The sequence below is a fragment of the Sphingomonas mollis genome (assembly GCF_016427505.1).
GTDB lineage: Bacteria > Pseudomonadota > Alphaproteobacteria > Sphingomonadales > Sphingomonadaceae > Sphingomonas > Sphingomonas mollis.
Window position 1 is genome coordinate 397,451 of sequence record NZ_JAELXS010000003.1, and the last position, 50,606, is coordinate 448,056.

The following is a 50,606-nucleotide window of genomic DNA, read 5'->3' on the forward strand; positions in this document are numbered from 1 at the left end:
AGGCGCGGGGTGTCGTCCGGGTCGAGGGCAAGGTCGGCGATGTGACGCTGGAGGGGGAGAGCGGCCATGTCGCGTCGGTGACGCTGACCGATGGCCGCGTGCTGGCGGCCGAGCTGTTCGTCGATTGCAGCGGCTTTCGCGGGTTGCTGATCGAGGGGGCGTTGCAGACCGGGTATGAAAGCTGGACGCACTGGTTGCCGTGCGACCGGGCGGTGGCGACTCCGTGCGCGCATGCGCCGGCCGGGGCGCTGACGCCCTATACGCGGTCGACGGCGCGGGCGGCGGGATGGCAGTGGCGCATCCCGCTGCAACACCGGGTCGGCAACGGATATGTCTATTGCAGCGAGCATCTGTCGGATGACGAGGCGGCGACGACGCTGATGGCGGGGCTGGACGGCGAGGCACTGGGCGATCCGCGCTTCCTGCGGTTCCAGACGGGAAGGCGGCGGCAGTTCTGGAACCGCAACGTCATCGCGATCGGACTGGCGAGCGGATTCATGGAGCCGCTGGAATCGACCAGCATCCACCTGATCCAGGCGGGCATCGCCAAGCTGCTGGCGTTCTTTCCGACGCGCGATTTCGAGCCGCTGGGGATCGAGGAATATAACCGCGTCGCGATCACCGAATGCGAGCGTATCCGCGATTTCCTGATCCTGCATTACAAGCTGACGCAGCGCGACGACGCGCCGTTGTGGCGGCAGTGCGCGGCGATGGCGATCCCCGATACGCTGGCGATGAAGATCGAGCATTTCCGCCGCCACGGCCGGCTGATCGCGCGCGACATGGACCTGTTCGGGGCGGCGAGCTGGCTGGCGGTGCATGTGGGGCAGTTGAACCTGCCCGAGGGCGGCGATCCGCTGATCGACTACGCCGCCGATCCCGCCGCGAGTCGCCGTTTCGTCGAGCAACTGGCGGGTGCGATCGGGCGGGCGGCGGATACGATGCCGACGCACGCCGACTATATCGCGCGCCACTGCGCCGCCTGAAGAGCCGCCCGAAACATGAAATGACGTTCATCATCGCTATTCTCCGCAATCGTTTGTAAAAATCTGTTGCAAACGATTGCGGGGTAGGTATGTACCCCTCAGCTTCGCCTGCCGATCAGAGCAGGAATTTTGACTGGGAGGATCCTGATGAGGAACGTCGCGCTGCAATCCTGTGTGTCGGTCATTGCGCTGACCACCGCGTGCTGGGCATTGCCCGCTGCCGCACAGGCCACCGATCCCGCCGCGGCCACCGCAACGGGCGCCACCACGACGGCGGCGCAGTCGGCCGATCCCGTGGCCGCGCAGGCCGAGACGGATGCCGGTGCCGAGGATATCGTCGTCACCGCCACGACCGGCGAGCGGTCGCGCTTCCGCAGTTCGATCTCGGTATCGCAGGTCAGCCAGGAGGCGATCTCGAACTTCACGCCGCGTTCCGAAGCGGAAGTGCTGCGCAACATCCCCGGTCTGCAGCCGTCGGATACCGCCGGCCCCGGCGGTAACGCCAATATCGGCGTGCGCGGTATCCCGGTATCGACGGGCGGTTCCGAATATGTCGCGTTGCAGGAGGACGGTCTGCCCGTCACGCTGTTCGGCGACATCAATTTCGGCAACAACGATTACTGGATCCGCTTCGACCAGAATGTCGAGCGGGTCGAGGCGGTGCGCGGTGGTTCCGCGTCCACCTTCACGTCGCAGGCACCGGGCGCGGTCATCAACTATCTGAGCAAGACCGGCGATCGTGCGGGCGGCTCCGTCGCGTTCTCGAAGGGCGTCGGGTACCGCGAGAACCGCGTCGATTTCGATTACGGCGCGCCGATTTCGGACACGTTGCGCTTCCACGTCGGCGGTTATGCCCGCAACGGCGGCGGCCTGACCAACGAGCGGTTCAACATCCTGCGCGGTTACCAGATCAAGGCGAACGTCACCAAGGATTTCGCCGACAACCGCGGCTATATCCGCCTGAACTTCAAGCGGCTGGACGAACAGGCGCCGACCAACACCGCGACGCCATCGATCGCGACGCTGGACGGCAACAAGGTGACGGATTTCGATCCGTTCCCCAATTTCGACGGGCGTGACGGATCGACCTATTCGACCAACGCGCGCTCGTTCCAGTTCGTCGATCGCGACGGCAAGGTGAAGAACGCGCAGGTTCAGGGCATCCACCCGCGCATCACCGCGATCGGCGGCCAGTTCCATTATGCGTTGACCGATGCGATCACGATCGACGACAGCATGCGCTACAGCGACATGAGCGGCAATTTCACGACGCAGTTCCTGAACGTGACCAACCGGGTCAACACCAATCCGGTGCCGACCGGATTCTCGTCGTGCTTCGTGCCGGCCAGTTCCGGTTTCTCGGCGAACGGTGTCGTCGGATCGTGCGTGAACGGCGGTGTCGTCGGATCGGTCCGCTATGCGGCGGGTCCGAACAAGGGGCAGGTCTATACCGGCGCCTATGTGAACAATAACCCGAACATCAACACGCGCATGCGCAACATGAACAGCTTCGCCAACAACCTGTCGGTCGCCGGCAAGTTCGATGCGCTGGGCGGCAAGGTGTCGACGTCGGCGGGCTGGTTCCACATGAGCCAGAACATCGTGCAGGATTGGCACGTGAACCGTCAGTTCAGCGAAGTGAACGGCGAGAACGCATCGCCGCTGGAGCTGTTCTCGACCACCGGCACGCAGCTGACGGCGGCGGGGCAGGCGGGCTTCAACGACAATTGGGGATCGTGCTGCGCCCGGTCGGTCGACCTGACCTATACCGACGATGCCGGCGTGCTGTCGGCGGGTTACGAGCGCGGTGGCCTGAACCTGGACGCCAGCGTCCGGTTCGACAGCGTGAAGGGCAAGGGGACGGCGATCGGCGGCGTGGCCGGGCCGAACTACACCGTCACCGCCGGGCTCGGCACGGCGACGCTGCCGTCGCTGATCGCCGGTGCGGCGGTCGAGAACATCGATTACAGCGACAATTACGTCAGCTGGTCGTTCGGTGCGCTCTATGCCTTCGACAACAGCACCAGCGTGTTTGCCCGTGCCAGCCGTGGTGGCCGCTTCAACGCGGATCGCCGGGTGCTGAGCGGCAACTTCAATGCGGACGGCTCGCTCAATTCGCAGGGCAAGAGCACGTCGGTGAACTTCCTGAACCAGCAGGAAATCGGCCTGAAGCAGCGCGGCGACCTGTTCGCGGGCAATTACTCGGTGGAGATCACCGGTTTCCGCTCGACGCTGACCGAGAACAATTACGACTTCACGCGGATCAACAATCCCGCGCCGAACAACGATCCGAATATCTCGAACGGATACCGGTCGTACGGCGTAGAATTCACCGGTCGGTTCAATCTGGGCGGGTTCCGGCTGGCGGCGGACGCGACGTACATCAACTCCAAAATCCGCGACAGCGCGACCGCGGTGCTGGTGGGCAACCGGCCGGGTGGCATTCCGCGCTTCATCTTCCTGGTATCGCCGTCGTACGACACCGGCTTCCTGGCGGGTGGCCTGAGCTTCAGCGGGCAGAGCAGCGTGCCGCTGGACGACTTCAACGTCTATACGGTGAAGGGATCGACCTTCGTCAACGGCTTCCTGAAGGTACGGCCGGTCGACAGGGTGGAACTGGGGCTGAACGCCAACAACCTGTTCGACAAGCTCGGTTATCGTGGCGGTGGCAGCCTGATCCCGCTGTCCAGCACCAGCGCGATCTTCCAGAATTCGGCGGTCTATGGCCGGACGGTCACCGCGTCGATCCGCTACACTTTCTGACCTCCTCTGTTGGCGGGGCCGGCATCGCGCCGGTCCCGTCGCTTTTTGGGTTTTTCCGGCCGGCATTGCCAAGCGGTGCTGCGACCGCGAAAAGGGCAGCATGAGCGACCCCATTACGCCGCCACCTTCTTCCACGCCGCCACCGCGCGTGCGCAACATCAGTGAATTCGCGCGCATCGCCGGGGTGTCCGCCGGCACCGTTTCCCGCGCGCTGGCCGGCAAGTCCGTCGTCAATCGCGAAACGCGCGAGCGGATCGAGGCGCTGGCGATCGAACATGGCTTTCGCCCCAACCAGATGGCGCGCCGCCTGCGGACGCAGCGGACCAACGTGATCGGCGTCGTCGTGCCGCTGGGCCATGAGCGTCGCCAGCATCTGTCCGATCCGTTCTTCATGACCTTGCTGGGCCATCTGGCGGATGCGGTAACGGAAGCGGGATATGATCTGATGCTGTCGCGGATCATCCCCGATGCGGACGACTGGCTGGAACGCATCGTCCAGTCCGGGATGCTCGACGGGGTATTGCTGATCGGCCAGTCGGACCAGTTCGAGGCGATCGAGCGGGTCGCGGCGCATTACCGCCCGATGGTGGTGTGGGGCAGCCATCTGGCGGGGCAGGTGCACTGCGCGGTCGGGGTAGACAACCGGCTGGGCGGGCGGCTGGCGGGCGAGCGGCTGATCGGCCGGGGGTGCCGGCGGATCGCGTTTCTGGGCGAGACCCGTACGCTGGAGCTGAGCCAGCGCTTCCTGGGGTTGCAGGATGCGGCGGCGGCGGCGGGGATCGATCCGCCGTTGCAGCTGAACACGCATCTGGCATCCGACATCATGGCCGGCGAGATCGCGGCGCATCTGGATGAGGTGGGCGACCGTATCGACGGCATCGTCGCGGCATCCGACGTGATCGCGATGCGGGCGGTGCGGGTGCTGACGGATCGCGGCATCGACGTGCCGGACCGGATGCCGATCACCGGGTTCGACGACCTGCCGCTCGCCGAACAGACGGTGCCGCGCCTGACGACGATCCGGCAGGATCTGGTCGCCGGAGCGCAGGCGATGGTCGCGGCGCTGTTCGCGCGGATCGACGGCAAGGAGGCGCCATCGGTGGAGATGACGCCCGAACTGATCCTGCGCGATACCGCCTGAGCGTCAGGCGATCGTCACGCGGTCGCCGTCGATCGCCAGCCGGAACCACGGCGCGGCGGTGCCGCCGAAACGCGGCCGGCGCTGGTCAGGATCGGTGGGATATACGCCGTCGCCAAGGCCCCAGTAATCGACGAAGCTGATGACATCGAGTTCGCCGGTGACCCACCAGCAATAGGCCTGGAACGGCTCGGCGGCCGGATTGGCAGCGACCAGGCCGGTGCCGTTGATCGGCCGCCATGGTCCGTCGAACCGGTCGGCGACCATGCCGTACAAACCGGTAGGCGCGCCAAGGCCGGGTGCGAAGCGGCGACCCTGCGTCGACCAGAACAGGTAATAGCGGCCGGCGTGCATCACGATGTGCGGGCGTTCCAGCTCGCTGTTGACGCCCAGCGCCTGAACCATCGGCGCGCGCAGCGACCAGCCGGTGGCGGTGCGTTCGGCGACGCCGATAACGCCGTTCAACTGCTCGGTGGTCCAGCCGGCGGTGCCGACGAACAGCAGGTAATCGTGGCCGGTGGCGGGATCGCGGAAGAAGCCGGGGTCGCGGAAGCCCTTGATACCGGTGGCGGGTGCCTCGGTCTCGTCGGCGCGGGTGTACCAATGATCGTCGGCGGCGAACGACTCCACCGGCTCGCTCCAGCCGCTCAGATGCGGGGTGTCGCCATCGACGGTGAAGCGGCCACGCGTTTCGAACAGGCGCTGTTCGAAGCTGGGGGCGCCGCCGTGGCGGCCGGCGGCGGTGAAGTACATCGTCAGCGTCTCGCCATCGGCTTCCAGCACGGCGGAGCCGGACCATTCGCGGCTGCCGGGCGTGAAACCGGGTTCGTACACCCAGCCATGGTCGCGCCAGCCATCGGCGCCGTGGCTGGTCAGGCGGATACGGGCGCGGTCGTGGCGAGCCTCCGGATCGTCGAGCTGCGGGGTGGCGAGGAAGAACCACCAGCTACGGCCGCCCGCGATGACGGTCGATCCGTCGGCGCGTGCGATCTGCCACATGTCCCACAGGTCGTGACCCGGCACGATCGGCACGACATCGTCCGGGCCGATCACCGGGATCGCCGCCTGTGGCTGGTCGACCGCGCCGCGGGCCGCATCGATCGTCCACGGCGAACCGGGTGCGGCGCCTTCGTTGAGCCGGGTTGCCATCGTCATTCCCCCATCATTCACTGTCGTCATCATGCCGGCTCGATCGCGAAGAGCGCGACGCTCTCCGCCTTCATCGCCGGCATCGGCAGGCCGGCCTGTGCCAGCCAGTCACCATCCCAGACCACGCCCTCACCACGCATCGCCGCGAAGACGGGTGCGTCGGGAACGGGGTGGCCGGGGGTGGTGGCGATATCGATCAGCCGCACGCGCACGCGTCCCATGCCGGCCAGCGGCGGCAGCGGCAGGGCGGGCGGGCGGCGGATTACGGTCGGCTCCACCCGCGTCACGGCAAGCAGGCCGTCGGTCGGCGTGCCGTGCAATTGCCAGAAGAGGCTGTCCGTGCCTTCGCCCAGCCAGACGCGACCGTGGTGCAATGTGCCGCGCAGGACCTTGTAATGCGCGATCCAGCGGGTGAGCGTGGCCGTGCCTTCGGGATCCATAGTAGCCGGGTCCAGTTCGACGCCGAAGTGACCCGGCAATGCGATGGCAGCGCGGAACGCCATCGATTGGCCGCGCCCGGTCGAATGGGCGGGGCTGGCGCCGACGTGCGATCCCATCATCTCGGGCGGCATGAAGTGGAGATAGCCACGCTGCATCCGCACCCGGCTGACCGCGTCTATACAGTCGCTGGTCCAGAAACGGTGCGTGCGGCGGGCGATGCCGGCATCGATCCGGCCGCCGCCGCCGGCGCACGCCTCGATCTCCACCGCCGGATGCGCGGCGCCAAGACGATCGAACAGGGCATAGGCGCCGCGTACCTGTGCGCCGTAGCCGGCGGTGCCGTCCGCGCCCCCGGCCGGGGCGAGATCGCGATTATGGTCCCATTTTAGGTAGCCGATCGGCAGATCGCGGAGCAGCGTATCGATTACGGCGAACAGATGGTCGCGTACCTCGGCACGGCCGAGGTCGAGGACGAGCTGGTTGCGCGACGTCGGTCGTGGGGCGTCCGGCCCGGCCAGCGCCCAGTCGGGATGTGCGCGGTACAGGTCGCTGTCCGGATTTATCATTTCCGGTTCGACCCACAGGCCGAACTCCATGCCGAGCGCCACGACATGATCGGCGAGCGGGCGGAGGCCGTTGGGGTATTTCACCACGTCCGGCGTCCAGTCGCCCAGCGCAGCGGTGTCGTCGCCGCGGCCCCTGAACCAGCCATCGTCGAGCACGAACCGTTCGATCCCCAACGCGGCGGAACGGTCGGCGAGTGCCATCAGCGCGGCCTCGTCATGGTCGAAGTAAAAGCCCTCCCAACTGTTCACATGCACTTTGCGCGGCGGCATGCCCGCCGCCGGCCATGGCACGGCGGCACGGATGGCGGCGTGGAACGACTGGATCGCGCCGTTGCGACCCGTGGCGGAGACGGTCGCCAGCATGTCGGGCGTGTCATAGGTTTCGCCGGGCGCGAGGCGGACTTCGCCGGGGGCGAGCGCTTCGCCCATCTGGAGCGTCCAGAACCCCTCGTCATCGCGCTCGATCGCCAGCCGGTGGTTGCCCGACCAGGCCAGTTCCGCGGCGCGGACGGTGCCGGCGTGCCAGGTCGCGCCCGGTCCCTCTACGAACAGGCCGGGTGGGCCGGCATGACCGGTCAGGCCGCGACGGTTCTCGCGGACCCAACCGTGCGCCGGCATCGGTTCGACTTCGGCCACGAATTCGGCGTTGTGACGGCCGGTGAAGCTGCGGATTGTGGTGGCATCGGCGGGCAGGGGCAGCGTGCCGGCGGCGAGCCAGTCGATGGTGAGGGCGTCGTCGCCATCGTTGCGGACGCTGGCGGACAGGGTCAGCACGTCGGTTGCCGGGTCCAGCGTCAATCGTTGGGCCAGCGTTACCTGCGCGGTCGTGTCGCGCAGTGTGATGATGACGGCGTTTGCCTGCCGGTCGATTGCGACGTCGTTCCAGCGTTGGAAGAACGCCAGCCCCTCACGATGCGCGCGCAGCGCAGCGGGGCCGAACCAGCCGGTGCCATAGTTGGGCACGAGGGTCAGCGGCTGATCGATATCGAGCGAGAACGACGCGGCGGGGCGGGTCTCGGCGAGCGGCGGCAACGCATCGGTGCCGACGCGTGGACCCCACCAGCGCCATAACGGGGCGCCGTCCGGTCGGGGCTCCAGCACGATGCCGGAGTCGGTGCCGTTCAATACGATCATGGCCTATTCCGCGACCGCACCGACGGGCAGGCCCTGCGCATTGCGCTCCCGCACCGTCCACACCGCCGCCGCCGCACAAAACATCAGCACGCCGCATAGCGTCAGCACATTGCGTGGATCGCCCCCCAGCAGCGGCTGGTAGATCAGCGGCATCGTCACTGCGAAGAGCAGCATTGGGATCACGATCATCATGTTGAAGATGCCCATGTACACACCCGTCCGCTCCGGCGGGATCGACCCGGCGAGGATGATGTAGGGATTGCCCATGATGCTGGCCCAGCCGAGGCCGACGCCGATCGCGGGGAAGAACAGCATCCATTTCTCGGTGACGTGCGGCAGCCAGAGCATGCCGACACCGGCGATGACGAGGCAGATGGCGTGCAGGCTGGCGGCGCCCATCCGGCGTGCCAACGGCACCATCGCGAAGGCGGCGAGGAAGGCGACGCCGTTGTAGAAGGCGGCCATTTCGCCATTGGTCAGCACCGCGGAATGGAAGCCGGAGGAGGTCGGCACGTCGGTGCCATAGACCGACCGGCCGATCGCATAGATCACATAGGCCCAATAGGTCGCCATGGCGTACCACTGGAACAGGCTCATCAACGCCATCTTGCGCATCGCCAGCGGCATGTCGCGGATCGCGCCGCCGATCTCGGCAAGGGTCGAGCCCAGCGTCTTGGGCTGGGCGGCGATGTGCGCGCGCTGGTCGAGGGTCAGGGGCAGTTCGGGCACGCGCCAGATCGACCAGAGGATGGTCGAGAAGCTGAGGACGGCGCCGACCATGAACGCGATCCGCGCGGTATAGGGGATGTTGTGGGTATCGACCCAGTCTTGGTCCATCCCCCACCACACCAGCAGCGACGGGGTGAGGAAGGCCAGCATCTGCGCGAGGCCGGTGAACGCGCTCTGCGTCAGGAAGCCGATCTGGTGCTGTTCCTCGGCCAGTCGGTCTGAGACGTAGGCGCGGTACGGCTCCATCGTGATGTTGTTGCCGGCATCGAGAATCCACAGCATCGATACCGCCATCAGAATCGACGAACTGAGGGGCATGAAGAACAGCCCGATCGCACACAACACCGCGCCGAACAAAAAGTACGGCGTGCGCCGGCCCCAGCGCGAATCCGTCCGGTCGCTCATCGCGCCGATCAGCGGCTGGACGAGCAGGCCGGTGATCGGCCCGGCCAGTTGCAGGAGCGGCAATGCCGCCTCCGACGCGCCGAGATAGCTGTAGATCGGGGTCATGTTCCCCTGCTGCAGGCCGAAGCTGAACTGGAGCCCGAGGAAGCCGAGATTCATTTCGAGGATGCGGGCCATCGACAGGCGCGGCTTGTTGTCCAGTGCTGGCATGGCTCTCCCGATCCTCCCCGCGATTATCGCTTTCATCCGGTATCGCCGGATCGACGTTCGATTGCAACAATCGATTGCAAGATGCGCAGTGAAATATCGTCGGGACGTTGCGCGCTTGCCTGTCGTGCCCGAACGCCACAGAGGCGGCGTCATGCGTGCCATCGTCCCTCTGTTCGCCCTGCTGTCGCTGCCGCTGTCCGCGTCGGCGCAGTCGCTGCAATCCGGCAACTGGGATCTGACCTCGACCGCCGTCGATCTGGTCGTGCCGGGTGCGCCCGGTTTCCTGCTGCGGATGATGCGCGGCAAGTCGAAGACCGAGCATCGCTGCCTGCCGCCCGAACAGTCGCGGGCGGGCGTCGCCGCGCTGTTCGTGCCGAATGCAGAGGCGAAATGCACGGTCGAGCGCGCGGTGATCGCCGATGGCCGGATCGATCATGCGATGTCGTGTCCACAGAAGAAGGGGCCGCCGATGCATGTCGTCCGCGCCGGTACGTATAATGCGGCAGGCTTCACCGCGCGGATGACGATGACGGGGCAGACCGAGAAAGGGGCGATGCGGATCGTGGCGGATCAGGTCGCCACGCGGACGGGGGCGACCTGCCGGAAATAGGGCATGCCGTCATTGCGAGCGTAGCGAAGCAACCCAGAACGTCACTTGCGGGGCTCTGGGTTGCTTCGCTGCGCTCGCAATGACGGTCATGCCGTCGGGGCGGGGCGGCCGAACGAGGGTGGGCGGTCGGCGTGGGCGGCACCGAAGGTCAGGTTCGGCTTCGTCCCCATCGTGAAGCGCAGGCGGCCGCCCTTCACCAGATCGGCGTGGCTGATCCAGTTGCGGGTCCATGGCTTGCCGTTCCATTGCACCGACTGGATGTAGGGCGTATCGGCACGGTTGCCGGGTGCCTCGACGACCAGCTTGCGGTTGCCGGGCAGTTGCACTGTCGCGCGTTCGAACAGGGGTGAGCCGAAGACATACACCGCCTCGACCGGATCCACCGGATAGAAGCCGAGCGCGGACAGGACGAACCATGCGCTCATCTGGCCGCAATCGTCGTTGCCGATCATGCCGTTGGGATCGTTCTTGTACATCTCGGTGCAGAGACGCCGTACCATGGCCTGCGTTTTCCACGGCGTGCCGGCATAGGCGTAGAGATAGGCGGCGTGCTGATCCGGCTCGTTGCCGTGCGCGTATTGGCCGACCAGCCCGGCGATGTCGGGCGGGGCGTTGGCGGGGAGGGTCGAGGGCGCGGTGAACAGGGCGTCGAGTTTCGCTTCGAACGCCTTGTCGCCGCCGAAATGGGCGATCTGGCCGTAGATGTCGTGCTGGTTCAGGAACGTCGCCTGCCAGCCATTCGCCTCGGTATAATCACGCCACCAGGGTTTAGGCATATGGCCGAGCTGGATCGGGTCGTACGGCGTCCACCAGCTGCCATCGGCGAAGCGCGGGCGGGCGAAGCCGATCGAGGCGTCCAGCACGTTGCGCCAGTTGCCCGATCGCTTCAGCAGGCGATCCGCGTCCGCCGTCCGGCCGGCGGCGCGGGCGAGGTGCGAGGATGCCCAGTCGTCATAGGCATATTCCTGCGTCCGGCTGACGCTTTCGAACCATTTGTCGGCGGGGACGTAGCCCAATCGGTCGTACAGGTCGCGACCCTTGCTGTTGTCGAGATCGGGGGCGGTGAAATCGAAGCTGCGTCTGGCGATCGCGGGCCAGGCAGCGGCATAGTCGGCCTCGATCCCTTTGGACTGCGCCTCGGCGAGAACGGAGACGCCGTGCCAGCCGATCATCGTGCCGGTTTCTACCCCCTGCAATGGCCAGACCAGCGGGCCATAGGGGCTTTGCTGCGTTTGGCGGATCATGTCGGCGACGAGGCTCTTCACCCGGACCGGCGCGATGATCGTCAGCAGGGGATGGAGCGCGCGGTACGTGTCCCACAGCGAATAGGTGGAATAGGCGGCCTCGCCCTTCGGCACGGTGTGGACCTGCCGGTCGAGTCCGACATAACGGCCGTCCACGTCTGAGAAAAGCGTCGGCGCCAGCATGGAATGATAGAGCGCGGAGGTCATGATCGTGCGCTGATCGGCGGTGCCGCCCTCCACCGCGATCGAACCCAGATGCGTTGCCCAGCGGTTGCGGGCGGCGGCGAGCGTGCGGTCGAAATTCCAGTCGCGGGCTTCGGCGGCGAGGTTCGCGCGCGCGCCGATGACATCGACCGCGGAGATGCCGCAGCGGATCAGGATCGGAGCAGCGCCGGCATCGTCGTAATGCAGCACCGCCTTCAGCCGGTTACCCTTGATCGCGGTCGTGCCGGCGGGTTGCTCGGTATCGCCGTCGCCATAGAAGGTGATGCGGGTCGGGCGGCGCGACAACTGCATCGCGAAATGGAGGCGGCGGCCCTTGGCCCAGCGATGGACGCGGCGGCTGCCGGTCAGCGTGCCGTCCGGATCGATCGCCATGGAGGCGTCGGTAATCAGCGGTGCCTGATCCGACGTGTCGTGGATCAGATGCGACAGATCGACCAGGATATGCCCGGCGCCGGCGGGAAAGGTGTAGCGGTGCCAGCCGGTCCGCTCCGTCACGGTCAGCTCGGCGCGGACCCCCGATTCCAGTGCGACGCGGTAATATCCGGGTTCCGCATGTTCGGCGGAGAAACGCTGGCGATATCCCTTGTCGGGGTCGGTGCGCGGACCTGGCAGCAGCTGGACGGGGCCGGTCGTCGGCACCACCAGCACGTCGAGCATGTCGCCGATGCCGGTGCCCGACAGATGCGTATGGCTGAATCCCATGATCGAGGTGTCGGTGCGGTGATAACCCGAACAGGTATCCCACCGCTCGACATCGGTATCGGGGCCGAGCTGGACCATGCCGAACGGCAGGGTGGGGCCGGGATAGGTGTGGCCGTCGCCGCCGGTGCCGATGAACAGATTGGCTGTCACCTCGTCCCGCTTCGCGGCGATGGCGGGCAGCGGCAGGGCGGCGAAGGCCAGTGCGGAGGTGGAGAGCAGGGTGCGGCGGGTAAAATCGGTCACAGCGGTGCCTTCATCAATGCGGGGCGGGTGGCGGCGAGGTGGACGATCAGTTCGCCGAACAGGCCGTTCGCCCAGGCGAACCATTCGCGAGTGAATTTGGCGGGATTATCCTGATCGAACGCCTCGTGGATGAAGCCCGTGCCGCCATCGGTATCGCGCAACGTGCGCAGGCAGGCGAGGATCGTCGCATCGTCGGTGGCGGACAGCGCGCGGATCGTGAGCGACATCGGCCATATCTGGCCGGCGCCGACATGGGGGCCGCCGATACCTTCCGCTTTGGTGCCACGGAAGAACCACGGGTTCGCCTCGCTCCACGCGGCGTCGCGGGTGCGTTGCCATAGCGGGTCGGTAGGCGCGACGCAGCCGAGATAGGCGAGGCCGGAGAGCGAGGGCACGTTGGCGTCATCCATGAAGACGGCGTTGCCATAGCCATCGACCTCATACGCCCAGACCTCGCGACCGTCCTTCAGCCGCATCGTGCCCCATTGACGCAGGGCCGCCTCCACCTCGGTGGCGAGCGTGGTGGCTTCGGTGGCGAGGGTGGTATCCTGCCGGGCTTCGCTGGCAACTGTTGCCAGTTCGCGCAACGCGCTGACCGCGAACAGATTGGCGGGGATCAGGAAGGGGTAGAGGCAGGCGTCATCGGAGGGGCGGAAGCCGGAATGGATCAGGCCGACCGGCCGCGTCGGGTTGCCGTGGCCCCACAGCAGCGTTTCGGTCGGCTGCGGCGCGCTGCGGCGGAAGCTGTAGGGGGCGGGGCCGTCCTTTCGCTGTTGTTCGCGGAAGGTGCGGATGCTGGTGCGGGCGGCTTGTGCCCAGGTGGCGTCGAACGGTCGCGGATCGCGCGTCGCCTGCCAGTATCCATGCGCGAGGCGCATCGGATAGCAGAGCGAATCGATCTCCCATTTCCGCTCGGCCACGCCGGGTTTCATCGTGGTTTCGTCGGTCAGCGCCCAGCCGAGATTGGTCTTCGCGGTCGGGTCTTCCATGAAGGCGTTGGCGTACGGGTCGATCAGGATCGAGCGTGCCTGCCGGGCGATCAGGCCGCTGAACAGCTCGCCCAGCTTCGGGTCGTTGCGGACCAGATGGAGGTATGGCTTCACCTGCGCGGCGGAGTCGCGCAACCACAGGCAGGGGATGTCGCCGGTGATGACGAACGCATCGGGCTGGCCGCCGATGGTGCCCATCTTCACCGTCGTATCCAGCGTGTTGGGATAACAGTTGCCGAACATCCAGCGCAGTTTCGGATCGGCGATCAGCTTCGAGACGCGCACGATCTCGCGCTCGACGGCGGGGCTGGTGAAGCGGCGGTCGGCGCGTGCGGGGCGCTTGTCGGGGAAGGCGGGCGCGGCGAAGGCGGGGGTGCCGGCGAGCGCAAGGCCGCCTGCCAACACCATGCGGCGATCGATCGTCATTTCGGCAGCTCCGTCGCGGTGCCGGTGATGGTCAGGTCGACCCATGCACCGGGTGCGGTGTCCGGCTGGCCGCCGCCTACAAACAGGCGGTACTGGCCGGGGACAACCGAGCGGGTGCCGTCACGTGATACGGTGCTCATCGCGCGGGGATCGAGCGTGAAGGCCACGCGGCTGGCCTTGCCGGGGGTGAGCGACAGGCGGCGGAAGCCGACGAGCTGGCGTTGCAGCACCGGGGTCGTGATGCCGGTTGCGGCACCGGCGGGCGGCACCAGATACACCTGCGCCACCTCGTCGCCGGCGCGCGCGCCGATGTTGGTCACGTCCGCCTCGATCGTCAGGCTCGCACCCGCCGTCACCGTCGCGGTTGGTTGGCGCGCGACATAGCCGAACTTCGTGTAGCTGAGGCCGTAGCCGAAGCCCCAGAGCGGCGTGCCGGTGAAATAGCGATAGGTGCGTTCCTTCATGCCGTAATCGACGAACGCGGGCAGGTCGCTGGTCTGCCTGTAGAACGTCACCGGCAGGCGACCGGCGGGGTTGTTGCGACCGGCCAGCGTCTCGGCGATGGCGGTGCCCCCCGCCTCGCCCGGATACCAGGCGGTCAGGATCGCGTCGGCGGCGGCGGGATCGACCGCCACGGCGCTGCCGCTGGTCAGGACGATCACGAGTGGCTTGCCGGTCGCCTTCAACGCGGCGAGCAGGCGCTGTTGCGGCAGCGGCAAGGCGATGTCGGTGCGGTCGCCGCCGACGAAGCCGGGGACGCTGACCGACAGCGCCTCGCCCTCCAGATCGGGTGACAGGCCGACGACGGCGACGATCGCATCCATGCCCTCGGTCGCCGCCACGGCTTCGCGCAGCAGCGGTTCGGCGGGGGGCAGCCAGAGCAGGCGGATGCCTTCGTCTTCGCTATGGTGTTGCAGTTCCAGAGCGAACGGCACGGCGCGGCCGTCGCTGGTATACGGAATTTCGATGCGGCCGCGCTTCACATCGCCGTCGGCGAGCGGCTTGCCATCGATCGACACGCGCACCGCGTCGTGGCGGGTGCAGTTCTTCCAGCAGGCCGGTACATCGACGACGAGGCGATAATCGCCGGGGCCGGGGGGAACGAATTCACCCGACCAGCGGACCCCGAACTGCGTGCCCAATTGCGACAGCGGGCTGGCGCGATTGTGATCGACGTCGATGCGGCGTTCCTGCCGTGTCGCGACGGGGGTGCCGATCAGGTCGGTGGCGGCGAAATATTCCGCCTTCAGCCCGGTCCTGCCGGCGCTGCGGAATGCGGTTTCGGGGATGACGACCGCGGCGCCATCGGCGAGCAGCGATCCTTGCGCATAGCGGACGTTCGTCGCGCCGAATTGCGCGCGGATGCCGTCGAGCGGTGTGACGGGGGCGATGGCGGTGCCGTGGTAATTGGCCTGCAACACGCCGAGATCGTCGGCATCCGCACCGATTACCGCGATGCGTGCGCCGGGTTTGAGCGGCAGGCGATCGGCGTCGTTCTTCAGCAAGACGATCGACTTGCGTGCCGCCTCAAGCGCCAGCGCGTGATGGGCGGGGGCGCCGAGCGCGGACGGCTTGACCCGCCGCCACGGGTTCGCCGCGCCGAATGCGATGCCTAACGCGCGGCGGGCTTCGAGCGAGCGGGCGAGCGCGGTGTCGATCTCCGCCTCCGTCACCAGTCCGCGCGATACCGCCTGCGGCAGGGCGGCATAGGCGGTGCCGCAGTTCAGGTCGGTCCCGCCCTTTACCGCGGCGGCGGCGGCGGCGGCGGCGTCGAGGCGGTAATGGTGAAACAGGTGGATATTGGCGATCGCATCGCAGTCCGACACGGTGAAGCCGGTGAAGCCCCAATCCTTGCGGATGCGATCGATCATCAGCGGCGCACTGGCGCAGGCGGGGGTGCCGTGGATCGAATTGTACGCACACATCAGCGACTGTGCCTTGCCCTCCGTCACGGCGAGGCGAAAGGCGGGGAGGTAGGTGGCCTCCAGATCCTGCGGACTGGGATCGACGTCGAAGCTGTCGCGACCGGCCTCGGGGCCGCTGTGCACGGCGAGGTGCTTGGGCGTGGCGATGACCTTGGGGTGCGCGGCATCCGGTCCTTGCAGGCCAGTGACGAAGGCGACGCCCAGTCGGCCGGTCAGATAGGGGTCCTCGCCATAGGTTTCCTGGCCCCGGCCCCAGCGCGGATCACGGAAAATGTTGATGTTGGGCGACCAGATCGTCAGCCCTTCATAGATGCGTCGGTCCGCATCGACGGGCTGCGCGTTGAACTTCGCGCGCGCCTCGGTCGCGACGACATCGCCGATACGGTGGATCAGGTCGGTATCCCATGTCGCGGCCATGCCGATCGCCTGCGGAAAGACGGTGGCATGGCCGTTGCGGGCGAGACCGTGCAGCCCCTCGTTCCACCAGTCATAGGCGGGCAGTTTCGCCTTGGGTTCGGCGGGCGCGGTGCTTTGCAGCTGTGCGGCCTTTTCCTCCACCGTCATCGTCGCGATGGCGGCGGCGATGGCCGGGTCGGCCGCCTGGGCGAGCAACATCCAGATCATCGGCGCGACCCCAGCGAGCGGACGGTCAGCGCGCGGGCCAGTGCGGCGGGGGAGGCGGTGGAAGCGATCGTCACGGTACGGCTTTCTCCGGGCAGCAGGTCGAAACCGTCGTCGGACGGTTGCGCGGCGGTATCGCCGAAATCGAGCATGATGGCACGGGCGAACGCCCCCGCCGTCACGGTGAGGTCACGGCCCTTCCATGCCACCGTAATCTTCGGGTCGGGATAGGCCATCGCCTTGGGCAATGCCCGTTCGACGATGGCGCGGCTGACGACGGCATCGCCGACGATCAGTTCGGCCACGGCATAGCTGGCGCCAGGCGCAGCGGTGCCGAACAGCGCGGCATCGTCCAGCGTCACGATGTCAGCCGCCGACAATGGTGCGAGCGTCGCGTCGCCGGTGCGTTCGCCCAGTGGCCGACCGGCCATGTCCATCGCGCGCACCCGCCAGCGCGCGGGCGTCGGCGTGGTGGCATCGGAAACGAGCGCGATCCGTGTCCTGCCATCGTGCCGCTCGGCGACGATCGCCTGCGGTGCGAAGAAGCGGCGGGTTTCGTACTGGAGCAGCTTCCAGCGGCCATCATGGTCGATGCTCGCCCATGATATCGCCGGCCACACATCGTTCAACTGCCAGTAGAGCGACCCCATCGTCACCGGGCGACAAGCGCGGTGGTGGAGCGCCGCCATGCCGATCGCCTGCGCCTGATTGACCTGGCTGAGATAGACAAGATCGGCGAAATCGCGCGGTTCGCCGAGACGCTCGCGGATGTAGAACAACAGGCGTTCGTTACCCTCTCCGGCGAGGAATCGCTGATGCGCCTTCATCACCGGACTGTCGGCGGCGAGCGGTTTCGAATCCGCGAAGCCGCGGATCGTCGACAGGTCGGGCATCGCCTGAAACCCGTATTCCGACATGAAGCGCGGGCAACTGTCGAGGTAGCGTTCGACCGGCTTCGATCCCGACCATACGTCCCAGAAATGGCGGTCGCCATCCTTGTCGGTATCGGTCGGCCCCTCGTAATCGGTCGAGGGTGAGCCGGGCCAGTAGGGGACGCCCGGCGATTTCGCCGTCACCGCGCCGCGGAGGACGCGGTCGAACAGCACGGCCATGCCGACGCCGATGCGCTCCTGCTCGTCCGGTCCCATCGCCTTCTTGAATGCCTTGCGGTCGGACCAGTTCTCCCAGCCCGACAATATCTCGTTGCCGCCTGCCCACAGCACGATCGAGGGGTGCGATTGCAGGCGCGCGACCTGTTCCTCCGCCTCGATCCGCACATTTTCGCGGAACGCGGCGTCGGGGGGCGTGACGGCGCCGCCGAACATGAAGTCCTGCCACACCATCAGGCCCATCTCGTCGGCCATGTCGTAAAAGGCATCGTCGAGATAATAGCCGCCGCCCCAGACGCGGATCATGTTCATGTGCGTGTCGCGCGCGGCGGTCAGCAGCGGGCGCATCGTCGCGGGGGTGACGCGGGCGGGGAACATGTCGAACGGGATCAGGTTCGCGCCCTTGGCGAAGATCGCCGTGCCGTTGACGCGGAAGCCAAAGCTGCCGCCTTCGCGGATCAATTCGACCGTGCGCAGGCCGATGCGGCGTTCGGCGCTGTCCTCCACGGCGTCATCGCTCAGCAGCGAACCGGAGACGCGGTAGAGCGGTTGCTCGCCATAGCCGATCGGTTGCCATCGCTTCGGCTGCGCGACGGTCAGCGGAATGGTGACGCGGTTGTGGCCCGGTGCCAGCGCGACCTGTCGCAGCATCGGCGCGCCACCCTCCACCACGGCGCGCACGGTGGTGGTGCCGGGCTGGTCGGCGACGATGTCGAACACCGCCATCAACCGCGCCTCGATATCGGTCAGCGCTTCCTGTTCGACGCGAAATTCATCGATGCGGGCATTGTCCCACGCCTCCAGCCGGATAGGCCGCCATGGCCCGACCGCGAGGATGCGCGGTCCCCAGTCCCAGCTGTAATGATATTTCGGTTTGCGGATGTACGGCGAGGTCTGCTTGCCCTTCGGCTCGTCGCCGAACGCGCTGTCATATTCGCCGGGCAGCGGGTTCTTCTCGGCCAGCACCATCGGTTGCAGCGTGCGGATCGGCGCGGCGAAGGTGATGGTGATCGTGTTGTGGCCGGGCTTCAGGAAAGCCTTCGCATCGACCCGCCAGCGGCGATGCGCATTGTTCGCGGTCAGGAGCGGATGGCCGTTGACGTTCACCTTGGCGAAGGTGTCGAGGCCGTCGAACACCAGATCGAGATGATCGCGGGCCAGCATCGCGAGCGTCAGGTTCAGGGTGCGGGCATATTCCCAATCGGTCCGGCCGACCCACTGGATCGCTCCCTCGTTCGTGCCCTTGAACGGATCCGGGACGCGGGCGGCGGCGATCAGGTCCTGCTGGACGCTGCCGGGGACGGCGGCGGGAAACCATTTCGCCTCTCGGGGGTGGGCGGCGGCGGCGGTCGTGTCGGTCGGCGCGATGCGGACCTGCCAGCCATCGTTCAGGGTGGTCACGCTGCGCTGCGCGGCGGCGGCCGGCGCGGCAGCGAACAGCAGCGGCAACGCGGTCGATGTCGCCAGTCCCAACAGGAAGGTCGAGGTATGGATACCCGCAGCGGATCGCCGCATCATCATTCTCCAGGTACGCGCCTTTGGCGGACAGTTCGCTGGCGCAGGAGTGTAACCAATATAGGTCCATGCACAATAGTGACCGATACGTGCCGTCAGATCGCATTGTCTGATAGCCGGTTGTCGATCCGGCTTTGCTAGGACCAATCTATCCTTTGGCTGCCGTCGGTTGCCGCTCGCCACGGGTTCCGATACGCTGGTATCGACGATGAAGGCCGCGACCGCCTTCGATGAAGGGGGCAGGATGGCATTTTCCGACGAGGTAGGGCGGTTCAGGGAGGGCAATCCTTCGCCACTCTATCTGCAATTGCAGCAACTGATCCGCGACGCGATCGGTCGCGATATCCTGGCCCAAGGCGATGCGATTCCGGCCGAACGCGATCTGGCGGTCGAATATGACGTGTCACGCATCACCGTGCGCAAGGCGATCGGCGGGCTGGTCGAGGATGGGCTGCTGACGCGCCGCCGGGGCGCCGGCACGTTCGTGGCGGGACGCGTCGAGAAGAGTTTCTCCAAGCTGTCCTCGTTTTCCGAAGACATGGCGACGCGGGGCAAGACCGCGTCGAGCACCTGGATATCCCGCGCGGCGGGAACGGTGAACCCGGAGGAATCGATGGCGCTCGGCCTGTCGCCGGGAGCGCCGGTCTATCGCTTCCATCGTATCCGCTTCGCCGACGACGAGCCGATGGCGCTCGAGATGTCGACGATCGCGGGATATTGCCTGCCGTCGGTGCAGGCGGTGAAGGACTCGCTCTACGAAGCGTTGGGGCAGTCCGATTGTCGACCGGTGCGTGCCCTGCAGCGCCTGCGCGCAGTGCCGTTCGTGTCCGAACATGCGCGGATGCTGGGGGTCGATGCCGGCCATGCGGGCCTGCTGATCGAGCGGCGCGGGTTCCTGCGCGATGGCCGGGCGGCTGAGTTCACCCGGTCCTATTATCGCGGTGATGCGTATGATTTCGTTGCCGAGCTTTCCGATATCTGACGGCGTTCGCGCCACCAAATTACCATTCGGAGTATTGCCATGAACCGTCGCGAAATGCTGGTCGGCGGCGTCAGTGTTGGTGCGCTGACGACGGCGGACCGTGTGATGGCACGCGCGCCGGCGACCATGGCCGTATCAGGGTTGCCGATGCCTGAGCCGGATCGTGAATTGCCCAGGGCGCTGCCAGTGGCCGATCCAGGCCGCACGCTGCTGGAGCGGGGATGGCTGTTCCATCCGGGCGACATTCCGATGCCGGTGCCGGTCGGACACGAGGCCACCTATCTGCGTGCAAAGGCGGGCAACGCGGCGGGCGCCGCGGCGATGGCGTTCGACGATTCGGACTGGCAGTCAGTGCGGTTGCCGCATGACTGGGTCGCGGAACAGCCGTTCGTCGAGACGGCGAACCTGTCGCAAGGGTATCGGCCGCGCGGAATCGGCTGGTATCGGCGGACGTTGCGGCTGGACCCCGCCGATCGGGGCAAGACGCTGGAGCTGCATTTCGATGCGATCGCGACCAATGCGACGATCTGGATCAACGGTAGCATCGCGGCGCATAACTGGTCTGGCTACAATAGCGTCTATGTCGATCTGACGCCGTTCGCGCGCTTCGGCGACGAGACCAACGTGATCGCGATCCGCGTCGATGCGGAGGCGATGGAGGGTTGGTGGTACGAGGGCGGTGGCCTGTACCGGCATGTCTGGCTGGTGCGGCGGGCGCCGGTGGCGATCGCCACGGACGGCGTCCATTGCCATCCGCGCCGGGGAGCGGACGGCGGCTGGCAAGTGCCGGTGGTGGTGACGGTCGCGAGCATCGCGCGCGATCGTAGCGCGGCGTCGGTCGAGGTGCAGTTGCTGGATGCCGATGGGCGTCAGGTGGCGAGCGGACGGGCACCCGTGGAGGTCGCATCGCTCGACCGGGCGGAGGCGTCGGTGATGCTGGCGATGACCGCGCCCGTGCTTTGGTCGGTCGAGACGCCGACGCTCTATACCGTCGTCACGCGGCTGGTGCGGGATGGGGCGGCGGTGGACGAGCGGCGGATCGCGGTGGGGTTCCGCACCATCCGCTTCGATGCAGACAAGGGTTTCTTCCTGAACGATCGGCCGGTGAAGCTGAAGGGCGTGTGCCTGCATCAGGACCATGCCGGGGTCGGCGTGGCGGTGCCGGACGCGCTGATCCGCTGGCGGCTGGAACGGCTGAAGGCGATGGGATGCAACGCGATCCGCTGTTCGCACAATGCGCCGGCAGCCGAATTCCTGGACCTGTGCGACCGGATGGGCTTCCTCGTCATGGACGAGAACCGGTTGTTCAATCCGTCGCCCGATTACATGGCACAGCTCGAATGGCTGGTGCGGCGCGACCGCAATCATCCCAGCGTCATTCTGTGGTCGGTGTTCAACGAGGAGCCGATGCAGGCGACCGAGGCGGGTGTCGAGATGGTGCGGCGGATGGTGGCCACCGTTCGCCGGCTGGACGACGAACGCCCGGTGACGGCGGCGATGAACGGCGGTTTTTTCAATCCCCAGAACGTGTCGAGCGTGGTCGATGTGACCGGCTTCAATTACTATCAGGGCGATTACGACCGGTTCCACCAGATGTATCCGGATCGGCCGCTGACGAGTTCGGAGGACACCAGCGCGTTCGAGACGCGCGGCGCCTTTGCCAGCGATCCGAAGGGCCATGTGGTCACCTCCTACGATACGGAGGCGGCCAGCTGGGGCGATACGCATCGCAAGACGTGGAAGAACATCATGGATCGGCCGTTCGTGGCGGGCGGGTTCGTGTGGACGGGCTTCGATTATCATGGTGAGCCGACGCCGCATGAATGGCCGACGATCGCCAGCTTCTTCGGGATCATGGACTTGTGCGGCTTTCCCAAGACCGCGTTCGATATTCACCGCGCGCATTGGGTCGATGACCGCGCGGTCGTCGCTATCGCGCCGCACTGGACATGGCCGGGGCGGGAAGGGCAGCCGGTCAAGGTCTTCGTGACGAGCAATGCCGAACGGGTGCGGTTGACGCTGAACGGTCGCGACCTGGGCGAGCAGGCGGTCGACCGGATCATGGGGAACGAGTGGACGGTGCCCTATGCCACCGGCCGGATCGAGGCGCATGCGTCGAGCGGTGGCCGTGTCGTCGCGAGCGCGGCGCAGGAGACGGCGGGGGCACCGGTCGCGCTCCGGCTGACGCCGGCGCGCACGGTGATGGCCGGGGATGACGAAGATGTGCAGCCGATCACGATCGATGCCGTCGACGCACGCGGCCGGCATGTGCCGACAGCCAATCTGCCGACCCGCCTCACCGTGACGGGCGGCACGATCATCGGCGTCGGCAACGGCGATCCGAACAGCCATGAGCCGGAACAGGGCGGCGCCCGGTCGCTGTTCAACGGGCTGGCGCAGGTGATCGTGCGCGCCGGCACCGGGCGTGGGCGGATCGTGGTGGAGGCCACCGCCGCAGGGCTGAAGCCGGCGCGGCTGGCGATCGACCGGCTGGCGGTGTCGCCGCGAGCGCAGGTGCCGGCCACGGCAGCGGCGATGACCATCCGCGAATGGCGTCGATCACCGCTGTCTTCGACGCGGCCGTCGCCCGAACTGGCGCCGGCGGATGGCGACAACAACAGCTGGGGTTTCGTGAGGGGCAGCGCGCCGACGCCGGCGGACGAAGGCGGCTGGCGCGTCTATCGCACGGTGGTGACGCCATGGCGGCGGATCGCGGCCGATGGCGGCGTGATCCGTCTGGCGGCGGTCGGCGGACAGGCGGAACTGTGGATCGACGGCAAGCAGGTCGCGACGAAGACATCGGCGACGACCGGACCGATCGAGGTGTCGTTTCCGGCGGGCGCCGGGCCGCGTCGGATCGTGTTGCTGGTGAACGCAGCGGCGGGCGTGGCATCGGGGATCGTCGGGCCGGTGGCGTTGACGCGGAATTGATATCAGGGCGGTCCGTTGGGCCGCCCCGATCGCATCAGGCGATCGGCGTGCCGCCGATCCACGTGCCGGCCGGATAAAGGTCGGCGGTCAGCTGGACGAAATCGGCGCGCTTGCCGGGGGTGATCGTGCCGCGCTCGTCCGACAGGCGCAGGAAGGCGGCGGGTGAGGTGGCCGCCATCGCCGCGGCCTGTGCGACGCTCAGGCCGAGTCGCTCCACAGAATTTCGGACGGCGGCGGCCATGTCGAGGTCGGAACCGGCCAGCGTGCCATCGGGGCCGACGCAGCGGCCGTTTTCGACCGTGATCTGGCGACCCTGCAGCACGAAGTCCTTCGACGCGGCACCCACGCAGGGCATCGCGTCCGTCACCAGCATGAAGCGATCGATCGGACGGGCGCGCAGCGCGATGCGGAGTGCCGCGTCATGGACATGGAAGCCATCGACGATCAGCCCGCAATAGATCGACTGGTCCTCCAGCGCGGCACCGACGACGCCGGGCGCGCGCTGAACCAGCGGCGACATGGCGTTGTAGAGGTGCGTGACGCCGGTGATGCCATCGGCGATGCGATCGCGCGTCGTCTCGTAATCGCCGTCGCTGTGGCCGATGCTGACGATGACGCCCGCAGAGGTCAGCGTGTGAATTTCGGCCGAGCTCACCAGTTCGGGCGCCAGCGTCAGCATCACGCGGCCACGGCGCGGCCGCGTCAGCAGGTCCATCAGGTCCGGGCCGAGCCGGCGGAAGCGCGCAGGATCGTGGATGCCCTTGCGCGACAGGTTGATGACCGGTCCTTCGACATGGATGCCGACCACGCCGAGGACGCCCGCCTCGATCGCCGCATCGGTCGCATCGAGCGCGCGCTCGATCACCGCCGCCTCGTCGCTGATGAGCGTCGGGAGATAGCCGGTCGTGCCATAGGGCGCGTGAGCGGCGCCGATCGCCGCGATCGTCTCGACCGTGGGGGCGTCGTTGAACAGCACGCCGCCGCCGCCATTGACCTGCGTATCGATGAAGCCCGGCACCAGCCAGCCGCCGTCCAGATCGACGGTGTCGCCGCCTTCATGATCCGGCGATACGGCGACGATCAGGCCCGCCTTCACGGCTATCGCCGCGCCGGGCAGCACGCCGGCATCGGTGACGACATGGCCGTTGATGAAACGATGGAGCGTCATAGCGTGCGGGTAACCTTGCTGAGATGCTGCGGCGCGTCGGGGTTCAGACCGCGTGCGAGCGACAGGGCGTTGGCCATGCGATAGAAGCTCTGGATCATCAGGATCGGTTCGATCGCGGGATGGGCGGCGAGGGCAGGGGCGTCGCCGCCGCCATTCGCGCCGGCATCGGCGAGGGCGACACGCGCGCCGCGGGCGGCGAACTCGGCGGCGGCGTCGCGCACGCCGTCACCGGCCGTGTCGGACGTGGCGAAGGCGATGACGGGGAAGCCGTCGTTGACGATCGCCATCGGTCCGTGGCGCACCTCCGCCGCGCTGAACGCTTCCGCATGCAACGCACAGGTTTCCTTCAGTTTCAGGGCCGCTTCCTGCGCGATGCCGTAGCCCAGACCGCGACCGATCACGAACAGGTTGCGCGCATCGTGCAGCATCGCGGCCATCCCGGTCCATTCAAGGCCCCATGCCTGTTCGAGGCGGGTCGGCAATGTCGAGACCGCATCGGTCAGGGCATCGTCGCCGGACCAGTGCGCGACGATGGCGCTGAGGGCGGCGAGGGCGGCGATATAGGACTTGGTGGCGGCGACCGACTTTTCGGGTCCTGCCTTCAGCGCGATCAGCGTGTCCGCCGTTTCGGCCAGCGGCGATGTCTCATCGTTCACCAGCGCAACGACATGCGCGCCGGCGGCCTTGTAGGTGGCGACGGTGGCAAGCAGATCGGGGCTGCGGCCGCTCTGCGAGATGGCGATGCACAGCATGCCGATCGACCCCCTGGCGGGGGCGGCGGCATAGATCGAGGCAACCGATGGCGCGGCCGACGCGACGGGAACGCCCGTCATCGTCTCAATCAGATATTTACCATAGGTCGCGGCATGGTCCGACGATCCGCGGGCGCAGGTGACGACGACGGCGGGCGGTGTGGCACGAAGGCGTTCGCCCAGCGCGGTCAGCGCGGCGGTGTTGGCGGCAAGCATGCGCGACACGGCGGCCCCGGCCTCCGCCGCCTCACGGAACATCAACGTGGATTCGGGTGCGGTGGCGGTGGACGGGTCGGTCATGGCAATCACCCAAGGCTCCTTCGAATCGAGGGGCGGTCAGGGCCACATCCGTCGGGCAGGCAGGTCGGCAACCACCCGCAAGACATGACCATCGGACGATCCGGCAACCGCAAACCCCCGTCCGGCAATTGCTAAGTCATAGATTGGTATCATTCAAGCGCTATTCATGCGCCCTTAACATTGCCTTGAGGGTCGCTACGGCGCCGGCATCAGTCGCCATGTTCGGATCGGCGACGAAGCCGAAACGGCGTTCCGTCATCTCCCCGGCCCGTTCGGCGATGGGTCGGCGGCACGAAGCGTGAACCTCGTCGACACCCGTGGCGAGAATAGCGGGCAATGTTGTCGGATCGATACCGCTGCCGGGCAGGATGCCGATCCGGCCGGCGGCTCGCCGGTGCAGGTCGGCAAGCGTCGCGATGCCGTCGATCGCCTTCGGCGTGCCGCCCGATGTCAGGATGCGGTCGAATCCCAGTTCGATCGCCTCGTCGAGGGCTTTGGTCAGGTCGGGGCAGAGATCGAAGGCGCGGTGCAGCGTCAAAGATAGCGGCCTGCCCCGATCGACCGCCAGCGACCGGGCCAATGCTACCCATTCGGCTAGCAGCGATGTGTCGAGATGGCCGACCGGATCATTGGCGCCGATGACCGCACCCGCCAGACCGGCTTCGGCGGCTGTCCTGATGTCGTCAGCCACCAGCGTCTGTTCCGCCGTCGTGTAGATGAAGCCGCCCGCGCGCGGTCGACACAGGAGGTGGACGGGAAGGGGGACGTCGGCGACAGCGCGAATCAGCGAGCCGGCCGGGGTCAATCCGCCGACCGAGAGCGCGCTGCACAGTTCGATTCGGTCGGCGCCGCCGGCGATGGCCGCATCAATGCCGGCCAGATCCTCGACACATACTTCCAGACGGATCACATTGGTTTCCTCATGCCGGCGGTTCGCATGATCGAAGCGCCTGTACCGGTCGGTGCCGAAGTTTGGTCATGAAGATGTATCGATTGCGCAGGCTCTCAGGCAAGCGATCACTGGTACGGTGATAATCCAGAAGGGTGTTGCCCGAGGCAACTCTATCGACCGGGTATGCCGGGATAGTGGCAGGGGAGCTCGGACTCGAACCGAGGGCCTTCGGTTTTGGAGACCGACGCTCTAACCAACTGAGCTACACCCCTGTGCGGATCGGGCCATTACCGGCATCGATCGGATGGGGCAAGCCGTCTTCGTCATCCTGCCGCGCATCTTTCGCCAACTATCGGGGATAGAGAGCCGGCGGTCGGTTGACCTGTCCGGGCCTCGTGCGTATAGGCGGCGCCTGCATTCGGGGGCTCGTTCCCCAAAGGCATGCTTGAACATTGCTGGGATTTGAACGGGCCTCGGGCGGCGCAAGCGTCGCTGGCAGGCTCTTTTTGTATTCTAGGGCGTGATGGCTCCAGCAAAGTAACCATCTGAAAGGTGAAGGCTTCAATGCCCACGATCAACCAGCTGGTCCGCAAGGGCCGCGATCCGCAGAAGGCCAAGTCCAAGGTCCCTGCGATGGAAGCAAATCCGCAGAAGCGTGGCGTTTGCACCCGCGTGTACACGACGACCCCGAAGAAGCCGAACTCGGCTCTGCGCAAGGTGGCCAAGGTTCGCTTGACCAACCAGCGCGAAGTCATCAGCTACATTCCGGGTGAAGGCCATAACCTTCAGGAGCACTCCGTGGTCCTGATCCGTGGCGGTCGTGTTCGCGATCTTCCCGGTGTTCGTTACCACGTCCTGCGCGGCGTGCTCGATACACAGGGTGTGAAGGACCGGCGTCAGTCGCGTTCCAAGTACGGCGCAAAGCGTCCGAAGTAAGCCGACGAACTGGTTTCGTCACCAAAGGCTGAAGTTAGAAGGAATTTGAAATGGCACGTCGTCGTCGTCCCGAAAAGCGGGTCATCCTGCCTGATCCCAAGTTCGGGGATGAGGTTCTGTCGAAGTTCATGAATTCGGTCATGCTGGACGGCAAGAAGTCCGTCGCGGAACTGATCGTCTACGGTGCAATGGAAACCGTCGAGCAGCGTGCCAAGCGCGAGCCGATCGGCGTGTTCCACGACGCCCTGAACAACATCAAGCCGGGCATCGAGGTCCGTTCGCGCCGCGTTGGTGGTGCGACCTACCAGGTTCCCGTCGAGGTGCGTCCCGAGCGTGCGCAGGCACTGGCGATCCGCTGGCTGATCACCGCCGCCCGCAACCGCAGCGAGAACACCATGTCGGCGCGCCTGTCCGGCGAACTGCTCGACGCGTCGAACAACCGCGGCAACGCGGTGAAGAAGCGCGAAGACACGCATCGCATGGCCGAGGCGAACCGTGCATTCAGCCACTACCGCTGGTAGGGTTGGAAGCGCCTTTAATCTAACCTATATCGTGGGGAGCCGGCCATGTGCCTGCTCCCCACATCGCTAAGGAAATACGATCATGGCCCGCAGCCATCCGCTCGATCGCTATCGTAACATCGGCATCATGGCGCACATCGACGCCGGCAAGACGACGACGACCGAGCGAATCCTCTATTACACCGGCAAGTCCTACAAGATCGGCGAAGTGCATGAAGGCACCGCGACGATGGACTGGATGGAGCAGGAGCAGGAGCGCGGGATCACGATCACGTCGGCTGCGACCACGTGCAAGTGGCGCGCCGAAGAGGGCAAGGGCGAAGAGCACCTCATCAACATCATCGATACGCCTGGCCACGTCGACTTCACGATCGAAGTCGAGCGTTCGCTGCGCGTGCTGGATGGCGCGGTCGCCTGTTTCGACGGCGTTGCCGGCGTCGAGCCGCAGTCCGAGACCGTGTGGCGTCAGGCCGACAAGTACGGCGTGCCGCGCATGTGCTTCGTCAACAAGCTGGACCGTACCGGCGCGGATTTCTATTTCTGCGTCAATTCGATCATCGAGCGTCTCGGCGCCCGTCCGGCCGTCCTGTACCTGCCGATCGGCATGGAAGGTGGCTTCAAGGGCCTGGTCGATCTGGTCGAGAACCGTGCGATCATCTGGCTCGAAGAGAGTCTGGGTGCGAAGTTCGAATATCAGGACATCCCGGCCGACATGGCCGAGAAGGCCGCGAAGTATCGCAGCGACCTGATCGAGATGGCCGTCGAGCAGGACGACGACCTGATGGAGGCATATCTCGAGGGCAACGAGCCGAGCACGGCCGACCTGAAGAAGCTGATCCGCAAGGGTACGCTCAGCATGGCATTCGTGCCGGTGGTGTGCGGCTCGGCGTTCAAAAACAAGGGCGTGCAGCCCCTGCTCGACGCCGTCGTCGATTATCTGCCGTCGCCGCTGGACGTTCCCGCCATTCAGGGCCTGAAGCTCGACGGCGTGACGCCGGACGAGCGTCCGTCGTCGGACAGCGAGCCGTTCTCAGCGCTGGCGTTCAAGATCATGAACGATCCGTTTGTCGGCACGCTGACCTTCGCGCGCATCTATTCGGGCAAGCTCGAGGCGGCGTCGCAGGTCACGAATTCGGTCAAGGACAAGAAGGAAAAGGTCGGTCGCATGCTGTTGATGCATGCGAACAGCCGTGAGGACATCCAGGAAGCGTTCGCAGGCGACATCGTCGCGCTGGCGGGCCTGAAGGATACGACCACGGGCGACACGCTGTGCGCGATCGGCGATCCGATCATCCTGGAGCGGATGGAGTTCCCCGAGCCCGTCATCGAGCTGTCGGTGGAGCCGAAGACCAAGGCCGACCAGGAGAAGATGGGCGTCGCGCTCAATCGTCTTGCACGCGAAGACCCCTCGTTCCGCGTGTCGTCGGACCCCGAATCGGGTCAGACCATCATCAAGGGCATGGGCGAGCTTCATCTCGAGATTCTGGTCGATCGCATGAAGCGTGAGTTCAAGGTCGAGGCGAACGTCGGCGCACCTCAGGTCGCCTATCGCGAGTATCTCGGCAAGAAGGTCGATATCGACTACACGCATAAGAAGCAGTCGGGTGGTTCGGGTCAGTTCGGTCGCGTCAAGCTGACCGTCATTCCCGGTGAGCGTGGCTCGGGCTTCCAGTTCTTCGACGAGGTCAAGGGCGGCAATATTCCCAAGGAATATATCCCCTCGGTCGAGAAGGGCATGCGCGAAACCGCCGAGTCGGGCTCGCTGATCGGCTTCCCGATCATCGATTTCGAGGTCCATCTGTATGACGGCGCGTACCACGACGTCGACTCGTCGGCGCTGGCGTTCGAAATCTGTGCCCGTGGCGCGATGCGCGAAGCGGCGCAGAAGGCGGGCATCAAGCTGCTCGAGCCGATCATGAAGGTCGAGGTCGTTACCCCGGAAGATTATCTGGGTGACGTCATCGGTGACATGAACAGCCGTCGTGGTCAGATTCAGGGCACCGACAGCCGCGGCAACGCGCAGACGGTCGAGGCAATGGTGCCGCTGGCCAACATGTTCGGGTACGTGAACCAGCTTCGTTCGTTCACACAGGGGCGGGCGCAGTATTCGATGCAGTTCTCGCACTACGACGAGGTTCCCACGAACGTCGCCGACGAAATCAAGGCGAAGATGGCCTGACGCGCTTCGGCGCAGGGCTGGCGTAACCACCAATCAGTCGTTATGGGGCCGCGTTCGCGTGGCCTCGGCGGCACCGAATCCGAATCAGAAGGTAGGAAAATGGCAAAGGCAAAATTCGAGCGGAACAAGCCGCATCTCAACATCGGCACCATCGGTCACGTCGACCATGGCAAGACGTCGCTCACTGCCGCGATCACCAAGGTGCTGGCCGAGACGACCGGCGGTACCGCCGTCGATTTCGCCAACATCGACAAGGCACCGGAAGAGCGTGAGCGCGGCATCACGATCTCGACCGCGCACGTCGAGTACGAGACGACTGCCCGTCACTATGCGCACGTCGATTGCCCGGGCCACGCCGATTATGTGAAGAACATGATCACCGGCGCAGCGCAGATGGACGGCGCGATCCTGGTCGTGTCGGCCACCGACGGCCCGATGCCGCAGACCCGCGAGCACATCCTGCTCGCCCGTCAGGTCGGCGTGCCGGCGATGGTCGTGTTCATGAACAAGGTCGATCTGGTCGACGACGAGGAAATCCTCGAGCTGGTCGAGTTGGAAATCCGCGAGCTGCTCAGCTCGTACGAGTTCCCGGGCGACGATATCCCCATCATCAAGGGTTCGGCGACCTGCGCACTGTCTGGCTCGAACGACAAGTTCGGCAAGGAAGCCGTGCTCGAGCTGATGAAGGCCGTCGACGACTACATCCCGCAGCCCGAGCGTCCGCTCGACAAGCCGTTCATGATGCCGATCGAGGACGTGTTCTCGATCTCGGGTCGTGGCACGGTGGTCACGGGCCGCGTCGAGACGGGCATCGTCAAGGTCGGTGAGGAAGTCGAAATCGTCGGCATTCACCCGACCGTCCGCAAGACCACGGTCACGGGCGTCGAGATGTTCCGCAAGCTGCTCGATCAGGGTCAGGCTGGCGATAACGTCGGCGCGCTGATCCGCGGCGTCGCTCGCGACGAAGTCGAGCGTGGCCAGGTTCTCTGCAAGCCCGGCTCGATCAAGCCGCACACCGATTTCGCGTCGGAAGTCTACGTGCTGTCGAAGGAAGAGGGTGGCCGTCACACGCCGTTCTTCGCCAACTACCGTCCGCAGTTCTACTTCCGCACGACGGACGTGACTGGCACCGTCGAGTTGCCTGAGGGCACCGAGATGGTCATGCCCGGCGACAACGTCGCGCTTGGCATCAAGCTGATCGCGCCGATCGCCATGGACATCGGCCAGCGCTTCACGATCCGCGAAGGCGGTCGTACCGTCGGCGCAGGGGTTGTCAGCGGCATCACCAAGTAATATAGGCGCAAGCCTTCGGAGTGGCCGGCCCCGGCAACGGGGTCGGCCATTTCGTTTTAATGGAAGTCATGTCCGTCGCTTCGACGGTCTGGTTACCATCCGAATTTCTTAATCACCAAGAGCCGCTTGGCGGCCCGCTCTTTCGCATCGGTAGGGATCATGGACAGCAACATCCGCATTCGTCTGAAGGCGTTCGACCATCGCGTGCTCGATCAGGCGACGGGCGACATCGCCGACACCGCACGCCGCACCGGCGCGCTCATCCGCGGTCCGATTCCGCTTCCGACGCGTATCGAGAAGTTCACGGTCAACCGTGGCCCGCACATCGACAAGAAGTCGCGCGAGCAGTTCGAGGTCCGCACCTACAAGCGTATGCTCGACATCGTGCAGCCGACCCCGCAGACGGTCGATGCGCTGATGAAGCTCGACCTCGCCGCAGGCGTTGACGTCGAGATCAAGCTCGCCTAAGGGGCTTGCACGCCGCGGTCGACTCTGGTCCCGCAGCGTTACGGCATCTTGAGATACCGCCGGCGGCTTCGGTCGCCGGGCCAGCGTCTCCCGTCACGTTCGTTGCCTTACCGCAGTGGACACCCAGCCCGGGACGGGGGCTCGCTTCGCAATTCCGGGCTGACACGCATCGGCGGAATGGTCCGACGGTGCCTCTGTGAGGAGTATGGATCATGCGTACCGGCGTGATCGCGAAGAAGATGGGGATGACCCGCCTGTTCCAGGACGATGGTCGGCATGTGCCGGTTACCGTTCTGCAGCTCGAAGGCTTGCAGGTCGTTTCCCGCCGCGAACAGAATATCGACGGCTACACCGCCGTTCAGCTTGGTGCTGGCGTCGCGAAGGCAAAGAACGTCGCCAAGCCGCAGCGCGGCCACTTCGGCAAGGCCGAGGTTGAGCCCAAGGCGGTTCTCGCTGAATTCCGCGTGACCGAGGATAACCTCCTCGACGTCGGCGCGGAGCTTTCGGCGGACCACTTCGTCGCAGGGCAGTATGTCGATATCCAGGGTCGTACCCAGGGTAAGGGCTTTGCCGGCGGCATGAAGCGCTGGAACTTCGGCGGTCTGCGCGCCACCCACGGCGTGTCCGTTTCGCACCGGTCGCTCGGTTCGACCGGTCAGCGCCAGGATCCGGGCAAGGTCTTCAAGAACAAGAAGATGGCCGGTCACATGGGTGACAAGTATCGCACCCAGCAGAATCTTGAGATCGTATCGACCGACGCAGAGCGTGGCCTGATCTTCGTGAAGGGCTCCGTGCCCGGATCGAAGGGTGGCTGGCTGTTCGTCAAGGACGCGGTGAAGACCGCGCGCCATGCCGATGCGCCGACGCCCGCCGGCCTGAAGGTCGCCACCACCAACACCGCTTCTGCCGAGCCTGCTCCGGAAGCCGCTTCGAGCCAGGAGGACTGAGCACGTGAAGGTCACAGTCAAGTCCTTCGCCGGTAACGACGCAGCGGACATCGAGCTCAACGACGAGGTCTTCGGCCTTGATCCGCGCGCCGACATCCTGCACCGCGTCATCACCTGGCAGCTGGAAAAGCGTCGCGAGACGGCACGTGGTACGCGCGAGCGCGCCGATGTCGCCCGCACGGGCAAGAAGTTTGGTCGTCAGAAGGGCGGCGGTACGGCTCGTCACGGCGATCGTCGCGCGCCCGTCTTCATCGGTGGTGGTAAGGCTCACGGCGCCCGCGTCCGTGACTTCAACCCGTCGTTGAACAAGAAGATTCGCGCGCTCGGTCTGAAGATGGCCCTGTCGAGCCACGCCAAGGGTGGCTCGCTGGTGGTCATGGACAACCTGGCGGTCGAGGGTGGCAAGACGAAGACGCTGAAGGGCGATCTCGCCAAGCTCGGCTTCGGCAAGCGTGCGCTCGTCATCGACGGCGATCTGGTCGACACCTCGTTCGCATTTGCCGCCGGCAACCTGCACGAGATCGACATTCTCCCCGCCGTCGGTGCCAATGTGTACGACATCATCAAGGCAGACACGCTGGTGCTCACGCGCTCGGCTGTCGAGAAGCTGGAGGCGCGCTTCAATGGCTAAGCCGCAGAAGGCGGGGATCGACATCCGTCATTACGACGTGATCGTTGCGCCGCACATCACCGAGAAGGCGACCCTGCTGTCCGAGCAGAACGCCGTCGTGTTCAAGGTGGCGAACGACGCCACCAAGCCCGAGATCAAGGCCGCCGTCGAGGCGCTGTTCAACGTCAAGGTCCTTGGCGTGAACACGATCGTCCAGAAGGGCAAGACCAAGAAGTGGAAGGGCACGCCCTACACGAAGTCCGACATGAAGAAGGCGATCGTCACGCTCGCTGACGGTCAGTCGATCGACGTGACGACGGGGGTCTAAGGATCATGGCACTCAAGCAATATAACCCGACGACGCCCGCGCAGCGCGGCCTCGTTCTGGTCGACAAGTCGCAGCTCTGGAAGGGCAAGCCGGTCAAGGCGCTTACCGAAGGTAAGTCCAAGACAGGTGGCCGCAACAACAAGGGCCATGTGACCAGCCGCGGCATCGCGGGTGGTCATAAGCAGAAGTACCGCTTCATCGACTTCAAGCGTCGCAAGTGGGACTCCGAGGGCACTGTCGAGCGGCTGGAATATGATCCCAACCGTACCGCGTTCATCGCGTTGGTCAGCTATGCCGATGGTGAGCAGAACTACATCATCGCGCCGCAGCGTCTTGCGGCCGGTGACAAGGTGCTCGCGGCGAAGAAGACCGACGTGAAGCCGGGCAACGCCATGGAGTTGGGCCAAGTCCCCGTCGGCACCATCGTCCACAATGTGGAGATGAAGCCGATGAAGGGTGGCCAGATCGCCCGTTCGGCCGGCACGTATGTGCAGGTCGTCGGTCGTGACCGCGGCATGGTGATCGTTCGTCTGAATTCGGGCGAGCAGCGCTACATCCATGGCGAGTGCATGGCGACGGTCGGTGCGGTGTCGAACCCGGACAACCAGAACCAGAACCTCGGCAAGGCCGGGCGTTCGCGCTGGATGGGCAAGCGTCCGCTGACCCGCGGCGTTGCCAAGAACCCGGTCGACCATCCGCATGGCGGTGGTGAAGGCCGGACCTCGGGTGGCCGTCATCCGGTTACGCCATGGGGCAAGCCGACGAAGGGTGCGCGCACCCGTCACAACAAGTCGACCGACAAGATGATCATCCGGTCGCGTCATTCGACGAAGAGGAAGGGCTAACACATGGCTCGTTCAGTCTGGAAGGGCCCGTTCGTCGAACTGAGCCTTCTGAAGAAGGCCGAAGCGGCACAGGATGCTGGTGGCCGTGCGCCGATCAAGACCTGGTCGCGTCGCTCCACCATCCTGCCGTCGTTCGTTGGGCTCACGTTCAACGTCTATAACGGCCGCAAGTTCGTTCCCGTCTCCGTCAACGAAGACATGGTCGGCATGAAGCTGGGTGAATTCGCGCCGACGCGCTACTTCCCCGGCCACGCCGCGGACAAGAAGGGCAAGCGCTGATGTCCAAGCAAGCAGCTCCCCGTAAGGTTGGCGACAAGGAAGCATTGTCGGTCGGTACGCAGATTCGCGGATCGGCCCAGAAGCTCAACCTCGTCGCCGGTCTCATCCGCGGCAAGAAGGCGTCGGATGCGATGAACATCCTCGCCTTTTCGTCCAAGGGCATGGCGATCGACGCGCGCAAGGTGCTGGCCTCGGCCATCGCCAATGCGGAGAACAACCACAACCTCGACGTCGACGCGCTCGTCGTCGCCGAGGCCTCGGTTGGCAAGTCGATCACGATGAAGCGTTTCGCGACCCGCGGTCGTGGCAAGTCGACGCGCATCCTGAAGCCGTTCAGCCGTCTGCGCATCGTCGTGCGCGAGCAGGAAGAAGCATAATGGGTCACAAGAGCAACCCGATCGGGATGCGGTTGCAGATCAACCGCACCTGGGACAGCCGCTGGTTCGCCGAGGGCGCCGACTATGGTCGTCTGCTCCTCGAGGATCTGAAGATCCGCACCTACATCATGAAGACGCTGCCGCAGGCTGCGATCTCCAAGGTGGTCATCGAGCGTCCGGCCAAGCTGGCCCGTATCTCGATCTTCGCCGCACGCCCCGGCGTGATCATCGGCAAGAAAGGTGGCGACATCGAGAAGCTGCGCAAGACGATCGGGGCGATGACCTCGTCCGACGTCTCGCTCAACATCGTCGAAATCCGCAAGCCGGAAGTCGATGCTCGTCTCGTCGCACAGGGTATCGCCGACCAGCTGGAGCGCCGTATCGCGTTCCGCCGGGCGATGAAGCGCGCCGTGCAGTCGGCGATGCGCCTGGGTGCCGACGGCATTCGCGTGTATTGCGGCGGCCGTCTCGGTGGTGCGGAAATCGCACGATCCGAGAGCTATCGCGAAGGTCGCGTGCCGCTGCATACGCTGCGCGCCAACATCGACTATGCCGAGGCGACGGCACACACCTCCTACGGTGTCTGCGGTGTTAAGGTCTGGGTCTTCAAGGGCGAGATTCTCGGCCATGATCCGATGGCGACCGACCGGCTGATGATGGAGGCTCAGACCTCCGGCGTGCGCCCTGCGCGCGACGATCGCCGCTAAGGGGCAGGAACAGACATGCTGCAACCGAAAAAGACCAAGTTCCGCAAGGCGTTCAAGGGCAAGATCTCTGGCGATGCCAAGAGCGGCTTCGCGCTGAACTTCGGGTCGTATGGCCTGAAGGCCATGGAGCCGGAGCGGATCACCGCACGCCAGATCGAGGCGGCCCGCCGCGCGATCACGCGTCACATCAAGCGCCAGGGGCGTTTGTGGATCCGCATCTTCCCGGACGTTCCCGTCTCGGGCAAGCCTGCCGAAGTCCGCATGGGCTCGGGCAAGGGTTCGCCGGAATTCTGGGCCGCACGCGTCAAGCCGGGCCGGATCCTGTTCGAGCTCGACGGCGTCGAAGGCAAGATCGCCGCTGAGGCGTTCGAGCGGGCGGCGATGAAGCTGCCGATCAAGGTAAAGGTCGTTGCCCGCCTCGGCGACACCTCGCATCTCGGAGGCGAGTAACATGGCCAAGACTGATTTCACCGGCAAGAGCGACGACCAGCTGGGCGAGAGCCTGGGCGAGTTGAAGCGCGAGCAGTTCAATCTCCGCTTCCAGGCGGCGACGAACCAGCTGGAAAAGCCGAGCCGCGTCCGCGAGGTCCGTCGTGACATCGCCCGCATCAAGACCATGCAGGCGCAGCGCTCCGCTGCCCCCGCGAAGTAAGGAAGAGCACATGCCAAAGCGCGTGCTGACCGGGCTGATCGTCTCCGACAAGGGCGACAAGACGGTGGTTGTGAATGTCGAGCGCAAGGTCAAGCACCCGCTCTACGGCAAGATCATCCGTCGTTCGAAGAAGTATCACGCCCATGACGAGGCGAACGAGTTCAAGGCCGGCGAGACGGTACGGATCGAAGAGACCGCGCCGATCTCCAAGCTGAAGACCTGGAAAGTCGTCGATCGGGTTAACACCCATGCGACGCCCGAGCGGGTCGACGTCGACGCGTAACTGACTGTCACCCCGGCCCTAGGTCCGGGTGGCACGGTTGTGGACGACAGAGGCGTTGCGTTTCTGTCGAGGAGTGGCTAAAGGGCCGCTCCCCCTGGTGCGGCCCCTCTTCGGATGGCGCCGTGCCGGGGGTCGTTATTTTAGGCGGGGTTGGGTCGGTATCCACCCCAAGAGCGAGAAGGAAGCGGATCGATGATCCAGATGCAGTCCAATCTCGACGTCGCTGACAACAGCGGCGCGAAGCGGGTGCAGTGCATCAAGGTGCTTGGGGGTTCCAAGCGCCGTGTGGCGGGTGTCGGCGATATCATCGTCGTGTCCATCAAGGAAGCACAGCCCCGCGGCAAGGTGAAGAAGGGTGACGTGCATCGCGCGGTCATCGTTCGCACCGCCAAGGACATTCACCGGGCGGACGGTTCGACCATCCGTTTCGATGGCAACGCCGCCGTGCTGGTCAACAAGAACGAGGAGCCGATCGGCACCCGTATCTTTGGCCCGGTCGTGCGTGAACTTCGTGGCAAGAAGCACATGAAGATCATCAGCCTTGCGCCGGAGGTGCTGTAATGGCGACCGCTCGCATCAAGAAGGGTGACCAGGTCATCGTCTTGTCCGGCAAGGACAAGGGCAAGACCGGCACCGTGACCCAGTCGATGCCGAAGGACGGCAAGGTGATCGTGGGCGGCGTGAACGTCGCGACCCGCCACCGCAAGCCGACCCAGGCCGAGCCGCAGGGTGGCCTCGTCAAGATCGAGGCGCCGATGCATGTATCGAAGGTCGCTCACGTGACCGCCGACGGCAAGCCTACCCGCGTTCGTTTCGAGACGCAGGATGGCCAGAAGGTCCGTGTGGCCGTGAAGACCGGGGAGAAGATCGATGGCTGATGCCTACAAGCCCCGCATGAAGGGCATGTACGACGAGACGATCGCCAAGGCGATGGTCGAGAAGTTCGGTTACAAGAACGTCAACGAAGTGCCACGGCTCGACAAGATCGTGCTGAACATGGGCGTTGGCGAAGCGACGCAGGACAAGAAGCGCGTCGATCAGGCCGCTTCCGAAATGGAGCTGATCGCCGGTCAGAAGCCGGTCATCACCAAGGCGAAGAAGTCGATCGCGCAGTTTAAGCTGCGTGAAGGCATGCCGATCGGCGTGAAGGTTACCCTTCGCCGCGAGCGCATGTATGAGTTCCTCGACCGCTTCATCACGATCGCGCTGCCGCGCGTTCGCGATTTTCGTGGCCTGAACCCGAAGTCCTTCGATGGTCGTGGCAACTACGCCTGCGGCATCAAGGAGCAGATCGTGTTCCCCGAAATCAACTATGACCGCATCGACAAGGTGCGCGGCATGGATGTGATCGTCACCACCACGGCGAAGACCGATGATGAAGCGCGTGAGCTGCTTCGTCTGTTCGGCTTCCCGTTCCCGATCGAAGAAGCTGCCGAGGAAAAGAAGGCAGCCTGATCTACCCCCTCTCCCTTCGCCGGGAGAGGGCTTACCAAGGAAGAGCTTAAGTCCATGGCGAAACTGAGTTCGATCAACAAGAACGAGCGTCGCAAGAAGCTGGTGAAGCAGTACGCTCCCAAGCTAGCGAAGCTGAAGGCGATGGCCAACGACCAGTCGCTCGACGAGACCGAGCGTCTCATCGCGCGCCTGAAGATGGCAGAGTTGCCGCGTAACTCGAATCCCACTCGTGTCCGTAACCGGTGCGAGACGACGGGTCGTCCGCGCGCCTATTACCGCAAGTTCCGGCTTTGCCGCATTCAGCTGCGCGATCTCGCCAACAAGGGCCTGATCCCCGGCGTCACGAAGTCGAGCTGGTAAGGAATTATCATGGCAGTGACCGATCCCCTGGGTGACCTGCTCACCCGCATCCGCAATGGCCAGCGCGCGAAGAAGGACTCCGTCCTTTCGCCTGCCAGCAAGCTGCGTATCCGCGTGCTCGACGTGCTTCAGCGCGAAGGCTATATCCGCGGCTACAGCGACGAGCAGATGGGCCCCGCTGCCGGCGTGCGCATCGAGCTCAAGTATTTCGAGGGCCAGCCTGCGATCAAGCATGTCGCGCGCGTCTCGAAGCCCGGTCGTCGGGTATATTCGGGCTCGCAGGAGCTTCCGCGTATCATGAACGGCCTTGGCATCACCATCGTTTCGACGCCAAACGGCGTTCTGTCCGACGCGGAAGCGCGCGAACAGAATGTCGGTGGCGAAGTGCTCGCGGAGGTCTTCTGATGAGCCGCATCGGTAAGAAGCCGGTATCCGTACCGGCCGGCGTGACCGCCACGATCGAGGGCAAGCAGTTGAACGTGAAGGGTCCCAAGGGCACCCTGAACCTCGCACTGCGCGACGAGATCAAGTACACGCTCGAAGATGGCGGCATTTCGGTGCAGCCGGCCAACGAGACCAAGCAGGCGCGCGCCTTTTGGGGCATGCAGCGCACGCTGGTGCAGAACCTGGTGACAGGTGTGACGGACGGCTTCACCAAGAAGCTGCTCATCACCGGTGTCGGCTACCGCGCCGCAGCGCAGGGCCGCAACCTGAAGCTGCAGCTCGGCTACAGCCACGATGTCGATGTCGCCGTGCCGGAGGGTCTTGAGGTCAAGACGCCGGACAACACGACGATCGAGATTTCGGGCGCCGACAAGCAGAAGGTCGGCCAGCTGGCCGCCGAGATCCGTCGCTGGCGCAAGCCCGAGCCGTACAAGGGCAAGGGCATCAAGTACGATGGCGAGTTCATCTTCCGCAAGGAAGGGAAGAAGAAGTAATGTCGAAGGGTATGACTCTTTTCGAGAAGCGCCGTCGGCGTAACCGCACCGCGCTTCGTGCGCGCTCGGGCACGCGTCCGCGTCTTTCCGTGCATCGTTCCGGCAAGCACATCTATGCCCAGGTGATCGACGATCGCCAAGGTCTGACGGTGGCGTCGGCATCGACGCTTACCGCACGTGACCAGTCGGGCGCCAATGTCGCCGCGGCGACCGAAGTCGGCAAGCGCGTCGCCGAGGCCGCTCTGGCCGCCGGTGTCACGCAGGTCGTGTTCGATCGTGGTGGCTTCCTGTTCCACGGCCGCGTCAAGGCGCTGGCCGAAGCCGCGCGCGAAGCCGGATTGGAGTTCTAAGAATGGCTGACACGAACGATATCCAGGTTCAGCCTGGCGCGCCGGCCGATGGCGCACCCGAGGCAGCACCGCAGGCTCAGCAGAGCACGGGCTATCAGGGCCAGGGCGGCGGTCGTGGTCGTCCGGGTGGCGGCAGCGGTGGTCGTGGCGGCCCCGGCGGCAACCGTGGCGGTGGTCCCGGCGGCAACCGTGGCGGTCGTGACGGCGGTCGTGGCGGTCGGGACAACCGCGGTCGCGGCGGTCCCGGCACCGATGACGGTGGCGAAGAGCTGATCGAGAAGCTGGTCCACATCAACCGCGTGTCCAAGACGGTGAAGGGCGGCAAGCGCTTCGGCTTCGCTGCGCTGGTCGTCGTGGGTGACGGCAAGGGTCGGGTCGGCTTCGGTCACGGCAAGGCTCGCGAAGTGCCGGAAGCTATCTCGAAGGCGACTGCGGCGGCCAAAAAGGCCATGGTCCGCGTGCCGCTGAAGGATGGCCGTACGCTGCATCATGACGCCAATGGCCACTTCGGCGCCGGTCGCGTGACGCTGCGTTCCGCACCGCAGGGTACCGGCATCATCGCCGGCGGTCCGATGCGCGCCATCTTCGAATCGCTCGGCGTTGCCGACGTGGTGACGAAGTCGGTGGGCACGTCCAACCCGTACAACATGATCCGTGCGACGTTCGAGGCACTGGGCGACCAGACGTCGCCGAAGGCCGTTGCGCAGCGTCGTGGCAAGAAGATCGCCGACCTGCTCGGCCGCGGCGCGGGCGCTTCGGCGCAGACCGCCGAGGTCGATGCCGCGGCGTTGGTGGAGTAATCCAAGATGGCGACGATCAAGATCAAGCAGACCGGTTCGCCGATCCGCCGTACCTCCGATCAGCGCGCGACGCTGATCGGCCTTGGCCTCAATAAAATGCACCGCGTGTCGGAACTTCAGGATAGCCCGGAAGTCCGCGGCATGATCCGCAAGGTCCAGCACATGGTTGAGGTTCAGGGCTAAAAGCTCTTAATTTGACCGGGTGACAAAGACGGGAGAGGGGGCTAAACGGCCCCCTTTCTTTCAATCAGCGCGTAACAAGCGAAAGCGAGTGCATATCATGAAGCTCAACGAACTCCGCGACAATCAGGGCGCGCGCAAGTCGAAGATCCGCGTCGGACGCGGCATCGGTTCCGGCAAGGGCAAGACCGGCGGCCGTGGCCAGAAGGGCCAGAAGAGCCGCGAGGGCGTGTCCATCGCCGGTTTCGAGGGCGGCCAGATGCCGCTCCACATGCGTCTGCCGAAGCGTGGCTTCAACAACATCTTCGCCAAGGATTATGCCGAGGTGAATCTGGGCGCGATCCAGCAGGCGGTCGACGCCGGCAAGATCGAGGCGAACGCTACGCTCGACCACGACGCGCTGAAGGCTGCTGGTCTGGCGCGCGGGGGCAAGGACGGCGTTCGTCTGCTCGGTAAGGGCGAACTGACCACAGTCCTGTCGTTCACCGTTGCCGGTGCATCGAAGGGCGCGATCGAGGCGGTCGAAAAGCTGGGTGGCAAGGTCGATGTGATCCACGTCGTGCCGGCTGCCGAAAAGGCCGCCGCCAAGAAGGGCGTGAAGTACAAGGAGCGCGCGGCGCACAAGGCGTCGTTCAAGGCCTGATCCCGTGGTTGCCGCGTCGACCGAGGGGTTGGCGCGGCGCTATGGTATTAGACAAGCCGACACGCGTGACTATATGAGCGGCGGGGCGGGTCACAACGCATCCCGCCGCTTTTGTTTCCAGGACAGATAGACGCATGGCATCCGCAGCCGACCAGATGGCGCAAAGCATCAACCTGGCGAAATTCGCCAAGGCGACAGACCTCAAGAAGCGGCTGTGGTTCACGATCGGTGCGCTGATCGTTTTCCGCCTGCTCAGCTTCGTGCCGCTGCCGGGGATCGACCCGACCGCGCTCGGTTTGCTCAGCCAGCGAACGACGGGCGGCGTGCTCGATTTCTTCAACACCTTCTCGGGTGGTGCGCTGAGCCGGATGTCGCTGATCGCGCTCGGCGTGATGCCATACATCACCGCGTCGATCGTGGTGCAGCTCGCGACCTCGCTGTCGCCGCAGCTCGCTGCGATCAAGAAGGAAGGTGAAAGCGGCCGCAAGAAACTGAACCAGTATACGCGTTACGGCACGGTGCTGTTGACGGCGATCCAGGGCTATTTCATCGCGGTCGGTCTTGAAGCGCTGGGTGCGTCGAACGGTATGCAGGCAGTGATCGAACCGGGCATGCTGTTCCGCATCAATGCGGTGGTGTCGCTGATCGGCGGGACGATGTTCCTGATGTGGCTGGGCGAGCAGATCACCAGTCGCGGCATCGGTAATGGCGTATCACTCATCATCATGGCCGGCATCGTCGCGCATCTGCCGACGACTCTGGTCAACCTGCTTGAGGGTGGCCGTTCGGGCAGCCTAGATCCGATCAAGCTGATCGGCATCGTCATCGCGGTGGTCGGTCTGGTGCTGTTCATCTGCTTCATGGAGCGCGCCCAGCGCCGCATTCTGATCCAGTATCCCAAGCGCCAGACGCAGCGCGGGATGCAGGCGGATCGCAGTCATTTGCCGCTGAAGATCAACACCGCCGGCGTCATCCCGCCGATCTTTGCGTCGTCGCTGCTGCTGATGCCGCTGACCATCTCGCAGTTCGCAGGCCAGCGGGTCGCGGGCGAGAGCAAGTGGGGCGACTTTATCATCGCGCTGAACCAGTATCTTCAGCACGGCAGCCCGGTGTACATGGCGCTATATGCGGCCGGGATCATCTTCTTCTCGTTCTTCTATACCGCGGTGGTGTTTAATCCCGAGGAGACGGCGGATAACCTGAAGCGTTATGGCGGCTTCGTTCCAGGTATCCGGCCGGGCAAGAACACCGAGAATTATTTCGATTATGTACTGACGCGGATCACCGTGATCGGAGCGGCGTATCTGACGGTCATCTGCCTGTTGCCGGAATATCTGGTGTCGGCGCTGTCGATCCCGTTCTATCTCGGGGGCACCAGCCTGTTGATCGTCGTCAACGTGACGATGGATACGGTGACGCAGATCCAGTCGCATCTATTGGCTCATCAATATGGCGACCTGATCAAGAAGGCGAAGCTCAAGGGCGGCCGCCTGCGCTGATCGCGGCGGAACCGGGGAGAAGATCAGTGAATATCATCCTGTTGGGTCCGCCGGGCGCGGGCAAGGGAACGCAGGCGGCGCGTCTGGTCGAGGAGCGCGGCATGGCGCAGTTGTCGACCGGCGATATGCTGCGCGCCGCGGTGAAGGCCGGAACGCCGGTCGGGATTCAGGCCAAGGCAGTCATGGACGCCGGCGAACTGGTGTCCGATGCGATTGTGTCGGCGCTGATCGGCGAGCGGCTGGATCAGGGCGTTTCCGATGGTGCCATCTTCGACGGCTATCCACGCACGGGCGCGCAAGCCGACGCGCTCGATCTGTTGTTGTCCGAGCGGGGGAAGAAGCTCGATTATGTGATCGAACTGGACGTGGACGAGGCGGCGCTGATCGAGCGGATCGTCGGCCGGTACACCTGCGGCAAGTGCGGTACTGGTTATCACGACCGGTTCAAGCTGCCCAGGCAGGAGGGTGTCTGCGATGTCTGCGGCTCGACCGAATTCAAGCGCCGCCCCGACGACAATGCCGAGACGGTTTCGACCCGGATGGCTGAATATCGTGCCAAGACCGCGCCAATTCTGCCGATTTACGAGGCACGAGGTCTGGTGAGGCGGGTGGACGGCATGGCGGACATGGATGTCGTCGGTGCGCAGATCGCGGATATTCTGGATGCCTGACCGGCACGGTTGACGACCATGGTCCCCACGCGGTTTCGGACGATGTCGTCGCCGGTCGGCGAATTGACGCTGGTATCGCGAGCGGGACAACTGGTGGCCGTCCTGTGGCCGGATGACGATCCCCGGCGGGTAGTGTTGCCGCCGATGACCGAGGATCTGGCGGACCCGGTGTTGATCGAAGCATCGCGCCAGCTTGCCGAGTATTTCGACGGGCATCGGCGGAGTTTCGCGTTGCCGCTGGCGTTTGCCGGCACCGCGTTTCAACGATCGGTGTGGGTGGTGCTGCTGACGATCCACTATGGGGAAACGCGGAGCTATGCAGCGATCGCGGCGATGATCGGACGGCCGTCCGCGTGTCGGGCGGTGGGAGCGGCGAATGGCCGTAATCCCTTATCGATCGTGGCGCCTTGCCACCGCGTGATCGGAACGTCCGGCAGGTTGACGGGTTTCGCCGGCGGGTTGGCGGCGAAGCGGCGTTTGCTGGAGCTTGAGGCGCCGGCAGATAGGCTGCTGTAAATCGAGCAGGGCGTCCGCGCTCATGATACGCTGACTGGCACCCGGTCGTCGTCATCTGGCGATCGTAGCCGGACAAGTTCATGGGGCAGGCGATGGATCAGCCCCATGCTTTCAAAGCTCTGCAACCAGCCCTCCATCGGCCACCATCCCCACCGACGATGGAACAGCGCGGCGTTGCGGAGGATATCGTCGAAATGCTGCACCGGCGGATCGTAGGTCGGGTGATATTGATGACACGCGATTGCGCCACCGACGAACAGGAGCGGAACGCCGGCGCGGTCGGCGCGATAGCCGAAATCGGTATCTTCCGCGCCGTAGCCCGTGAATGCCTCGTCGAACCCGCCCAGTTCCTCGAAGCGTTGTCGGCGGATCGCGAATGCCAGCGACCAGAACAGGCCGGGGTTCGGTTCCTGTCGGATGCTGGTGGGCGGAAACGAGCGGACGGGGTGTGGTACGCCGCGTTCGATCAGGTCTGCCTCATGCCAGTTCGGGCTGGCGTCGTCGGGACCGAGATAGCGGATATCGGCGCAAAGCAGCGCGTCGTGTTGTTCGATCGCGGCGGACATCGTTCCCACGCAACCGGCGAGCGGGATACAGTCTACATCCAGAAATAGTAGATGCGGCGCTGTGGCGGCACGGGCGGCGCGGTTGCGCGCCGCGGCCAAGGGTAGATCGTCGGTGGCCCAGCGGATCGTCTTGATGGGAAAGGAGGCTTTGGATGGCGGTGCGATCGGTTGGTCGCTCATATCGACGACGATCAGTTCGGCAGGCGCGATCTTGCTACGGCGCAGTCCTTCGATCAGCTGGATCAAATGATCTTCACGATTCTTGACCAGCGTCAGGACCGATAGGGGCCTCATCGCATGATCCATTGGTCGAGCCGATAGCTCGACGTTCGGTCTGCCCGAACAACGGTGATGGCGTCGCCCAGATGGAGACGGAGCTTGGTGACGGCGTCGTCACCGGATTGCGGATAATCGGTTTCACCCGTCCAGTGGACGAGTATCAGGCGGCAACCGGGATCGGCGATCGTCACGATCGCTCTCGCCGCTGCCGCGATATCGGCGTCGCTCCAGTAATAGACGACTTCGGACAGCGTGATGAGGTCGAAGCGATCCGCCGGCACGTCGGCGGGGAAGGCGGCTTGCTCGATCCGCACCATCGGCAATGACGCGCAACGCCGCCGCGCCAGATCGACGGCATGCGTGCTGATATCGATGGCGAGCAACGTACCGCATAATTCGGCCAGACGGACCGTAAGTACGCCATGCGCGCAACCGATCTCTAGCCCGCGATCGTAGCGGGAGTCGGCGATCGCGGCGATGGTCGCATCGAATTTGGCCGCTTCATACGGGCTGCTGGCGAGCGACCAAGGGTCGTCGTCGCTCGCGAAGATGCCATCGAAATAGCTGGCGTCCAGACTATGGTCTGCGGGCATGGGCATCCATCAGATAGAGCAGGTCCGTCGTTTTCATGCGCTGCTTGCTGCGGGGCAGGCGAAATCCCTGCCCGAACAACTGCGACCGATGCATGCGAAGCGCGGCGGTCCGATGACCTGATGTGATCGGGCCGGTTTGCAATATCCGTCTCGTTCGCGGCTCGGTCCCCCAGACGGTATAGGCGAACAGGGACACCGGCCGACGGGCGGTGCGCACGACATGCGCGGCCAATCGGTAACAGGCGCTGTGGTCGCAATGCGGCTCCCCCAGCGCGGTGGTGGCGATCGCGTCGATGCGGAGGCGACGGATCATCGCCGCGAGGGTGGCGGCCGAGCGCAGGAATGCCGCGCTCCCGTCAGCTGAAGGATGGGCATCCGGCCAATCGAGAAATCGAAGCGTTGGCGATTTGCCATCGGCGAGAATGCGAACGGCGCGACTGGCCTCCTGCCGTCGCTGCCGGATCAATCGCGTACGGTCGGCCGGGGTGGGGCAGGGCTGCGATCCCGATCCATCGGTCAGGATGGCCACCGCACCCAGTCGGTTACCCGCCGCCGTATCGGCGATCAGCGCACCGGTGCCCAGCGTCTCGTCATCGGCATGCGGCGCCAGGATCAGCCAGCGAGCCGAGCGCCATGGGCTTTGGGACAGCGGGATCACCACCACGCGTCTCCCTCGCCCCAGACATCGTCGGCCAACCAGGCAATGGCGGCCTGATCGCGCGCATGATCCGGTCCACCCTGACGAAGGTAGAGGCTGAGATCGCGGATGATCTTGTCGGCGCGAACGCCATCGAAGGCGCTGCGCGTTCCAAGTAACCGGGAAGCGGCCTCGATCACATCCAGCCCGGCCCGCTCGACGATGCCGCGCGTCATCTGCACGAATGCGGGGGCATCGACATCCTCGCGCATCGCCCGGATCGCGGCTTCGCGGACCCACAGGCCTGCGGTGCGGGCGGCGACGACGGCGTCGGCGAACCGGGCGCGTTGGATGGGGTCGGCGCGTGCGTTCTCGGACATGCCCTTGCGCGTCTCGATGACGAGCGCCTCGATGCCCCCGAGCTGGACGGCGAGAAAACGCCAAGCACCGGCGGTGAAGCGCGGATCGCGATCGTAATCGCCCGCCGCGCCGATCGTCTCCACCGGGCCGGCCGGCAAATCGGACAGATCGTATCGGCCGCTGCAACTGGCGCGCATGCCGCGCACCCGCCACGCGGATAGATCGGTTCTGGCTGGATCGTTGGCTGGCGCGATCACGATTCGACGCGGCCCGGTATCGGGTTGTGCCGTGACGATAGCGAAATTGATCCCGCCGGCACCGCTGGCGAAGTGTTTCGCCCCCTGCAGACGCGACTCCCCCGCGTCGGTGGCGATGCGGACCCCCGGAGGCGGCTCGGTGGCCCATACGCCGAACCACGCACCGCGATCCAATTGCTTGGTCAGCCATGCGTGCTGCTCCGCCGTTGCGTACCAGCCGAACAGGGCGAGTGCGTTGACATGTCCTTCGAACAGTCGGCCGACGCTTAGATCACCTCTACCGACCAATCGAAGCGCGGCGAGTAGGGCGTCCGTATGACCCGCGCCGTCCGCAGAGCCAGGGGCGAAACGTCGGTGAAGGCCGCGCTCGATCAGTGCGGTCAGGCTATTGACCGGAAAGCCGGGGGTCGCGTCGTATCCGGCGCCCAGCGTTGCGAGCGTCGTCACCAAATCATGGTCGGTCATGCCGATCTTTGCCCGTCGGAGTTGTGGCCATCGGCCAGTTGCAGCAGTCGATCCGCGAGATGACGGGGGCCATGCGGATCGTGAAGGCGCGTCCGTGCCGCCGGATCGAGCGCTTCGGCTTGCCCGATCAATTGGGCCCAGGCGTCAGGTTCGGGTATCGACGGGCAGACAACCGCGGCAGCGGATGCCGCAAGACCACGGGCTTTCGACCGTTGTTCGTCGAAAGGGCGATCTTCGGGAATGCAGACGAACGGCTTTCCGCTTTGCAGCACAGCGCTGACGATGCCGTCCCCCGCCGCGCCGACGATCACACCTGCAGCGGCGATGGCGGCGCTCGGGTCATCGATCCATCCTGAGAAGGAAAGGTTCGACGGAATGTCTTTTGTGATCGTGCAAGGGCCGATAACGCGCCATTCGCGATCAGGCACCGCTCGGGCCGCTGCGATCCATTGCTCACCATTGCTGGTCCCACCGCCCCGCCCGATGACGACCAGAACCTGCCGGTCGTTTGTCCCGGTAACGACCGGGGGCGGGGTCAGGCCGGGCGCATAGACAGTTTTGGCACGAACATCTGCCGTAACGCCGCGATCATCGAGTTCGTGATGGAACGGCGCCAGGATCGCGTCGGCCGCAGCGAACATCTGGCGATGCGGAGCGTCGTCGCGCAGGCCGTTCAGGCGCACCGGTACGGTCGGAACGGAGGCCAGCCGGGACAGCATGGCAATCTCGGCGGATACGTCCACGATCATCAGGGCAGGGCAGGCGTCGGCGATCCAGCCGGCGACCGTCGCGATCCGTCGCCGGATGCCGTCATGGTCGGTCGGCGCATAATGAAGTGCTTCCGGACGAGACGTGGAGCAGTCTCGACCATCGAATGCGTCATCGGGCATCCGGTCGTCGGGCAGATCGATCGTTGGCACGTCCCCCGTTCGGCCCGAGAGGCCGGTGCCGAGCAGCACGAGGCGTCCATGAAGATGGGGCGCGATCGTCAGGGCGCGCTGGCGATGTCCATCACCATGATGATGGACATAATAGCCGATCGGACGGCTCATGGCGCGATATCCAGCGGAAAATCGCAAAGCATTGGCGGCAGCAGTCGCTCCTCCCGGATGACCGCCGCGGCGCCGTCCGGTGAAGCACGGATCGCGCGTCGCCAGGCGGCCCGTTGCCGCCATTGATCGAAGGACGGCAGCAGGGGTGGGAGCCCGACGAGCGCCAACGCTTCCAGTCGCTTCATTTCCGTGGCCATGCCGCCCGTCGCCCGGCCTTGGCGGCGTGACGATGTGCGCGTCCAGACCGATATTGGATGAGCCAGACGACCGCCAGCGGCAATGCCGTTCTCGACCAGGGCGCGATCTTCCCCCAGCGGGATCGGGGGTACGCCCCCGGCCTTGCGATATAGATCGGTAGTGATCGCCAGACTGGCGCCGGTATGATCGCCGTGTCGGGGCGGGGAGTCCCAGAGGCAGGGGTCTATCCGGTCCTCGATTTCCCGAACATCGTGCCAGTAACCGTCGATCGCATGCCGTATTCTGGCGAGATCGGCCGGGATCGGCTCGGCATCATCCAAAACGATGCGGCCACCGACCATATCCACGCCAGCGGCCATGGCGGTGAGATTGGCGGTGATCCAGCCGGCGGGAGGACGACAATCGGCATCGGTCGATATCAGGATGCCATGATCCGGGTCGATATAGGCCAGCCCTCGATCCATCGCGATCCGGCGCGCCGCGCCGGCATGAGCTCGATCGGGTGGCAATCGATGTTCCTCGATCAGAATGCCCAAACGGCCGTCATATCGTTGGCGGGCGGCATGGACGAGCTCGACGCTGTCGTCATCGATGTTGTTCAGACAAATGGCGACCGGAATAAGACCGACGACATCTTGCGTCGCCAATGCGGACAATAGCGTCGGCAGTCTCTTCGCCTCGTTGCGCGCGGGAACGCAGACACAGAACGGCGGCATCATTACGCCGCACCGGCCATCGTCGCCTGGGCAATCGGAGGTAGGAAGGCCGCAGTCACTGGTTCCACCATCTCGGCGTAAAGAGCTTCATAGGCATCGATCATCGCGTCAGCATCGCAGATCGCTTCCGCCCGACGCCGACAGGACAGGCGATCAAGCTTCATAGCCCGCCGGGCGGCATCGGCCAGCGCCGCGACATCGTCAGGTGCCGCGAGTGCGCCGCAACTGGCGTCGACCAACGCCGGAATGGCACCACGGGCGAATGCCGCGACCGGCGTGCCGCAGGCCAGAGCTTCGGCAACGACGAGGCCATAGGGCTCTTCCCAGCGAGGCGTGCACAAAAACGCTCGGGCACCACCGATCAAGCGACCCAACGCCCGATGCTCCAGATGACCCATATAAATCGCATCGGCGCCAAGGCGTGGTTCGATCTCTTCGGCAAAATACGCTGAATCGGATATGGGGCCTGCAATTTTCAAAGGCCAGCCAACCATGCGAGCGGCGTCGATCGCCAGATGAAGGCCTTTTTCCGGTACGATACGACCATACCAAATGAGATAATCGTCCGAATCAGCCGTTGAATTGAAGGGGAAGCTGTCCAGATCGATGCCGTTCGCCACGGTTCGATCGATCGTGGTGATATGAGACCATAGCTGGCGGATCGTGTCCGACACGGCGACGAAGCGCATGTTCGGCGCCCGACATAGCCTGACCCCGCTCTCCAACCAGCAAAAGGGTGGCGTGTGCAGGGTCGTTACCATCGGCGTGTTCAATGTGCTTGCCATCGATACCGGCAGATAGTGCAACGAGTTGTTATGGATGACATCGAAAGATCGCGTGCGCAACGACGTCATCAAGTCGAGATAGGCGTGATGTTCACGAAAGAACGGCACATCGGCTGCCTCAGCCGTGCCGGTATCGAGCAACGATGTCTCGTCGCAGATCGCTTCCAGCCCCAGCATTTCATCGGAACGGGTCGAAGCGAATACGGTGACGTGATGGCCGCGCTTGCGAAGCGAGGAGGCAAGAAGATGCGTGTGCATCTCCAATCCACCAGGGAATGGCTCCCGGATGGCGTACTTCAGATGCGCGATGATACCGATGCGGATGATCTGTGCTCCGTCGCCTGTTCTACCCACGGACATACCGTAGGTCGTTTCAACGTCGTCACGATACAGTCGATCCGAAACAAGTAGTTAATCCAGATTGGTTTCTGGATGGACAGGAGCAGCGAACGATCTGATTGGTCGCCACCACCGAGTGTTACCGACGCACAAGGAGCATCGGTGACGGCATCTTCGAGCCAAGCTATCTCGGAATAGCTAAAGCTCCATCAGGTAGGGTTGCCGCGTCTTGCGAGGATCCGGCAACCATCAAAATTATCGATTTTTTGGAACCGATGTGAAAATCCATGTTGACGCCCTCCATCTCCATCCGTAGAGGGGTGTCACCGCAGCGGCGCCGCTTACGAGCAGGTGTTGGGGTGGTCAG

Annotated in this window: 52 protein-coding genes and 1 tRNA gene (1 of these 53 cut by a window edge); 34 read left to right on the top strand and 19 right to left on the bottom strand. The window is 65.1% G+C overall.

The features are described from left to right. From JAO74_RS07645 to JAO74_RS07655, 3 genes are all read left to right on the top strand, one after another. Nucleotides 1-986: the 3' portion of a tryptophan halogenase family protein gene (locus JAO74_RS07645; RefSeq protein ID WP_199036650.1), read on the top strand. 532 nt of this gene lie to the left of the window's left edge; 986 of the gene's 1,518 nt are visible here — the last part of the coding sequence; the start codon falls outside the window, past its left edge; the stop codon is at nt 984-986. A 147-nt stretch (nt 987-1,133) separates the two neighbouring features. Then, complete coding sequence (locus tag JAO74_RS07650) at nt 1,134-3,749, top strand: TonB-dependent receptor domain-containing protein (RefSeq protein WP_199036652.1); 2,616 nt, start codon at nt 1,134-1,136, stop codon at nt 3,747-3,749. A 100-nt stretch (nt 3,750-3,849) separates the two neighbouring features. Continuing rightward, complete coding sequence (locus tag JAO74_RS07655; protein ID WP_199036654.1) at nt 3,850-4,890, top strand: LacI family DNA-binding transcriptional regulator; 1,041 nt, start codon at nt 3,850-3,852, stop codon at nt 4,888-4,890. A gap of 3 nt (nt 4,891-4,893) precedes the next feature. Here JAO74_RS07655 and JAO74_RS07660 read toward each other — a convergent pair whose 3' ends face one another. The 3 genes from JAO74_RS07660 to JAO74_RS07670 are packed head-to-tail and all read right to left on the bottom strand — an operon-like array spanning nt 4,894 to nt 9,521. Continuing rightward, complete coding sequence (locus JAO74_RS07660; protein WP_233150767.1) at nt 4,894-6,042, bottom strand: glycoside hydrolase family 68 protein; 1,149 nt, start codon at nt 6,040-6,042, stop codon at nt 4,894-4,896. A gap of 23 nt (nt 6,043-6,065) precedes the next feature. Next, nucleotides 6,066-8,177 carry an alpha-galactosidase gene (locus JAO74_RS07665; protein WP_199036656.1) on the bottom strand — a complete coding sequence of 704 codons (2,112 nt, stop codon included), beginning with the start codon at nt 8,175-8,177 and terminating at the stop codon, nt 6,066-6,068. A 3-nt stretch (nt 8,178-8,180) separates the two neighbouring features. After that, on the bottom strand, nt 8,181-9,521 hold the full coding sequence (locus JAO74_RS07670) for an MFS transporter (RefSeq protein WP_199036658.1): 1,341 nt from the start codon (nt 9,519-9,521) through the stop codon (nt 8,181-8,183). A 151-nt stretch (nt 9,522-9,672) separates the two neighbouring features. Here JAO74_RS07670 and JAO74_RS07675 point away from each other — a divergent pair, with 151 nt between their 5' ends. Further along, on the top strand, nt 9,673-10,131 hold the full coding sequence (locus JAO74_RS07675) for a DUF3617 domain-containing protein (protein WP_199036660.1): 459 nt from the start codon (nt 9,673-9,675) through the stop codon (nt 10,129-10,131). 86 nt (nt 10,132-10,217) lie between these two features. Here JAO74_RS07675 and JAO74_RS07680 read toward each other — a convergent pair whose 3' ends face one another. From JAO74_RS07680 to JAO74_RS07695, 4 genes are read right to left on the bottom strand one after another with little or no spacing between them, the layout of a single operon-like run. Further along, nucleotides 10,218-12,545, bottom strand: coding sequence for a GH92 family glycosyl hydrolase (locus tag JAO74_RS07680; protein WP_332908750.1), 2,328 nt, complete (start codon nt 12,543-12,545; stop codon nt 10,218-10,220). Then, nucleotides 12,542-13,960 carry a glycoside hydrolase family 125 protein gene (locus JAO74_RS07685; protein ID WP_199036663.1) on the bottom strand — a complete coding sequence of 473 codons (1,419 nt, stop codon included), beginning with the start codon at nt 13,958-13,960 and terminating at the stop codon, nt 12,542-12,544. Before JAO74_RS07685 ends, JAO74_RS07680 begins: the two co-directional genes overlap by 4 nt. Beyond that, nucleotides 13,957-16,509, bottom strand: a complete 2,553-nt coding sequence (locus JAO74_RS07690) for a glycoside hydrolase family 3 C-terminal domain-containing protein (protein ID WP_199036664.1) — start codon at nt 16,507-16,509, stop codon at nt 13,957-13,959. Before JAO74_RS07690 ends, JAO74_RS07685 begins: the two co-directional genes overlap by 4 nt. Further along, entirely contained in the window at nt 16,506-19,130 is a 2,625-nt protein-coding gene (locus JAO74_RS07695; RefSeq protein ID WP_199036665.1) for a beta-mannosidase, read from the bottom strand. The genes JAO74_RS07690 and JAO74_RS07695 overlap by 4 nt, the downstream gene beginning before the upstream one ends. 244 nt (nt 19,131-19,374) lie before the next feature. Between JAO74_RS07695 and JAO74_RS07700 the strand changes: the two genes are divergently transcribed. Together JAO74_RS07700 and galA are read left to right on the top strand one after the other, a co-directional pair. Further along, nucleotides 19,375-20,112 carry a GntR family transcriptional regulator gene (locus JAO74_RS07700; RefSeq protein ID WP_199036787.1) on the top strand — a complete coding sequence of 246 codons (738 nt, stop codon included), beginning with the start codon at nt 19,375-19,377 and terminating at the stop codon, nt 20,110-20,112. 39 nt (nt 20,113-20,151) lie between these two features. Next, nucleotides 20,152-23,043 carry a beta-galactosidase GalA gene (gene galA / locus JAO74_RS07705; protein WP_199036666.1) on the top strand — a complete coding sequence of 964 codons (2,892 nt, stop codon included), beginning with the start codon at nt 20,152-20,154 and terminating at the stop codon, nt 23,041-23,043. 34 nt (nt 23,044-23,077) lie between these two features. On the opposite strand, the gene nagA is transcribed toward galA, so the two are convergent. The 4 genes from nagA to JAO74_RS07725 all read right to left on the bottom strand — a co-directional run bounded on the left by nagA (nt 23,078) and on the right by JAO74_RS07725 (nt 26,427). Further along, nucleotides 23,078-24,211, bottom strand: a complete 1,134-nt coding sequence (nagA, locus tag JAO74_RS07710; protein ID WP_199036667.1) for an N-acetylglucosamine-6-phosphate deacetylase — start codon at nt 24,209-24,211, stop codon at nt 23,078-23,080. Next, complete coding sequence (locus JAO74_RS07715) at nt 24,208-25,263, bottom strand: SIS domain-containing protein (protein WP_199036789.1); 1,056 nt, start codon at nt 25,261-25,263, stop codon at nt 24,208-24,210. The genes nagA and JAO74_RS07715 overlap by 4 nt, the downstream gene beginning before the upstream one ends. A gap of 160 nt (nt 25,264-25,423) precedes the next feature. Next, complete coding sequence (locus JAO74_RS07720; protein ID WP_332908751.1) at nt 25,424-26,173, bottom strand: copper homeostasis protein CutC; 750 nt, start codon at nt 26,171-26,173, stop codon at nt 25,424-25,426. Nucleotides 26,174-26,350: 177 nt separating this feature from the next. Continuing rightward, nucleotides 26,351-26,427, bottom strand: a tRNA-Trp gene (locus tag JAO74_RS07725). Nucleotides 26,428-26,719: 292 nt separating this feature from the next. On the opposite strand from JAO74_RS07725, the gene rpsL reads away from it, so the two are divergent. From rpsL to JAO74_RS07865, 28 genes are all read left to right on the top strand, one after another. Continuing rightward, entirely contained in the window at nt 26,720-27,091 is a 372-nt protein-coding gene (gene rpsL / locus JAO74_RS07730; protein WP_010164594.1) for a 30S ribosomal protein S12, read from the top strand. Nucleotides 27,092-27,141: 50 nt separating this feature from the next. Then, nucleotides 27,142-27,612, top strand: coding sequence for a 30S ribosomal protein S7 (gene rpsG / locus JAO74_RS07735; RefSeq protein WP_056530758.1), 471 nt, complete (start codon nt 27,142-27,144; stop codon nt 27,610-27,612). A gap of 82 nt (nt 27,613-27,694) precedes the next feature. Next, the gene (gene fusA, locus JAO74_RS07740; protein WP_199036669.1) at nt 27,695-29,791 is read left to right on the top strand and encodes an elongation factor G; all 2,097 of its coding nucleotides are present in this window, start codon (nt 27,695-27,697) and stop codon (nt 29,789-29,791) included. Between the two features lie 99 nt (nt 29,792-29,890). Then, on the top strand, nt 29,891-31,084 hold the full coding sequence (gene tuf, locus JAO74_RS07745) for an elongation factor Tu (protein WP_199036793.1): 1,194 nt from the start codon (nt 29,891-29,893) through the stop codon (nt 31,082-31,084). Between the two features lie 159 nt (nt 31,085-31,243). Continuing rightward, entirely contained in the window at nt 31,244-31,552 is a 309-nt protein-coding gene (rpsJ, locus tag JAO74_RS07750; protein ID WP_007406109.1) for a 30S ribosomal protein S10, read from the top strand. Between the two features lie 212 nt (nt 31,553-31,764). Beyond that, the gene (gene rplC / locus JAO74_RS07755) at nt 31,765-32,499 is read left to right on the top strand and encodes a 50S ribosomal protein L3 (RefSeq protein WP_199036671.1); all 735 of its coding nucleotides are present in this window, start codon (nt 31,765-31,767) and stop codon (nt 32,497-32,499) included. 4 nt (nt 32,500-32,503) lie between these two features. Then, nucleotides 32,504-33,130 carry a 50S ribosomal protein L4 gene (gene rplD / locus JAO74_RS07760; protein WP_199036672.1) on the top strand — a complete coding sequence of 209 codons (627 nt, stop codon included), beginning with the start codon at nt 32,504-32,506 and terminating at the stop codon, nt 33,128-33,130. Further along, complete coding sequence (locus tag JAO74_RS07765) at nt 33,123-33,437, top strand: 50S ribosomal protein L23 (RefSeq protein WP_056530744.1); 315 nt, start codon at nt 33,123-33,125, stop codon at nt 33,435-33,437. Before rplD ends, JAO74_RS07765 begins: the two co-directional genes overlap by 8 nt. Before the next feature lie 5 nt (nt 33,438-33,442). Continuing rightward, a complete protein-coding gene (gene rplB / locus JAO74_RS07770) occupies nt 33,443-34,282 on the top strand; it encodes a 50S ribosomal protein L2 (RefSeq protein ID WP_199036674.1) in 840 nt (279 codons plus the stop codon). Nucleotides 34,283-34,285: 3 nt separating this feature from the next. Beyond that, the gene (gene rpsS / locus JAO74_RS07775; protein WP_056530739.1) at nt 34,286-34,561 is read left to right on the top strand and encodes a 30S ribosomal protein S19; all 276 of its coding nucleotides are present in this window, start codon (nt 34,286-34,288) and stop codon (nt 34,559-34,561) included. Continuing rightward, nucleotides 34,561-34,938, top strand: a complete 378-nt coding sequence (gene rplV, locus JAO74_RS07780; protein ID WP_056530736.1) for a 50S ribosomal protein L22 — start codon at nt 34,561-34,563, stop codon at nt 34,936-34,938. Before rpsS ends, rplV begins: the two co-directional genes overlap by 1 nt. Then, a complete protein-coding gene (gene rpsC, locus JAO74_RS07785) occupies nt 34,938-35,645 on the top strand; it encodes a 30S ribosomal protein S3 (RefSeq protein WP_056530733.1) in 708 nt (235 codons plus the stop codon). Before rplV ends, rpsC begins: the two co-directional genes overlap by 1 nt. A 15-nt stretch (nt 35,646-35,660) precedes the next feature. Further along, complete coding sequence (gene rplP, locus JAO74_RS07790) at nt 35,661-36,095, top strand: 50S ribosomal protein L16 (protein WP_056530730.1); 435 nt, start codon at nt 35,661-35,663, stop codon at nt 36,093-36,095. A gap of 1 nt (nt 36,096) precedes the next feature. Further along, entirely contained in the window at nt 36,097-36,297 is a 201-nt protein-coding gene (gene rpmC / locus JAO74_RS07795; protein WP_056530727.1) for a 50S ribosomal protein L29, read from the top strand. A 10-nt stretch (nt 36,298-36,307) separates the two neighbouring features. Next, a complete protein-coding gene (gene rpsQ, locus JAO74_RS07800; RefSeq protein ID WP_056530723.1) occupies nt 36,308-36,580 on the top strand; it encodes a 30S ribosomal protein S17 in 273 nt (90 codons plus the stop codon). 192 nt (nt 36,581-36,772) lie between these two features. Then, nucleotides 36,773-37,141, top strand: coding sequence for a 50S ribosomal protein L14 (gene rplN / locus JAO74_RS07805; RefSeq protein WP_056530720.1), 369 nt, complete (start codon nt 36,773-36,775; stop codon nt 37,139-37,141). Next, a complete protein-coding gene (gene rplX, locus JAO74_RS07810) occupies nt 37,141-37,458 on the top strand; it encodes a 50S ribosomal protein L24 (protein ID WP_199036676.1) in 318 nt (105 codons plus the stop codon). Before rplN ends, rplX begins: the two co-directional genes overlap by 1 nt. After that, complete coding sequence (gene rplE, locus JAO74_RS07815; RefSeq protein WP_056530713.1) at nt 37,451-38,035, top strand: 50S ribosomal protein L5; 585 nt, start codon at nt 37,451-37,453, stop codon at nt 38,033-38,035. Before rplX ends, rplE begins: the two co-directional genes overlap by 8 nt. 54 nt (nt 38,036-38,089) lie before the next feature. Further along, on the top strand, nt 38,090-38,395 hold the full coding sequence (rpsN, locus tag JAO74_RS07820; RefSeq protein WP_056530710.1) for a 30S ribosomal protein S14: 306 nt from the start codon (nt 38,090-38,092) through the stop codon (nt 38,393-38,395). Between the two features lie 9 nt (nt 38,396-38,404). Beyond that, on the top strand, nt 38,405-38,800 hold the full coding sequence (rpsH, locus tag JAO74_RS07825; RefSeq protein ID WP_056530707.1) for a 30S ribosomal protein S8: 396 nt from the start codon (nt 38,405-38,407) through the stop codon (nt 38,798-38,800). Further along, the gene (gene rplF, locus JAO74_RS07830; RefSeq protein WP_199036678.1) at nt 38,800-39,333 is read left to right on the top strand and encodes a 50S ribosomal protein L6; all 534 of its coding nucleotides are present in this window, start codon (nt 38,800-38,802) and stop codon (nt 39,331-39,333) included. Before rpsH ends, rplF begins: the two co-directional genes overlap by 1 nt. Beyond that, on the top strand, nt 39,333-39,683 hold the full coding sequence (rplR, locus tag JAO74_RS07835; RefSeq protein ID WP_056530700.1) for a 50S ribosomal protein L18: 351 nt from the start codon (nt 39,333-39,335) through the stop codon (nt 39,681-39,683). The genes rplF and rplR overlap by 1 nt, the downstream gene beginning before the upstream one ends. 2 nt (nt 39,684-39,685) lie before the next feature. After that, nucleotides 39,686-40,483, top strand: coding sequence for a 30S ribosomal protein S5 (rpsE, locus tag JAO74_RS07840; RefSeq protein ID WP_199036680.1), 798 nt, complete (start codon nt 39,686-39,688; stop codon nt 40,481-40,483). Between the two features lie 6 nt (nt 40,484-40,489). Then, nucleotides 40,490-40,666 (top strand): 50S ribosomal protein L30, encoded by a 177-nt coding sequence (gene rpmD, locus JAO74_RS07845; RefSeq protein ID WP_199036682.1) that lies wholly within the window; start codon nt 40,490-40,492, stop codon nt 40,664-40,666. A 97-nt stretch (nt 40,667-40,763) separates the two neighbouring features. Next, the gene (rplO, locus tag JAO74_RS07850; RefSeq protein WP_199036684.1) at nt 40,764-41,306 is read left to right on the top strand and encodes a 50S ribosomal protein L15; all 543 of its coding nucleotides are present in this window, start codon (nt 40,764-40,766) and stop codon (nt 41,304-41,306) included. Nucleotides 41,307-41,440: 134 nt separating this feature from the next. Continuing rightward, a complete protein-coding gene (secY, locus tag JAO74_RS07855) occupies nt 41,441-42,805 on the top strand; it encodes a preprotein translocase subunit SecY (protein ID WP_199036686.1) in 1,365 nt (454 codons plus the stop codon). A gap of 26 nt (nt 42,806-42,831) precedes the next feature. After that, complete coding sequence (locus JAO74_RS07860; protein ID WP_199036688.1) at nt 42,832-43,476, top strand: adenylate kinase; 645 nt, start codon at nt 42,832-42,834, stop codon at nt 43,474-43,476. 42 nt (nt 43,477-43,518) lie between these two features. Then, nucleotides 43,519-43,992, top strand: coding sequence for a methylated-DNA--[protein]-cysteine S-methyltransferase (locus tag JAO74_RS07865; RefSeq protein WP_199036690.1), 474 nt, complete (start codon nt 43,519-43,521; stop codon nt 43,990-43,992). Between the two features lie 20 nt (nt 43,993-44,012). Here the strand turns inward: JAO74_RS07865 and JAO74_RS07870 are convergent, their stop codons facing one another. From JAO74_RS07870 to JAO74_RS18715, 8 genes are all read right to left on the bottom strand, one after another. Beyond that, nucleotides 44,013-44,852, bottom strand: a complete 840-nt coding sequence (locus tag JAO74_RS07870; RefSeq protein WP_199036692.1) for a glycosyltransferase family 2 protein — start codon at nt 44,850-44,852, stop codon at nt 44,013-44,015. Continuing rightward, nucleotides 44,849-45,430 carry a class I SAM-dependent methyltransferase gene (locus JAO74_RS07875; RefSeq protein ID WP_199036694.1) on the bottom strand — a complete coding sequence of 194 codons (582 nt, stop codon included), beginning with the start codon at nt 45,428-45,430 and terminating at the stop codon, nt 44,849-44,851. The genes JAO74_RS07870 and JAO74_RS07875 overlap by 4 nt, the downstream gene beginning before the upstream one ends. Beyond that, nucleotides 45,414-46,088: a PIG-L deacetylase family protein gene (locus JAO74_RS07880; protein WP_332908752.1), complete on the bottom strand. Its 675-nt coding sequence runs from the start codon at nt 46,086-46,088 to the stop codon at nt 45,414-45,416. The genes JAO74_RS07875 and JAO74_RS07880 overlap by 17 nt, the downstream gene beginning before the upstream one ends. Further along, nucleotides 46,085-47,149: an acyl-CoA dehydrogenase family protein gene (locus tag JAO74_RS07885; RefSeq protein WP_233150768.1), complete on the bottom strand. Its 1,065-nt coding sequence runs from the start codon at nt 47,147-47,149 to the stop codon at nt 46,085-46,087. The genes JAO74_RS07880 and JAO74_RS07885 overlap by 4 nt, the downstream gene beginning before the upstream one ends. Beyond that, nucleotides 47,146-48,108, bottom strand: coding sequence for a glycosyltransferase (locus JAO74_RS07890; RefSeq protein ID WP_199036697.1), 963 nt, complete (start codon nt 48,106-48,108; stop codon nt 47,146-47,148). The genes JAO74_RS07885 and JAO74_RS07890 overlap by 4 nt, the downstream gene beginning before the upstream one ends. 89 nt (nt 48,109-48,197) lie before the next feature. After that, complete coding sequence (locus tag JAO74_RS07895) at nt 48,198-49,118, bottom strand: glycosyltransferase family 2 protein (protein ID WP_199036698.1); 921 nt, start codon at nt 49,116-49,118, stop codon at nt 48,198-48,200. After that, nucleotides 49,118-50,260 carry a glycosyltransferase family 4 protein gene (locus JAO74_RS07900; protein WP_233150769.1) on the bottom strand — a complete coding sequence of 381 codons (1,143 nt, stop codon included), beginning with the start codon at nt 50,258-50,260 and terminating at the stop codon, nt 49,118-49,120. Before JAO74_RS07900 ends, JAO74_RS07895 begins: the two co-directional genes overlap by 1 nt. Nucleotides 50,261-50,423: 163 nt before the next feature. Beyond that, on the bottom strand, nt 50,424-50,606 hold a 183-nt coding region (locus JAO74_RS18715; protein ID WP_233150770.1), incomplete at its 5' end, for a hypothetical protein.

Excerpts from the sequence above, each read along its gene's own strand:
- JAO74_RS07655 (WP_199036654.1), top strand. The coding sequence starts at position 3,850 with ATGAGCGACCCCATTACGCCGCCACCTTCTTCCACGCCGCCACCGCGC.
- rplN (WP_056530720.1), top strand. The coding sequence starts at position 36,773 with ATGATCCAGATGCAGTCCAATCTCGACGTCGCTGACAACAGCGGCGCG.
- tuf (WP_199036793.1), top strand. The coding sequence starts at position 29,891 with ATGGCAAAGGCAAAATTCGAGCGGAACAAGCCGCATCTCAACATCGGC.
- rpmD (WP_199036682.1), top strand. The coding sequence starts at position 40,490 with ATGGCGACGATCAAGATCAAGCAGACCGGTTCGCCGATCCGCCGTACC.
- fusA (WP_199036669.1), top strand. The coding sequence starts at position 27,695 with ATGGCCCGCAGCCATCCGCTCGATCGCTATCGTAACATCGGCATCATG.
- rpsH (WP_056530707.1), top strand. The coding sequence starts at position 38,405 with ATGGCAGTGACCGATCCCCTGGGTGACCTGCTCACCCGCATCCGCAAT.
- rplX (WP_199036676.1), top strand. The coding sequence starts at position 37,141 with ATGGCGACCGCTCGCATCAAGAAGGGTGACCAGGTCATCGTCTTGTCC.
- rpsL (WP_010164594.1), top strand. The coding sequence starts at position 26,720 with ATGCCCACGATCAACCAGCTGGTCCGCAAGGGCCGCGATCCGCAGAAG.
- JAO74_RS07875 (WP_199036694.1), bottom strand. The coding sequence starts at position 45,430 with ATGCCCGCAGACCATAGTCTGGACGCCAGCTATTTCGATGGCATCTTC.
- nagA (WP_199036667.1), bottom strand. The coding sequence starts at position 24,211 with ATGACGCTCCATCGTTTCATCAACGGCCATGTCGTCACCGATGCCGGC.
- JAO74_RS07865 (WP_199036690.1), top strand. The coding sequence starts at position 43,519 with ATGTCGTCGCCGGTCGGCGAATTGACGCTGGTATCGCGAGCGGGACAA.
- rplP (WP_056530730.1), top strand. The coding sequence starts at position 35,661 with ATGCTGCAACCGAAAAAGACCAAGTTCCGCAAGGCGTTCAAGGGCAAG.
- JAO74_RS07900 (WP_233150769.1), bottom strand. The coding sequence starts at position 50,260 with ATGTCCGTGGGTAGAACAGGCGACGGAGCACAGATCATCCGCATCGGT.
- rpsE (WP_199036680.1), top strand. The coding sequence starts at position 39,686 with ATGGCTGACACGAACGATATCCAGGTTCAGCCTGGCGCGCCGGCCGAT.
- rplF (WP_199036678.1), top strand. The coding sequence starts at position 38,800 with ATGAGCCGCATCGGTAAGAAGCCGGTATCCGTACCGGCCGGCGTGACC.
- JAO74_RS07765 (WP_056530744.1), top strand. The coding sequence starts at position 33,123 with ATGGCTAAGCCGCAGAAGGCGGGGATCGACATCCGTCATTACGACGTG.
- JAO74_RS07870 (WP_199036692.1), bottom strand. The coding sequence starts at position 44,852 with ATGAGGCCCCTATCGGTCCTGACGCTGGTCAAGAATCGTGAAGATCAT.
- JAO74_RS07675 (WP_199036660.1), top strand. The coding sequence starts at position 9,673 with ATGCGTGCCATCGTCCCTCTGTTCGCCCTGCTGTCGCTGCCGCTGTCC.
- JAO74_RS07685 (WP_199036663.1), bottom strand. The coding sequence starts at position 13,960 with ATGACGATCGATCGCCGCATGGTGTTGGCAGGCGGCCTTGCGCTCGCC.
- rplV (WP_056530736.1), top strand. The coding sequence starts at position 34,561 with ATGTCCAAGCAAGCAGCTCCCCGTAAGGTTGGCGACAAGGAAGCATTG.
- rpsS (WP_056530739.1), top strand. The coding sequence starts at position 34,286 with ATGGCTCGTTCAGTCTGGAAGGGCCCGTTCGTCGAACTGAGCCTTCTG.
- secY (WP_199036686.1), top strand. The coding sequence starts at position 41,441 with ATGGCATCCGCAGCCGACCAGATGGCGCAAAGCATCAACCTGGCGAAA.
- JAO74_RS07700 (WP_199036787.1), top strand. The coding sequence starts at position 19,375 with ATGGCATTTTCCGACGAGGTAGGGCGGTTCAGGGAGGGCAATCCTTCG.
- rpmC (WP_056530727.1), top strand. The coding sequence starts at position 36,097 with ATGGCCAAGACTGATTTCACCGGCAAGAGCGACGACCAGCTGGGCGAG.
- JAO74_RS07885 (WP_233150768.1), bottom strand. The coding sequence starts at position 47,149 with ATGACCGACCATGATTTGGTGACGACGCTCGCAACGCTGGGCGCCGGA.
- rpsN (WP_056530710.1), top strand. The coding sequence starts at position 38,090 with ATGGCGAAACTGAGTTCGATCAACAAGAACGAGCGTCGCAAGAAGCTG.
- rpsG (WP_056530758.1), top strand. The coding sequence starts at position 27,142 with ATGGCACGTCGTCGTCGTCCCGAAAAGCGGGTCATCCTGCCTGATCCC.
- JAO74_RS07695 (WP_199036665.1), bottom strand. The coding sequence starts at position 19,130 with ATGCGGCGATCCGCTGCGGGTATCCATACCTCGACCTTCCTGTTGGGA.
- rpsC (WP_056530733.1), top strand. The coding sequence starts at position 34,938 with ATGGGTCACAAGAGCAACCCGATCGGGATGCGGTTGCAGATCAACCGC.
- galA (WP_199036666.1), top strand. The coding sequence starts at position 20,152 with ATGAACCGTCGCGAAATGCTGGTCGGCGGCGTCAGTGTTGGTGCGCTG.
- rpsJ (WP_007406109.1), top strand. The coding sequence starts at position 31,244 with ATGGACAGCAACATCCGCATTCGTCTGAAGGCGTTCGACCATCGCGTG.
- JAO74_RS07715 (WP_199036789.1), bottom strand. The coding sequence starts at position 25,263 with ATGACCGACCCGTCCACCGCCACCGCACCCGAATCCACGTTGATGTTC.
- JAO74_RS07665 (WP_199036656.1), bottom strand. The coding sequence starts at position 8,177 with ATGATCGTATTGAACGGCACCGACTCCGGCATCGTGCTGGAGCCCCGA.
- rplO (WP_199036684.1), top strand. The coding sequence starts at position 40,764 with ATGAAGCTCAACGAACTCCGCGACAATCAGGGCGCGCGCAAGTCGAAG.
- rplB (WP_199036674.1), top strand. The coding sequence starts at position 33,443 with ATGGCACTCAAGCAATATAACCCGACGACGCCCGCGCAGCGCGGCCTC.
- rplR (WP_056530700.1), top strand. The coding sequence starts at position 39,333 with ATGTCGAAGGGTATGACTCTTTTCGAGAAGCGCCGTCGGCGTAACCGC.
- JAO74_RS07895 (WP_199036698.1), bottom strand. The coding sequence starts at position 49,118 with ATGATGCCGCCGTTCTGTGTCTGCGTTCCCGCGCGCAACGAGGCGAAG.
- rplE (WP_056530713.1), top strand. The coding sequence starts at position 37,451 with ATGGCTGATGCCTACAAGCCCCGCATGAAGGGCATGTACGACGAGACG.
- JAO74_RS07670 (WP_199036658.1), bottom strand. The coding sequence starts at position 9,521 with ATGCCAGCACTGGACAACAAGCCGCGCCTGTCGATGGCCCGCATCCTC.
- JAO74_RS07660 (WP_233150767.1), bottom strand. The coding sequence starts at position 6,042 with ATGACGATGGCAACCCGGCTCAACGAAGGCGCCGCACCCGGTTCGCCG.
- rpsQ (WP_056530723.1), top strand. The coding sequence starts at position 36,308 with ATGCCAAAGCGCGTGCTGACCGGGCTGATCGTCTCCGACAAGGGCGAC.
- JAO74_RS07650 (WP_199036652.1), top strand. The coding sequence starts at position 1,134 with ATGAGGAACGTCGCGCTGCAATCCTGTGTGTCGGTCATTGCGCTGACC.
- JAO74_RS07690 (WP_199036664.1), bottom strand. The coding sequence starts at position 16,509 with ATGATCTGGATGTTGCTCGCCCAGGCGGCCGACCCGGCCATCGCCGCC.
- rplC (WP_199036671.1), top strand. The coding sequence starts at position 31,765 with ATGCGTACCGGCGTGATCGCGAAGAAGATGGGGATGACCCGCCTGTTC.